The organism is Burkholderia sp. BE12 (genome assembly GCF_002959955.1).
Taxonomy (GTDB): domain Bacteria; phylum Pseudomonadota; class Gammaproteobacteria; order Burkholderiales; family Burkholderiaceae; genus Burkholderia.
Map to the genome: position 1 here is coordinate 57672 of NZ_PREY01000028.1, position 43023 is coordinate 100694.

The 43023-nt window shown below is 65.9% G+C and carries 33 protein-coding genes and 2 pseudogenes (1 of these 35 cut by a window edge); 20 read left to right on the forward strand and 15 right to left on the reverse strand.

The window, feature by feature from the left end:
• The 8 genes from C4B30_RS26485 to ehuR form a co-directional block, all read right to left on the reverse strand.
• A protein-coding gene (locus tag C4B30_RS26485) for an aspartate aminotransferase family protein (RefSeq protein WP_027786297.1) crosses the window boundary here: on the reverse strand, positions 1–398 show its beginning. It extends 997 nt beyond the left edge of the window; 398 of the gene's 1395 nt are visible here — the first part of the coding sequence; its start codon is at positions 396–398; its stop codon lies off the left edge, out of view.
• A gap of 20 nt (positions 399–418) precedes the next feature.
• Positions 419–1897, reverse strand: coding sequence for an NAD-dependent succinate-semialdehyde dehydrogenase (locus C4B30_RS26490; RefSeq protein ID WP_027786296.1), 1479 nt, complete (start codon positions 1895–1897; stop codon positions 419–421).
• Positions 1898–2018: 121 nt separating this feature from the next.
• The gene (locus tag C4B30_RS26495; RefSeq protein WP_027786295.1) at positions 2019–2489 is read right to left on the reverse strand and encodes an Lrp/AsnC family transcriptional regulator; all 471 of its coding nucleotides are present in this window, start codon (positions 2487–2489) and stop codon (positions 2019–2021) included.
• A 1-nt stretch (position 2490) separates the two neighbouring features.
• Positions 2491–3546: a N(2)-acetyl-L-2,4-diaminobutanoate deacetylase DoeB gene (gene doeB, locus C4B30_RS26500; protein ID WP_027786294.1), complete on the reverse strand. Its 1056-nt coding sequence runs from the start codon at positions 3544–3546 to the stop codon at positions 2491–2493.
• A gap of 4 nt (positions 3547–3550) precedes the next feature.
• Positions 3551–4759, reverse strand: a complete 1209-nt coding sequence (gene doeA / locus C4B30_RS26505) for an ectoine hydrolase DoeA (protein ID WP_027786293.1) — start codon at positions 4757–4759, stop codon at positions 3551–3553.
• Positions 4760–4769: 10 nt separating this feature from the next.
• Positions 4770–5774 (reverse strand): cyclodeaminase, encoded by a 1005-nt coding sequence (locus C4B30_RS26510; RefSeq protein ID WP_027786292.1) that lies wholly within the window; start codon positions 5772–5774, stop codon positions 4770–4772.
• Position 5775: 1 nt separating this feature from the next.
• Complete coding sequence (eutB, locus tag C4B30_RS26515) at positions 5776–6747, reverse strand: hydroxyectoine utilization dehydratase EutB (RefSeq protein WP_027786291.1); 972 nt, start codon at positions 6745–6747, stop codon at positions 5776–5778.
• Positions 6748–6854: 107 nt separating this feature from the next.
• Positions 6855–8267, reverse strand: a complete 1413-nt coding sequence (gene ehuR, locus C4B30_RS26520; protein WP_027786290.1) for a MocR-like ectoine utilization transcription factor EhuR — start codon at positions 8265–8267, stop codon at positions 6855–6857.
• 619 nt (positions 8268–8886) lie between these two features.
• Between ehuR and C4B30_RS26530 the strand changes: the two genes are divergently transcribed.
• From C4B30_RS26530 to C4B30_RS26560, 7 genes are all read left to right on the forward strand, one after another.
• Positions 8887–9375: a MarR family winged helix-turn-helix transcriptional regulator gene (locus C4B30_RS26530; protein WP_027786289.1), complete on the forward strand. Its 489-nt coding sequence runs from the start codon at positions 8887–8889 to the stop codon at positions 9373–9375.
• Positions 9372–11495 (forward strand): FUSC family protein, encoded by a 2124-nt coding sequence (locus C4B30_RS26535; RefSeq protein WP_027786288.1) that lies wholly within the window; start codon positions 9372–9374, stop codon positions 11493–11495. The genes C4B30_RS26530 and C4B30_RS26535 overlap by 4 nt, the downstream gene beginning before the upstream one ends.
• A gap of 34 nt (positions 11496–11529) precedes the next feature.
• Complete coding sequence (locus tag C4B30_RS26540; RefSeq protein ID WP_006481008.1) at positions 11530–11742, forward strand: DUF1656 domain-containing protein; 213 nt, start codon at positions 11530–11532, stop codon at positions 11740–11742.
• A gap of 1 nt (position 11743) precedes the next feature.
• Entirely contained in the window at positions 11744–12712 is a 969-nt protein-coding gene (locus tag C4B30_RS26545) for an efflux RND transporter periplasmic adaptor subunit (RefSeq protein ID WP_027786287.1), read from the forward strand.
• Positions 12709–14214, forward strand: a complete 1506-nt coding sequence (locus tag C4B30_RS26550) for an efflux transporter outer membrane subunit (protein ID WP_027786286.1) — start codon at positions 12709–12711, stop codon at positions 14212–14214. The genes C4B30_RS26545 and C4B30_RS26550 overlap by 4 nt, the downstream gene beginning before the upstream one ends.
• Positions 14215–14379: 165 nt before the next feature.
• Complete coding sequence (locus C4B30_RS26555) at positions 14380–14805, forward strand: TOBE domain-containing protein (RefSeq protein ID WP_027786285.1); 426 nt, start codon at positions 14380–14382, stop codon at positions 14803–14805.
• Between the two features lie 75 nt (positions 14806–14880).
• Entirely contained in the window at positions 14881–15468 is a 588-nt protein-coding gene (locus C4B30_RS26560; protein ID WP_027786284.1) for a nitrogen fixation protein NifQ, read from the forward strand.
• A 341-nt stretch (positions 15469–15809) separates the two neighbouring features.
• On the opposite strand, the pseudogene C4B30_RS26565 reads toward C4B30_RS26560, so the two are convergent.
• Positions 15810–16871 (reverse strand): annotated as a pseudogene (locus C4B30_RS26565) (DMT family transporter).
• A 457-nt stretch (positions 16872–17328) separates the two neighbouring features.
• On the reverse strand, positions 17329–18006 hold the full coding sequence (locus C4B30_RS26570; RefSeq protein ID WP_027786283.1) for a ProQ/FinO family protein: 678 nt from the start codon (positions 18004–18006) through the stop codon (positions 17329–17331).
• Positions 18007–18652: 646 nt separating this feature from the next.
• On the opposite strand from C4B30_RS26570, the gene C4B30_RS26575 reads away from it, so the two are divergent.
• Positions 18653–19243, forward strand: coding sequence for a DUF2889 domain-containing protein (locus C4B30_RS26575; protein WP_027786282.1), 591 nt, complete (start codon positions 18653–18655; stop codon positions 19241–19243).
• A gap of 104 nt (positions 19244–19347) precedes the next feature.
• On the opposite strand, the gene C4B30_RS26580 is transcribed toward C4B30_RS26575, so the two are convergent.
• Complete coding sequence (locus tag C4B30_RS26580) at positions 19348–19839, reverse strand: flavodoxin family protein (RefSeq protein WP_027786281.1); 492 nt, start codon at positions 19837–19839, stop codon at positions 19348–19350.
• A gap of 147 nt (positions 19840–19986) precedes the next feature.
• A complete protein-coding gene (locus C4B30_RS26585; protein ID WP_027786280.1) occupies positions 19987–20640 on the reverse strand; it encodes a TetR/AcrR family transcriptional regulator in 654 nt (217 codons plus the stop codon).
• Between the two features lie 83 nt (positions 20641–20723).
• Here C4B30_RS26585 and C4B30_RS26590 point away from each other — a divergent pair, with 83 nt between their 5' ends.
• The 4 genes from C4B30_RS26590 to C4B30_RS26605 all read left to right on the forward strand — a co-directional run bounded on the left by C4B30_RS26590 (position 20724) and on the right by C4B30_RS26605 (position 26321).
• Positions 20724–21848, forward strand: a complete 1125-nt coding sequence (locus tag C4B30_RS26590; protein WP_027786279.1) for an MBL fold metallo-hydrolase — start codon at positions 20724–20726, stop codon at positions 21846–21848.
• 102 nt (positions 21849–21950) lie between these two features.
• Positions 21951–22967, forward strand: a complete 1017-nt coding sequence (locus C4B30_RS26595; RefSeq protein ID WP_027786278.1) for an AraC family transcriptional regulator — start codon at positions 21951–21953, stop codon at positions 22965–22967.
• Positions 22968–24601: 1634 nt separating this feature from the next.
• Positions 24602–25297, forward strand: coding sequence for a ParA family protein (locus C4B30_RS26600; protein ID WP_027786277.1), 696 nt, complete (start codon positions 24602–24604; stop codon positions 25295–25297).
• Entirely contained in the window at positions 25290–26321 is a 1032-nt protein-coding gene (locus C4B30_RS26605; RefSeq protein WP_027786276.1) for a ParB/RepB/Spo0J family partition protein, read from the forward strand. The genes C4B30_RS26600 and C4B30_RS26605 overlap by 8 nt, the downstream gene beginning before the upstream one ends.
• A 93-nt stretch (positions 26322–26414) precedes the next feature.
• On the opposite strand, the gene C4B30_RS26610 is transcribed toward C4B30_RS26605, so the two are convergent.
• Positions 26415–27731 (reverse strand): replication initiation protein, encoded by a 1317-nt coding sequence (locus C4B30_RS26610; protein WP_027786275.1) that lies wholly within the window; start codon positions 27729–27731, stop codon positions 26415–26417.
• A gap of 2451 nt (positions 27732–30182) precedes the next feature.
• Here C4B30_RS26610 and C4B30_RS26625 point away from each other — a divergent pair.
• A complete protein-coding gene (locus tag C4B30_RS26625) occupies positions 30183–30503 on the forward strand; it encodes a hypothetical protein (RefSeq protein ID WP_027786274.1) in 321 nt (106 codons plus the stop codon).
• A gap of 162 nt (positions 30504–30665) precedes the next feature.
• On the opposite strand, the gene gcvA is transcribed toward C4B30_RS26625, so the two are convergent.
• Positions 30666–31571, reverse strand: a complete 906-nt coding sequence (gene gcvA / locus C4B30_RS26630; protein ID WP_027786273.1) for a transcriptional regulator GcvA — start codon at positions 31569–31571, stop codon at positions 30666–30668.
• A 141-nt stretch (positions 31572–31712) separates the two neighbouring features.
• Between gcvA and C4B30_RS26635 the strand changes: the two genes are divergently transcribed.
• From C4B30_RS26635 to C4B30_RS26650, 3 genes are all read left to right on the forward strand, one after another.
• Entirely contained in the window at positions 31713–33011 is a 1299-nt protein-coding gene (locus tag C4B30_RS26635) for an adenylosuccinate synthase (protein ID WP_027786272.1), read from the forward strand.
• A 298-nt stretch (positions 33012–33309) separates the two neighbouring features.
• On the forward strand, positions 33310–34260 hold the full coding sequence (locus tag C4B30_RS26640; RefSeq protein ID WP_027786271.1) for a LysR family transcriptional regulator: 951 nt from the start codon (positions 33310–33312) through the stop codon (positions 34258–34260).
• Positions 34261–34535: 275 nt separating this feature from the next.
• Positions 34536–35507 carry a sulfonate ABC transporter substrate-binding protein gene (locus C4B30_RS26650; RefSeq protein WP_027786270.1) on the forward strand — a complete coding sequence of 324 codons (972 nt, stop codon included), beginning with the start codon at positions 34536–34538 and terminating at the stop codon, positions 35505–35507.
• A gap of 60 nt (positions 35508–35567) precedes the next feature.
• On the opposite strand, the gene C4B30_RS26655 is transcribed toward C4B30_RS26650, so the two are convergent.
• On the reverse strand, positions 35568–36548 hold the full coding sequence (locus C4B30_RS26655; protein WP_027786269.1) for an AraC family transcriptional regulator: 981 nt from the start codon (positions 36546–36548) through the stop codon (positions 35568–35570).
• A gap of 596 nt (positions 36549–37144) precedes the next feature.
• Here C4B30_RS26655 and C4B30_RS26665 point away from each other — a divergent pair.
• From C4B30_RS26665 to C4B30_RS26680, 4 genes and pseudogenes are all read left to right on the forward strand, one after another.
• Complete coding sequence (locus tag C4B30_RS26665; protein ID WP_027786268.1) at positions 37145–38038, forward strand: LysR family transcriptional regulator; 894 nt, start codon at positions 37145–37147, stop codon at positions 38036–38038.
• A 203-nt stretch (positions 38039–38241) separates the two neighbouring features.
• Positions 38242–39480: an efflux RND transporter periplasmic adaptor subunit gene (locus C4B30_RS26670; RefSeq protein WP_027786267.1), complete on the forward strand. Its 1239-nt coding sequence runs from the start codon at positions 38242–38244 to the stop codon at positions 39478–39480.
• Between the two features lie 15 nt (positions 39481–39495).
• On the forward strand, positions 39496–42687 hold the full coding sequence (locus C4B30_RS26675) for an efflux RND transporter permease subunit (protein WP_027786266.1): 3192 nt from the start codon (positions 39496–39498) through the stop codon (positions 42685–42687).
• Between the two features lie 2 nt (positions 42688–42689).
• Positions 42690–43023 (forward strand): annotated as a pseudogene (locus tag C4B30_RS26680) (TolC family protein); the annotation flags it as partial.

A 43023-nucleotide genomic window follows, 5' to 3' on the forward strand; every position in this document is an offset into this window, starting at 1 on the left:
TACCAGACGATCTTGACCTGCGTCTCGTTCGCGTCGGAACCCGACATCCCGTAATAGACCTTCTTCATCCCCGCCGGCGACCAGTCGATGATGCGCGACGACAGCTCGATGATCGCGTCCGACGCGTGGCCGACGTACGTGTGGTAGTACGCGAGCTGCTTCGCCTGTTCGTACATCGCGTCGGCGACTTCGGTGCGGCCGTAGCCGATGTTCACGCAGTAGAGGCCGGCGAACGCGTCGATATAGCGCTTGCCCTGGTGATCCTCGATGCGGATGCCTTCGCCGCCGCGCACGATCTTGCCCGGCAGCGCGCCGGTCTCGTGGTCGTACGCGTGCGTCGACGGGTGCATGAAGTGGGCGCGGTCCTCGCGCAGCAGTGCGTCGATCGATTTTTTCATGATGAGCTCCTTTGAATGGGTCAGGCCGTCGCCGCAACGGGCAGGCCGAGATTGCCGAGGCAGAAGTACTTGGTTTCGGTGAACGGCTCGAAGCCTTCGGCGCCGCCTTCGCGCCCGAGGCCCGACGCCTTCATCCCGCCGAACGGGATCGGCGCGCCGGTGAATTTCACGCCGTTGACCGACACCATCGCGAAATCGAGCCGCCGCACGAGCTGGAAGATCGTGTCGATGCGCGTCGCGCATACGTAGGCGGCGAGGCCGTACTCGGTGTCGTTGGCCGTGTCGACCGCTTCGTCGAGCGTGTCGAATGCGCCGACGGCCGAGATCGGGGCGAAGTTTTCCTCGTCGACCACCCGCATGCCGGGCTCGGCATCCGCGATCACGGTCGGCTCGTAGAACCAGCCGCCGAGCGCATGCGGCCGGCCGCCCGCGACGATGCGCGCGCCGCGTGCCCGCGCATCCTCCACGCGCGCCACGGTCGCGTCGAACGCGGCCTGATGCATCAGCGGGCCGACGTCGACGCCCTGCTCGAACGCCGGCCCCGTCTTCAGCGCGCGCACCGCGTTCGCATACCGTTCGACGAACGCGTCGTACAGCGGGCGGGCGACGAGTATCCGGTTCGCCGCGCAGCAGTCCTGGCCGGACGTCTGGAACTTCGCGCCGACGGCAATCCGCACCGCGTGGTCGACATCCGCATCCTCGGTCACGATGAACGGCGCATTGCCGCCCAGTTCGAGTGCGATCTTGCGGATGCCGGCCTTCGCGGCGGTCTCGGTCACGAGCCGCCCGACGCGCGTCGAGCCGGTGAAGCTCACCGCACGCACGCGCGCATCGCCGACCAGCGTTTCCATCGCCATCTGCGGCTCGCCGAGCACGACGTTGAACACGCCGGCCGGGAAGCCGGCCTCGTCGGCGAGCTGCGCGAGTGCGAGCGCCGAGAACGGCGTTTCGTGCGCGGGCTTCACGACCACGGTGCAACCGGCCGCGATCGCGGCCGCTGCCTTGCGCGTGATCATCGCGGCCGGGAAATTCCACGGCGTGATCAGCGCCGCGACGCCGACCGGCTCCATCACGGTGCCGAGATGCGCGCCGTCGATGTGCGTCGGGATCGTGCGGCCCGCGACACGCTTCGCCTCGTTCGCGAACCATTCGACGAAGCTCGCCGCATAGCGGATCTCGCCGCGCGCTTCGGCCAGCGGCTTGCCCTGTTCCAGCGACAGCAGCGCGGCAAGATCGTCGACGTGACGCAGGATCAGCGCATGCCAGCGCAGCAATGCCGCGCTGCGCACCGCTTGCGGCGTCCAGCGCCAGGTTCCGTACGCGCGCTGCGCGGCGTCGACGGCCGCGACGATCTGCGCGCGTTCGAGCATCGGCACGTGGCCGATCACGGCCTGGTCGGCGGGGTTCACGACGGCGACCGTCGCGGCACTGTCGCTGTGGATCCAGCGACCGTCGACGTAGCAGGTCGACTTGAACAGAACGGGGTGTCCGGGCAGCATGCTGCGTCTCCTCGTTGGTGGGCACGGACTTCATTCTGGCGCGCCCGCGCATGCGGAAATTTCGGTTTGCGCGGCCGGAAATGCCGGTTTTTTCCGTATTGCCGCGCGCCGGCGCGAACTTTTACAGCCAGTCCGGCGCGCCGCCGGCGGTGCACTTCACGACCTTCGTCACGATGTACGTGAAGTAGCGCTCGATGCCGAGGTCTTCCATCAGCAACGCATCGATGAAGCGCTGGTAATGGTCGATGTCGCGCGCGACCACGTGCAGCACGTAGTCGACGCCGCCGCCCGTCGCATAGCACTGCGCGACCTCGGGCGCCGCTGCCACCCGATCCTCGAAGCGCCGCATGTCGGGCGCGGTGTGCCGCGACAGCGTCACCTCGACGACGATGCGGCTACCGGAGAACGTGCCGATCCAGTCGACGTCCGCGCGATAGCCGCGGATCACGCCGCTTTCCTCCAGCTTGCGCACGCGCTCCCATGCCGGCGAAATCGACAGGTTCACGGCCTCGGCGAGCTTCGACTTCGTGATGCGCCCGTCGCGCTCGAGCAGGCGCAGGATCGCGAGGTCGTATCGGTCGAGCTTGATCACGTTATGCGTCGCCCCAGGTCACCACCGGGATGTTGCGCTCGACGATGTCGGCCACCACCGCGATCGTGTCGCCGGTCTGCACGATGCCCGGAAAGTGCCGTGCGGCGAGCAGCCCGCGCCGCCGCGCGACGTATTCGACCGGCGTGACGCCCGTGCGGTCGATGTCGTGCACGCGCGCGAGCACGTCGCCGGCCTCGACCTCGCTGCCGAGATCGACGCATATCTCGAGCAGCCCGCGATGCTCGCTGGTCGTGTAGCAGGCACTGTCCGGCATGTCGAGCAGTGTCGTCGTGCGCGGCGCGCCGCTCGCGCCGGCTCCGGCCCGCTCGCCGTCGCGCCGCGCGAGCACGCCGGCATGCGCGAGAAAACCGCGCACGCCGCGCTCGGCGATCGCGACGCTCGCCGCCGTCGACGTGCCGCCGCCGCCCAGCTCGGTCGACACGAACACCTTGCCGGCTTCTTCCGCCGCGCTGTCGTAGAGGCCGACGCTGTCGAGTTCCAGCATGCGCATCGAATACGGCGCACCGAATGCACGCATCGCGCGCTCGCAGCGCGCTTCCTGGTCGCGGTCCTCCAGCACGTGAATCGCCGCGAACGGCACGAAGTCGAGTGTGCGGCCGCCCGCGTGAATGTCGAGCACGTGCGTCGCGAGCGGCAGCAGGTGGCGCTGGAAGTAATCGGCGATCTTCTCGGTCACGGTGCCGTCCGGCCGGCCCGGGAAGCTGCGGTTCAGGTTGCCGGCATCGATCGGCGACGTGCGGCAACCGGCACGGAACGCCGGGTAGTTCATGAACGGCACGACGATCACGCGGCCGCTCACGTCGGCCGCCTTCAGCGAACCGGCGAGCTTCGACAGCGCGACCGGCCCTTCGTATTCGTCGCCGTGATTGCCGCCGGTCAGCAACACCGTCGGCCCGTCGCCGCGCTTCACGACGGTCACCGGAATCATGATCGCGCCCCACGCGGAATCGTCGCGCGAGTAAGGCAGCTTCAGGAAGCCGTGCTGTTCGCCGTCCGCGTCAAAATCGACGGTCGGCGTAATCGGGGAAGCACGCATCGCCCTACTCCTTCACGAACAGCTTGCGCGGCACATTGCAGAACGTCTCGACGCCGGTCTCGGTGATCAGGATGCTTTCCGTGATCTCCAGCCCCCAGTCGTCAAGCCACAGCCCCGGCATGAAATGGAACGTCATGCCGGGTTCGAGCACCGTACGGTCGCCCGGACGCAGGCTCATCGTGCGCTCGCCCCAGTCGGGCGGATAGCTCGCGCCGATCGGATAGCCGCAGCGGCTGTCCTTCTCGATACCCGCGCGGCGCAGCACCGCGAAGAACGCGTTCGCGATGTCCTCGCACACGTTGCCCGGCTTCGCGGCCGCGAGCCCCGCTTCGATTCCGTCGACCACCGCGCGCTCGCCTTCGATGAAGTGCGCGGGCGGCTTGCCGAGATAGACGGTGCGCGACAGCGGGCAGTGATAGCGCCGGTAGCAGCCGGCAATCTCGAAGAACGTGCCGGCGCCGCGCGAGAACGTCGAGTCGTCCCAGGTCAGGTGCGGCGCGGCCGCGTCCGCGCCGGTCGGCAGCAGCGGGACGATCGCCGGATAATCGCCGCCGAAGCCGTTCGCGCCGCCGATGCCGGTCGCATAGATCTGCGCGACCAGGTCGCTTTTCTTCATGCCCGGCTCGATCGTCTCGACGATGTGCGCATGCATCCGCTCGACGATGCGCGCGGCCGCGCGCATGTATTCGATCTCGCGCGGCGACTTCACCGCGCGCTGCCAGTTGACGAGTGCGGTCGCATCGACCCAGCGCGCAGCCGGCAGATGCTTCTGCAGCGACGCATACGCGGCGGCGCTGAAGTAGTAGTTGTCGAGCTCGACGCCGATGCGCAGCGTGCTCCAGCCGCGCGCCGCGATCACCTCGGTCGACAGGTAATCCATCGGATGGCGCGCGGTCGACTGCACGTAATGATCGGGATAGCCGACGATGTTCTCGTGCGCCATGAACGCGGTGCGCTTCGCGCCGTTCGCGTCCTGGCCGCGGCCGAACCACACGGGTTCGCCGTCCAGCGCCAGCAGCACGCACTGATGCACGTAGAACGACCAGCCGTCATAGCCGGTCAGCCAGCCCATGTTGGTGGGGTCGGTGACGATCAGCAGGTCGATGCCGGCCCGCTCCATCGCCGCGCGCGTCTTCGCGATGCGCGCGGCATATTCGCTGCGTGCGAACGCGAGACGCGGCGCGGCTTTCTGGGTTTCGATGACTGCGGACATCTGTCTCCTCTCAAGTCGTGAGGTCGTTGTGAAAAATCGTGCCTACTTCGGCCGCACGCGCGCGTTGCAGCGCGAGCACGGCAATCGCGGTGTCCTGCGCGCCGGTGCCGGTCAGGTCGCAGATCGTGATGTCGTCGCGATGCGTCCGGCCGTCACGGCGGCCGGCGATCACTTCGCCGAGTTCGGGAAACACGGCATCGGCTGCAACGGCCCCGGCTGCGATCGCGTGCGCGAGTTCGCCCGCCACGCGGGTCTGCTGCAGCCGATCGCAGAAATAGCGTGCGGCGCCGAACACCGACGGCGCGAGTTCGGTCTTGTAATCGGCGTCCGAACCCATCGCCGTCACGTGCAGACCGGGATGCAGGTCTTCCGCGTGCACGAGCGGCGCGCGGCTCGGCGTGGTCGTGACCGCGATGTCCGCGTCGGCCAGCGCCGCATGCACCGAGCGCGCGACCGTCGCATCGATGCCGTGCGCCGCGCGCACGTCGGCCGCGAATTCCGTGGCCCGCGCGGTATCGCGCGCCCACACCGTCACGTGCGTGATGTCGCGCACGAGCATCAGCGCGGCGAGTTGCAATCGCGCCTGCTCACCCGCGCCGACGATCGCCGCGCGGCGCGCATCGGCACGCGCGAGCCGCCGCGCGGCCACGGCGCCGGCCGCCGCGGTGCGTACGGCCGTCAGGTAGCCGTTGTCGAGCAGCACGGCCTCGGTCAGGCCGGTGCGCGCGGACAGCACGAGCATCAGCCCGTTCAGGCTCGGCAGCCCGAGCGACGGGTTGTCGAAGAAGCCCGGGCTGACCTTGATCGCGAAGCTGTCGAAGCGCGGCAGGTACGCCGTCTTCACGTCCACTTCGGCGTGGCGCTCCGGCAACGCGAGATTCAGGATCGGCGGCATCACGACCGCGTCGGTCGCGAGCGACGCGAACGCGGCCTCGACCTGGTCGATCGCGGCGAGATCGAGCGGCACCAGCGCACGCAGTTGCGCCTGGCCGAGCAACGTGACGGGATGGGCCATGTCAGTTCTCCGAAACGAGCCGGCGATGTGCGGCCATGTCGATGTTCGCGCCGCTCACGACGACCACGATCGGGCCACCGCGATCGCGACGCGCGATCCGCTCGTCCAGCAACGCGGCGAGGCCGACCGCGCCGGCGCCTTCGACGACGAGCCGCTCTTCCCGATACGCATGCGCGATGCCGCGCGCGATCGACGGCTCGTCGAGCAGCACGACGTCGTCGGCCAACGCGCGTGTCATGTCGAACGTGTAGCGGTTGTCGAGGCCGATGCCTCCGCCGAGCGAATCGGCCAGCGTGGGCTGCTCGTCGATGTCGACCGGGCGGCCGGCCGCGAGGCTCGCATGCATCGCGGAGCCGCGCGCCATCGATACGCCGATCACCTCGATCGGCGGCCGGATCGCCTTCGCGGCAAACGCGACGCCGCTGAACAGGCCGCCGCCCGACAGCGGCACGACGAGCGTCGCCGTATCGGGCAGCGCCTCGAGTATCTCGACACCGATCGTCGCCTGCCCCGCGATGATGCGCGGATCGTCGAACGGCGGCACGTACGCATAGCCTTCGTCGCGCGCGAGGCGCCGCGCTTCGATCTGCGCGTCGTCCTGGCTGTCGCCGACGATCACCACGCGTGCGCCGAGCGACGCGACCGCATCGACCTTGTTGGCCGGCACGAGCGACGACATGCAGACGGTCGCGTCGATGCCGAGCGCGCGTGCCGCATGCGCGAGCGCGCGGCCGTGGTTGCCGGTCGACGCGGTGACCACGCGCGTCACGCGCTGCGCCGCGAGTTCCGCGAGCGCGTTGGTTGCGCCGCGCAGCTTGAAGCTGCCGGTCGGCTGCAGCGTTTCGAGCTTCAGGTAGACCGGTGCGCCAACGCACGCGGACAGCGCGGCGGACGCGACGAGCGGCGTACCGTCGGCGCGCCCGGCGAGGCGACGGCGCGCGCGGTAGACGTCGGACAGCGACAGGAAAGACATGGAACGCACGCCTCGCGACGAATGTGATGCGATCCAGTCTAATGTTCCAAATCGCGCTTTCGAATGTCCTGATACATTGCGCGCGATATCGCGGCAGCGCCGCCGGTTCAGTGGAAATCGTTCAGGTGCGGATACTGTTCGAACACGCCCGCGATCGTCTCGAGCGCTGCGTTGCACGCGGCATCGGAAGTTTCGGCGCCGATGCACACGCGCACCGCGTTCGGCCGCTCGGTGCCGCCGACGAGAAACGGATCGGGCGACGTCACCGCGATCTTGCGGGTGCGCAATTCGCGCACGATCCGCTCGGCCTGCCAGTAGTCGGGCACGCGCAGCCATGCCGAAAGCGCGTTCGGATGCGCACCCAGCACGTACGGCCCCAGCGCGGCCTTCACCATCTCCTGGCGGACGGCGAGCCGCTGGCGCTGCAGTTCGACGAGCCGCCGCGCGGTGCCGTCGGCGATCCAGCGCGTCGCGATTTCCGCGATCGGCGACGTCGCCATCCAGCTGCTCACGCGCAGCACGCTCTCGACGCGCAACGCGAGCCGCCGCGGCATCGCGAGATAGCCGGTGCGCAAGCCGGTCAGCACCGATTTCGTCATGCTCGTGCAGTAGAAGCCCAGCTCCGGAATCAGGCTGGCGATCGGCGTGCCCGTCTTCTCGGGGAGCGGGCCGTACACGTCGTCCTCGATCACGTAGACGCCGTAGCGCGTCGCGATGCGCGCGATCGACCGCCGCCGCGAATCGGTCATCAGCGACACGGTCGGGTTATTGAGGGTCGGCGTGCAGACGAGCGCGCTGATGCGCTCGCCGTCGCACATCTCCTCGAAGTGTTCGGGACGGAGGCCGTGCTCGTCCATCTCGAGCCCCTTCAGCGTAAACCCGAGCACGTTCGCGGAGCCGATCACGCCGTGATCGGTCAGGCTCTCGCACAACACGGTATCGCCCGGCCCGACGATCGACGCGAGCGCGAGAAAGATGCCGTGCGCCGCGCCGTTCGTGACCAGCAGCGATTCGCGGTGCACCGGCATGTTCAGCGACGCGAGCCACGCGGCGCCGGCGTCGCGATGCGCGTCGAGGCCGGCGATCGGCCGAAACGAGCGGATCCACGGCTGATCGTCGGTGCCGGCCAGCGCCGCGCACACGCCGCGCCACGCGGCATCGTGCTCCGGCGTGTGCACGATGCGCGCGATCGAGAAGTCGACCAGTTCGCGCTCGGTCGTATCGAGGATGTAGTTCGACATCGATTCGGTCACGCGTGCGGCCACGAAGCTGCCGCGGCCGACCTCGCAGCGGATCAGTCCCTGGCGTTCCAGCTCCTTGTACGCATTGGTGACGGTCTGCACGCTGACGCCGAGGCTCGATGCGACGTCGCGCTGCGGCGCGAGCCGTGCGCCCGGCGCGAGCGCGCCGTTCTCGATGTCGCCGGCGATCGCCTTCACGAGCCGCTTGTATTTCGACTCGATGCTGTGCACCGCGCCAATTGCGTCGCGCCAGCCTGCCGATACCTCGGTCCGTCCCATCTCGATGTCTCCGTCGTGGCTTCCGCATGGTCGCTCAGAAAGACACCCTGAAAATATTGTCCTAGTGCAATCGCGTGCGAATGCAGGACGTTACGGGTCGGATCGGGGGTGCAATCGGCGTGCCCGTGCGAATACGGGGCCACCGGCACTTTTATTGTTCAGACGAATGTCGCGGGCCGCCTACCCTCGCAGAATGCGCGGTGCATCGAGGATCACCGACGTGTCGACCCACCCTGCAGTCGAGCGCTACCGCCGCGCCGCCGCTCGCATCCACGGCGTCGAGCACGCGCCGCGCCCACGCCCCACGCCTGCTCGTCGTCGGTCCACGCATACGCGCGATGCGCCGCATCGAGCTGCTTCGGGTTGGATGCACGGCTTTCCGCCGAAGCAGAACCGCCGCGCGCCGCGCACCGTGCTGCCGGACGGTTCTCGTCTGACCATTCAATATAGTCGCCGCACGCACGCGGACGGCTCGGGATCGCCACCCTCACAGCTTGACCACGGCCGGCACGCCGCCTAGATTGCTTCAGACGAGCCGGCCGTGCCGCATGCGCTGTGTCATCCGGGTGACAAAAACCGATAGTTTGCTATCGAATGATTTTGCCCTATCATCTCGCCCATGACCAATCTGCACGACCTCCGCCTCGCCGTCAGCAGCCTGCTCGTGCTCACCGCGCGCAAGTGGCGCCGCACCAGCGACGGCGTGCTGACCGCGTACAACGTATCCGAGGCCTGCGCGACGCCGCTGCTGATCGCCGGCCGCCTCGGCGAAGGCGTGCGGCAAGGCACGCTCGCCGAGCACGTCGGCATCGAAGGGCCGTCGCTCGTGCGCCTGCTCGACCAGCTGTGCGCGGCCGGCCTCGCGCGCCGCGACGAGGATCCGCACGATCGCCGCGCGAAGACGATCTCGCTGACGGCCGCCGGCCGCGCGATCACCGCGAAGATGGAGGAAGACCTGCGCGCGCTGCGCGCACAGGTGCTCAAGGGCGTGTCGCGCGCCGATCTCGAAGCGACGCTGCGCGTGCTGAACGCGTTCAACGCGGCCGACCCGCATCCTTCGGCGTCACACCCGTCGCACCCGTCCCGCCCCGTCGATTCCGCGTCATGACCTATCCGAGCCTTCGCGACTGGCTGTTCTCGGGCAAGACGTTCGCCGCGTCGATGCTGGCGCTGTACCTCGGCCTGTATTTCCAGTTGCCGCGCCCGTACTGGGCGATGGCGAGCGTCTACATCGTGTCGAACCCGTTCGTCGGCGCGACGCGCTCGAAGGCGCTGTACCGCGCGCTCGGCACCGCGCTCGGCGCGGCCGCCGCGATCTTCTTCGTGCCGCCGTTCGTCGAGACGCCGCTCCTGTTCAGCATCATCGTCGCGACCTGGTGCGGCACGCTGCTGTACCTCGCGATCTCCGACCGCACCGCGCGCAGCTACGTCTTCATGCTCGCCGGCTATACGATGCCGCTGATCGCGCTGCCGACCGTCACCGATCCGTCCACGGTATTCGACGTCGCGATCGCGCGCACCGAGGAAATCGTGCTCGGCATCGTCTGCGCGAGCGTGGTCGGCAGCGCCGTGTTTCCGAACCGGCTCGCGCCGACACTGATCGAGCGCACCGACGCGTGGTTCAAGGACGCCGCGTTCTACGGCCGCGAAACGCTGTCCGGGCACCTGGCCGGCAAGGCGCTGTCCGCGTGCCGGCAGCGGCTCGCCGCGACGATCACCGGCCTCGAGTTCCTGCTGAGTCAGTTGGGCTACGACCATGCGCATCCGCGTGTCCTCGCCCGCGCGCAGGCGCTCGCGGGCCGCATGCAGCTGTTCCTGCCGCTGATGTCGTCGCTCGCCGATCCCTTGATCGCGCTGATGCGCGACCTGCACGTGCGCCCGCCCGCACTCGACGCGCTGCTGGCCGATGCCGCGAAATGGTTCGACGCGCCGCTGCCGGCCGTCAAGACCGGCTCCGACGGCGACATGGCCCACGATCCGGTCGCGGACAACCTGCGCGAGCGCATCGCCGCGCTGCAGCCGCCCGACAGCGCGCTGGCGAGCTGGGACGGCGCGCTGCTGTCGAATGCGCTGTGGCGGCTGCGCCAGGTCATCGACATCTGGCAGGACTGCCGCTCGCTGCGCGCGCTGATCGCGAACGAGTCGGGCGTGTGGCAGCCGCGCTATCGGCACTGGCGGCTCGGCGGCACCGAGCGCTTCTTCGATCGCGGGATGATGCTGTTCTCGACGCTGACCGTCGTGTTCGCGATCGTGTTCGCGTGCTGGCTGTGGATCTCGTCCGGCTGGCACGACGGCGCGGCCGCCGTCACGCTCGTGGCCGTGTCGTGCAGCTTCTTCGCCGCGCTCGACGAGCCGGCGCCGCTGGTGTTCAAGTTCTTCCTGTCGACCGCCGCGAGCGTCGTGTTCGCGGGCCTGTATCTGTTCGTCGTGTTGCCGCACGTGCACGATTTCGCGATGCTCGTGCTGATGTTCGCGGGCCCGTTCATCTTGATCGGCACGCTGCTGCCGCGCCCGCAGTTCAACATGGTGACGATGCTCGTCGCCGTGAACACGGCCACCTTCATCAGCATCCAGAGCGCGTACGAAGCCGATTTCTTCGTGTTCCTGAACAGCAACCTCGCCGGTGTGGCAGGGCTGCTGTTCGCGTACGTGTGGACGCGCGCGACGCGCCCGTTCGGCGCGGAACTCGCGGTGCGGCGCCTGCTGCGCTCGGGCTGGGAGGACGTCGCGCGCTCCGCGTCGACGCAGCCGCTCGACGATCAGCGCAACCACGCATCGCGGATGCTCGATCGCGTCACGCAACTGCTGCCGCGCCTCGGCGCGTCCGACGACCACCGCCACCCGTCGATCGAGAGCTTCCGCGACCTGCGCATCGCGCTGAATGCGCTCGACTTGCGCCGCTCGCGCCGCCGGCTGTCGGGCGACGTGCCCGACGCGATCGATCGCGTGCTGGCCGGCGTCACCGATCACTACACGCGCTGCGCGGCCGCGAACGCGCGCCAGCCCGCGCCGCCCGCGCTGCTCGCGACGATCGACGACGCGCTGCAGCGCGTGGCCGGCCGCACGCTGCCGGGCGCCGCGCCGGCCGACGGCGCGGCCGCACCAACGGCGCCGGCCACGCACCGCCGGCTGCGCGACACGCTGCACGCGCTCGTCGGCCTGCGCCTGTCGCTGTATCCGGCCTCGGCCGCGCAAGCGCCGCAGGCGCCGGACGGAGCGCGCGCATGAGCCGGCTTTCCACCCTGTCCTTCCGAGCGCGACCATGATCGGCGAAATCGATATCTTCGGCGTGTTCGTGCCGGCCCCGCTCGTGCTGATGCTGATCGCTTACCTGATCAACATCGTCGTGCGCGCGGTGCTCGAGCGCGTCGGCTTCTACCGCCTCGTCTGGCACCGTTCGATCTTCGACCTCGGCATCTACGTGTTCGTGCTGGCCGCCGTCGTGATCGTGTCCCACCAACTCGTGGCTACCTAACGTGAAAAAAACCTGGCTCTCGGCAGGGCAAGTCCTGCTCACCCTGATCGTCGTCGTCGTGGCCGGCCTCGTGCTGTGGCGCATCATCAACTACTACATGTTCTCGCCGTGGACGCGCGACGGGCACGTGCGCGCCGACGTGATCCAGGTCGCGCCGGACGTGGCTGGCCTCATCACGTCGGTGCAGGTCGCCGACAACCAGGAAGTCAAGCGCGGCCAGGTGCTGTTCGTGATCGACCAGGCGCGCTACGCGCTCGCGGAACGGCTCGCCGAAGCGACGCTCGCGCAGCGCCGCGCGACGCTGGCGCAGGCGAAACGCGAATACGCGCGCAACGTGCAACTCGGCAACCTGGTCGCGAGCGAACAGGTCGAGGAAAGCCGCACGCGCGTCGAGCAGGGCGAAGCCAGCGTCGCCGATGCGCAGGTGTCGCTCGATACCGCGAAACTGAACCTGCAGCGCACGACGATCGTCAGTCCCGTGGATGGCTACCTGAACGACCGCGCCCCGCGCGTCGGCGAATACGTGCCGGCCGGCCGCGCGGTGCTGTCGGTCGTCGACCGCAACTCGTTCCGCGTCGACGGCTACTTCGAGGAAACCAAGCTGCGCGGCATCCATATCGGCCAGCCGGTCGACATCATCGTGATGGGCGAACCGCATGCGCTGCGCGGTCACGTGCAGAGCATCGTCGCCGCGATCGAGGATCGCGACCGCACGCAGGGCGCGAACCTGCTGCCGAACGTGAACCCGGCGTTCAGCTGGGTGCGGCTCGCGCAGCGCGTGCCGGTGCGCGTCGTGCTCGACGAGGTGCCGGACGATTTCCGGATGATCGCGGGCCGCACCGCGACCGTGTCGATGCGCGACGCCGACGCGCGCCGCAACGACAATGCAAAACCGGCCGCAGCCAGCGCCGCGTCGGCGGCCCCGACTGCGTCCGGTACGGCCGCGAGCGCCGTGGGAGCATCGCAATGAAGCGGCACGGTCTGCGCGTCGCGGCGACGCTCGCCCCGCTTGCGCTCGCCCTCGGTGCGTGCAAGTCGGTCGGCCCCGACTACACGTTGCCGCAACAGGCGTACGTCAATGCGCCGCTCGCGAACCATGCGCTCGACGACGCGAACGGCACGCTGGTGTCGCGCGACGCGGTGCCCGGCAACTGGTGGCAACTGTACGACGACCCGGTACTCGACGGGCTCGTGCGCGATGCGCTGAAATCGAACACCGACCTGCGCGTCGCCGCGGCCAATCTCGCCCGCTCGCGCGCGGCGCTGGTGGTCGCGAACGAACAGGGCGGCTTCTCGGGCAGCGCGGAAGCGGCCGTGCAGCGCGCCCAGGAATCGGCCGAGCAATACCTGCTCGAAAACAAGCTGCCGATCGTCAACGAAGGCATGGTCGGTATCAACGTGTCGTACGAGCTCGACCTGTTCGGCAAGCTGCGGCGCGGCGTCCAAGCCGCGCGGGCGGACAGCGAGGCCGTCAAGGCGGCCGGCGACCTGGCGCGCATCACGGTCGTGGCCGACGTCGTGCGCGCGTACGTCGAAGCGTGCTCGGCCGGCGACGAACTCGCGATCGCGAAGCAGTCGCTCGCGCTGCAGAAGCAGCGCGTCGCGCTGTCGCAGCGGCTGCGTGATGCCGGGCGCGGCAACCAGACCGACGTGACACGCGGCGTGACGCAGGTGCGCACGCTCGCCGCCGACATTCCGCGCTTCGAAGGCCGCCGCAAGATCGCGCAGTACCAGCTCGCCGCGCTGCTCGCACGCGCGCCGGCCGACCTGCCGAAAGCCGCCGCCGAATGCGAGCGTCTGCCGAAGCTGCGTCGGCCGATTCCGATCGGCGACGGCGCCGCGCTGCTGCGCCGCCGTCCCGACGTACGCGAAGCCGAGCGGCAGCTCGCCGCCGCGACCGCGCGGATCGGCGTGGCGACCGCCGCGCTGTACCCGTCGGTCAGCATCGGTGCGTCGGCCGGCTCGGTCGGCGTCGCCGCCGACCTGTTTTCGTCCACCACGAATCGCTGGTCGTTCGGCCCGCTGATCAGCTGGTCGTTCCCCGTCAATGGCCAGCGTGCGCGCGTGCGCGAAGCCGAGGCCGCGACGGGCGGCGCACTCGCGCACTTCGACGGCGTCGTGCTGAATGCGCTGCGCGAAACGCAGTCGAGCCTCGCGACCTATGCGGCCGACGTGCAGCGCACGGATGCGCTGCGCACGGCCTACGAATCGGCCCGCAGTTCCGCTGCCGAAACGCATCGTCTCTATGCGGCCGGCCGCGAATCGTTCATCTCCGATCTCGACGCGACGCGCACGTTGACGAGCGTGCAGGCACAGGTCGCGGCGGCTGAGGGCCAGGTCGCGGCCGACCAGGTGCGGCTCTTCCTCGCGCTCGGCGGCGGTTGGGACGGCGACGGCGCGACGGCCGCGACAGCCGCGGCGGACGCCGGCTCCCCCGTCGCGGCACCCGCGATTGGCGCGTCAGCACCGTAGCGTCATCGCCGTCGGCACGAAACGCGTGCATGACGCAACGCGCCATGACGGCGAGCGCTCCTGATTCGCGCCATGGCATCCGCGTTGACGGTACACTGGCCGATGCATTTCCATTCATCTGCCACCGCGGCCGCCCAGGCCGCGGCATCCACCCGGAGAGTCATCATGCGAACCAGCGCCCGCAACCAATTCGCCGGCCAGATCGGCGCCGTCAAACCCGGTGCCGTCAACGACGAAATCACGCTGCGCACGCAGGACGGCCTCGAGATCGTCGCCGTGATCACCCACGGCAGCGCCGCGTCGCTGGGCCTCGCGGCCGGCACGAAGGCGTTCGCGCTCGTCAAGGCGTCCTCGGTCATCGTGATGGTCGACGTCGACGGCAGCAAGGTGTCGGCTCGCAACTGCGTCGCGGGTACCGTCGCGTCGGTCGCGAAGGGCGCGGTCAATTCGGAGGTCGTGATCAAGGCCGCGGGCGGCGCGGAGATCGTCGCGATCGTCACCAATGACAGCGTCGATCGTCTCGGTCTCGCGAGCGGCACCGCCGCATCCGCGATCTTCAAGGCATCGAGCGTGATCGTCGGCGTCGAGTGATCGCGTGACGGATGCGATGGCGCTTCATCGTGCGCCGCGTATGAGTGCGGCCGGGTTCTCGTCCGGAGGTTGACGATGACCGCCTCGACCGATCACACGCATGAACGGGTGTTGCATTCGTTGCAATCCGCCGCGACCAACGCCGACGTGCCCGACGCGCAGTTGTTCGGCGCACTCGTTGCGGCACGCGCGGGTCGCAACGAGCTCTCGCTGCTGGGCTTGTCTCCCGGCCAGTTCGCCGGCCTGCTGGCCCGGCAGTTTCCGCATCTGCGATCGGTCGATACCGCCGCACTGGTGCCGACGGCCGCGCCGCCACCGTTGCCGGCCGCCCACTCGGCATTCGTCGCGACGCTGCACGCACGGCTGATGGATGACGCCAATCCGGCCGTCGCCCGCGACGACGCAGACTGCCTCGCCTCGATCGTCGCGCATGCGTGCCTGCGCCCCGATCATCTGTGGCGCGACCTCGGGCTCGATGGGCGCGACGCGGTATCCGCGATGCTCGAGCGCTTTTTCCCCGCGCTCGCCGCGCGCAACGTCGCTCATCTGCGCTGGAAGAAATTCCTTGCGCAGGAAGTGGCCGCATCGCTCGGCATGCCGCCCGGGCCCGCACCCGGCTGCCTGGGCTGCGAGGATTTCGGTTTCTGCTTTCCTCGAGCGTGATGGTCGTCGCGGCGACGTGCGTGCCGATGTCTGTTTCGTCGCATCGTCAGCCAGAACGTGTCGTTACGCGACTTCGGCGCCACGTCCCGCTTCCACGAAACTCGCGGATCGCCGATATTTCACGCAACAACGACCGCATGTTCGGCAAACGCGCAGACCGGTTGCCGGAGCGTGTTCCGCCCCCTCCGCACGATCCAGCGACGAACGGCTTCCAGTGCGCGAAGCCGGTACATGCGTCCGCGACATGCCTGCAATCCGCATTCCGGGGCCGACGATCGGCTGTCTGCGTTTCCCATAAACGGTCACCTTGGAATGTGCAGCGCTCATCGCTGACGACACGATCAGTGTCGATGCCTGTGATGAATGTCCGGAAAATGTGCGTGGCTGTGCGTGATCGGCAGATGCACGTGCGGATGCGTGTGCGGTTCGTCGCCGTCATACGGAAAGTCGTGCGCGTGCTGGTGATGGTCGTCGTGCCGATGCCGATGCGTATGCTCGAGCCGCTCGTGCGCATGCGTGTGTTCGTGCCGTTCGCGCACGTGCAGCCAGATGCCGAGCGCCATCAGCGCGGCCGCGATCCAGAACGTCGCGGGTGGCAGCGCGGGCCAGATCAGCAGCGACAGTACGACCCCGAACAGCGGGGCGATCGAAAAGTACGCGCCGGTGCGCGCGCTGCCGAGATGGCGCAGCGCGACCACGAACAGCACGAGGCTGATCCCGTAGCCGCCGAGCCCCGTCAGCATCGCCGCGGCCGTGACCGGTATCGCAGGTAGCGTCGCGCCGGTTGCCAGCGCGACGCCGATGTTCACGGGCCCCGCGATCAGCCCTTTCACGCACGCGATCACCATCGCGTCGTTCGCGGCGACCTTGCGGGTCAGGTTGTTGTCGATCGCCCAGCACAAGCATGCGCCGACGATCAGCAGCGCTCCGACCGGCACGCCGGCGCGGCCCGGCGTCCACGACAACAGCGTGCCGCCGGCGACGATCGCCACCATGCCGAGGAATACCTGCGTATCCACGTTCTCGCGAAATACGACCCACGCGATCACGGCCGTCAGCACACCTTAGAGGTTGAGCAGCAACGCGCTCGTCGCCGCCGGCGTGCTCGACAGCCCGAGCATCAACAGTGCCGGGCCGGCCACGCCGCCCGCCGCGATCGCACCGGCCAGCCACGGCAGATCGGCACGCTGCAACGGCGCGGCATCCACGGCCGGTGCGCGTCGGCTGTGCCAGCCGCGCAGCAGGATCCCGATGCCGAGCCCGACACCGCTGCCGAGATAGAAAAGGCCGGCGACCATGAACGGCGAGATCGCGCCGACCAGCGCCTTGGCGAGCGGTGTCGCGGCGCCGAACAGCGCGGCGGCCGCGAGCGCGACGAAAATCGCGGAATGTCTCGGGTTCATGGTCCGGGTCGAATTGACGTTGATGAAGCCAAGCGTGGCTTTGGGTCGGGACGGGCTGACCTTACTTTTCGAAAGGCGGGTCGTATCGTGGCGCCCGGCTTGCCCGCGCCCAGTCGGGATTATCGCGCACCGTTTTGTCCGGATGGGCGGGCGGGATCGCTCGCGCGGCGATTGACGATTCCACTCGATCATTTCGTAAAACGAATCATCTGGTCGACGCGGCGAGTTAATCAGTTATGCATAGCATTGCACAATCGAAATATCATGCGCGCCGACGTCGATCGTTAGTCGTCCGGTTGCGTTGTCTGTTCGACGAGAGGGTGATGTACCGGGAGGTTCTGCGGCGGGGGAGGCAGTCCCGACCTGCCTCGGTCGAGGCAGGTCGGTCTGTCGTGTCATGCACCGCATGCGACTTGCATGCGGGTACGCGCCGTAGGGTCGGCGAGCGCCGTGCGAATTACTCGTTGCCGGCCGCTTGCTGTTCGACCTGCGGCGCGGCGTCGGTCTGGGCCTTCGCTTCCGCTTCCGCCTCGGCTTGCGCCGGTTGCGACGCGGCAGCGGTCTCGGCCTGCTGCTCGGCCTTCGGCTGCTGCGGTGCACCCTTGGCCGATTGCGCCGCACCCTTGCCGGGGCGGCGAGCCTTCAGGCGGCGCGCACGCGCCGCGTCGTCGTGCGTCACGCGCCCGACTTCGTTGCCCTGCAGGTCGACGCGCACCGCGTCTTCGACGAGGCAGGACCAGTAGCGGTTGCCGCGGCACCACGTCGACATTGCTTCGCGCAATTCGGCTTCGTTGAGGCCGACGGCCTGCGCTTCGCGTGCGAGATCGTCCCAGATGCCGACCTTGAGCGGCACTTTCGGAGCCGGATTCTTCGGGAACGCGCGCGGAAACTTCCGCTGCAGTTTGCCGATTGCGACGATGACCGGATCGACCGGCGCCGACGGCTTCGCCGAAGCAGGCTTCGCCCGGTGCTGCGGCTTCGCGCCGGCACCCGGCTTGGCGCCGCGGGACGGCTGGTCGCCGGACTTCGGCTTCGCGCCGGCGTCCGTCGGCGCTGCCGGCCGCTTCGCGTTGCGCTCCTGCTTGGCCTTCGCTGCGAGCTGCGCCCGCAATTCGGCAAGTTGTTCAAAACCCATAAATTCAATCCACCAGGAATATAAGGTGTGGTTCGTGCGGCCGTGCCGCGCGGCATAAAAGCGTCGCCGCCGCGCGTGCGGCCGGCCTGCCGCCGATGCGGAATACTACGGGGCCGCATCGCGCACGCCACTCTGTTTCAGGCACCCGGCCTCGATGCCGGACAAGACAGGAGTGGAAGTATACCGGTACGCGGGGCGGCCGGTTGACTCGCCGGTCTGCATTTGCCCGATCCGCAACGCCGAAAATGCGTCCACGCGGTCGTGTTGCGCATTATATGGATACGTTTCCGGATGTCACGCCATTCGCGGCTACTCCCCGAAATCGGGCTGGGCGGAGACTCGATACGCAATGGTCCGCGCGACGGCCGTCGAACAGCGTCGTGCCCCATCCGCGACGCGTTGCGTTGCGTGGCGTGGCTGCCCGACGCCGCGCGACACGCCCGCCCCTTGTTTGCGCCGGCATCGGTGCACGATTCGTTGCGTCCGCATCGATCGCGTCGCGGACGAAGATATCGGAAAGTGCGTAGTATGGCCGAATCGACTTCGTTGGCAGCATGTCCCGCCTGCGTTTCACCGCACGCCTGATCGATCGGACGCGATTCCGTTGCCTGCGAAAAGACCCGGTTACGAGCGATGGAGCGGATGCATGGTTTCCCAAGACGACACCCCGCACGACGACGTCACGCGCGAGGAGATTCACCATCGGCAGATCGACATGCGCGGCTATCGGCGCAGCGATGGCCTGTTCGAAGTGACGGCCTGCCTCGCGGACCGCAAGACCAGCGATTTCAAGCCACCCGGCGGCACGCGGACAGTCGCGGCGCTGACGCCGCTCCACGATCTCGGCGTGACACTGGTCTTCGACATCGACATGGTCGTGCGCGCCGTATCCACGTTCATCCGCTCGCATCCGTATGCGCAGTGTCCGGGCGGCGGCGACTCGCTGCAGGCGCTCGTCGGATTGAACATCGGCGCCGGCTGGAACAGCGAGATTCGCAAGCGCCTGCCGTCCTGCGAGACGTGCACGCACCTGAAGGAACTGCTCGGCCCGATCGCCACGACGGCCTATCAGACGATGGTCGGCATGCGGCGATCGTCGCTCGATTACCGCGACAGCGAAGGAAAGCCGCTCAAGATAGACAGCTGCTACGCATACGGCGCATCGCGCGATCTCGTGAAACGTCTTTGGCCCGAATATCACCGGCCTCCGGCGACGGCACCGGCAAAGGACAGCTAGCGCGCCGGCATTCGGTCGGTTAGGCGGTTGTGGAACGGTATCGAGCGAACAGCCGCGGATCCTGCCTTTGTCGATTCGGTCGATAGGCGCCGCCGCATCCGTCATCAGAAAACGCCCAGCGCCAACCCCGCGGCGAGCCCCGCACCCAGTTCGGCGCAGCGCGCGAGCGCGTCGCGGTCGATCGTCTTCGTCGCGAGAATACGCTCCGGCGTCTGCGCATGCGTGCAGACGATCAGGCCGGGCGCGACGTTCTTCAACCGCCATCCGGTCGCGATCCGGTCGATCTGGCGCAATGCGTTCTGTCCGTCGCTTCCCGCGCAAATCATCGCCGCATACGGACGGCCGTTCACGCGATCGAGCGCCGCGTAGTAGCAGCGATCGAAGAAATCCTTCATCAGCCCCGACATCGCCGCAAGATTCTCCGGCGTCGCGAACAGGTACGCGTCGGCGGCCAGCACGTCGTCTGCGCTCGTCGCGTCCGCGCGCTGCAGCCTGACGTCGACGCCGGGCTGCTCGCGCGCCGCACCGGCAGCCGCTTCGGCCATCTGCTGCGTGCCTCCGGTCATCGTGTGATAGACGATCAACAGCGTCTTCATGGATAGTTGCTCGCAGTCGGCTTCGGATGCGCCGGCGGTATCGTCGAATTTGGGCCGGATAGCCGATCGTTTTCCCCGGATCGGCAGGTTTCGCGCATTGCAACGATTTTGATTGGCCCGCGCATCCGGATGCTTACGGATGCACGTTCAGTCGAGCGTGCGATGCCGCGCCGTGCCGCCGTCTGGTCGCGCGTAGTACGCGAGGAACATGTCGGTCGCCGATTCCGCCACTTTCTGCTGCTCCTGCACCGTCAACGGCGGCTGGCCCATCGTGATCTGCGGCCAGAACGCGAACGCCTTCACGGCGCCATGCAATTGATGCGCGGCGAACACCGGATCGGCGACCGACAGACGACCGGCGGCCGCCGCGGCACGCACCCAGATCGCGACGTCTTCCTCACGCTCGCCGAGGCGTTCGACCATGTCGCGCGCCCGTTCCGGCGAATGGATGGCCGCGCCGATCGCGACACGCGCCAGCGCGAGAAATGCCTCGTCGTTCATCAACCGCAATTTGCGGTCGAGCAGTGCGAGCAGTTGATCGCGCAGCGGCACGTCGGCGCGATAAGTCGGCGAGTTGCCGGTCCGGGTCGCGTCCCACAATTTGTTCAGGATCGCGGCGAACAGCGTCTCCTTGCCCGGGAAGTGGTTGTAGACGGTGCGCTTCGACACGTCCGCGCGTGCCGCGATGCGATCCATGCTCGTTGCATCGTAGCCCGCCGCAAGAAATTCCTCGATCGCCGCGTCGACGATGGCCGCGCGCTTTCGATCGGTCAGACGCTGAGGGGGAGTGCTGGTATCCATTCAGAAATTTTACACCGTGCAGTTTACTTATCCCAAAGATAAACTACACTGTTTAGTGTACTTTATTCTCCGGACGGACCCACATGGCATCGCCTCTCGTTTTGATTCACCGCATTCTGGGCCTCGCGGCCGCCCGACGTGGCCGGACGCTGCCCGGCGGTTCGCCGCAGCACAACGGCGAGCGCTTTGCCAACGTCGCGCCGCGGCCCGCCGAAGGATTGGGCAAGACGCTGGGAATCGCCTGGAACATGCTGGTCAACAAGCCGCGTCATACCGTGCCCGCCGGCGCCTTGCCCGTCGATTCGCTGACCCGCGCCGAACTCGACGTGGCGCCCGATCGCAGCCTGTACCGGCTCGGCCATTCGACGCTGTTGCTGAAGTTGCGCGGCGAATTCTGGTTGACCGATCCGGTCTTTGCCGAGCGCGCATCGCCGTTTCGGCGCATCGGCCCCAAGCGCTTTCATGCGCCGCCGATCGCGCTGGAGGATCTTCCGCCGCTGCGCGGCGTGATCCTGTCGCACGATCATTATGATCACCTCGACCGCGACACGGTGCTCGCGCTTGCCGCAACCACCGGCGTGTTCGTGACGACGTTGGGCGTCGGCGATCGGCTGATCGAATGGGGTATCGACGCGAACAAGGTCCGCCAGCTCGACTGGTGGCAAAGCATGGACGTGGCCGGGCTGACGCTGACGGCTACGCCCGCCCAGCACTTTTCCGGGCGTAGCCTGTTCGACGGCAACAGTACGCTGTGGGCGTCGTGGGTGATCGTCGACGACGACCTGCGCCTCTTCTTCAGCGGCGATACAGGCTATTTCGACGGCTTTCGGGAAATCGGCGAGCGCCTCGGGCCGTTCGACGTCACGCTGATCGAAACAGGCGCCTATGATGCGCAATGGCCGTACGTGCACATGCAGCCGGAAGAAACCGTGCAGGCCCACATCGATTTGCGCGGACGCTGGCTGATCCCGATCCACAACGGCACGTTCGACCTCGCCATGCATCGCTGGCAGGAGCCGTTCGAGCGTGTCACGGCGTTGGCGCTCGTGCGCGGCATCGAGCTGTCGACACCGAGGATGGGCGAACGCCTCGATCTCGGCGCACCGCATCGCGGTGAGCGCTGGTGGCGCACGGTCGACGACCGCGCGCCAGCGCCGGCGGCGAAATCGCGACGCCGGCAGCTTTGCGCATCGCAGGCAACGAAGTAGCCCGCCAGTCGTTGCACGTGCGTTCCGGGCAGGGGGCGTGCCGCCGGCCTCCCCTGCACGTCGACGGCCTGCCTTCGACCTGATTATTCGAGTAGAGAAGTCATGCATCCGGTATCCGTCCGATACATACCCGGCCAAGGAGACGATGACGTCGCCATCGCGGCATTCGATCAGGCAGGCCATCGTTCGATCCGCCGCAGCCGTGAAAACGAGCTGCGACAGACGCTCGCGGAGCGCGTCGCGAGATGGACCGAAGGTGTCAATCAGCTCAACACGGCCATTCCCAACTTGAGCTTTCATCGAAGGGAAGCACCGACGCTGCCGATGGAATGCATGGTCGAGCCGAGCTTCGGCCTCGTCGTTCAGGGTGCGAAGCAGGTCATGCAGAGCGGGGACGCCTACATCTACGACGCCGACCGCTTTCTGATCACGTCTCTCGATCTGCCCGGTTCGACGCAGATCGTCGAGGCCCGCCCCGACAAACCGTTTCTCGGGCTGGGCCTCAAGCTCGACTTCCGCGTCATGGCCGAACTGATGATGCAAGTCGCGCCGGATCACGACGATGCGCCAGCAGGCCGCGGACTCGTCGTCGGCGACATGACCGAACCGCTGTACGACGCGCTAAACCGGTTACTCGCGCTGCTGGACGACCCGAACGCCATTCCCGTTCTCGCACCGTACGTCGAGCGGGAAATTTACTATCGGCTGCTGACGAGCGACCAGGGCGCCCGGCTGCGCCAGATTGCGTCCGCCGGCAGTCAGTGCAACCGCGTGTCACGCGCGATCCGGTGGTTGCGCGCTCACTATGACGAGTCGTTACGCGTCGATGATCTCGCGGCGCAGGTTCAGATGAGCAGCTCGACCTTCCATCACCACTTCCGTCAGCTCACCGGCATGAGTCCATTGCAGTATCAGAAATGGATACGGCTCAACGAGGCACGTCGACTGATGCTGGCGGAGCGGCTCGACGCTGCCTCGGCGGCCTTCCGGGTCGGGTATGCGAGCCCAACCCAGTTCAACCGCGAATATAGTCGGCTATTCGGTAACTCTCCGCGAAGGGATATCGATAGCCTGAGAGGTGGCGCGGACGTCGCTCTGTCGATCGTGGCGAGTTATTGATCGCGATGGGCGACGGGGGAGATGTGCTGGTTCTGACGGGATCTCCAAGGTGCGGGATGGGCTTCTCGCACGATGGGTCGAGTGGGCTCGCTCCTCTTCCGAAGACTACGTTGTACCGGCCGCGCACCGGATTTCTTCCCGCCTCCTCCAACCTTAGCTTCTTCTCGCGATGCTCTCAGATTCCATGAATCGGGTGCTCGAGAGATGCGTTGTCACGTGACAACTGGCGCTAAATATCGGCGCACGTTGCGCTGAATTGGCGCCTCGACGCCGTTCGGTTGTGCACCGATCCGCCGGCATGTCGATGTCCTCCGGAGATGCCTCATCGAGAAACGTATCGAACACTACAAATTACGTACTATCAAAAACAAATTTGCATGCCGTTGGCATCAACTTTCACGTTGGTAGGCTGAAAAAGCATACGCCCCCATTTCTGGGCGCCGCTGTCCTCTTTTCGCGTGAAACAACATGAAGAATATGGCGCAAGCCATTGCCACACAAGGATTTCCGGCAACCACCGATTTTCGGAGAATGTTTCACGACCCGCCTCGTTTAGATCGTCACATGCTTCTGGCACGTGCATTCGGCACCAATTGCGGCCTATATACGCTGCAACCTTACGCACTTTGCTACCCCCGGTGCAACGCATCGGATACCTGCCACAAAACTAACCCCCTGCCCTATCCGAGCAGTACGAGCGGCGATGCCAAGAGCAGTACGAGCGGCGATGCCAAACTTCACGCCCACAAAAATAGGGACATATCAATACGATGACGATATCCCCTTTGGGACATACCTCGGCAATCGCTCAGTGGCATCGCGTCAGCATACGAGCGCACGCACGACGAGAGGAATCAGGTGAGCCGCCAATCATGCCCGGATCTCGCTACCCGGACGCTCCTTTGCAATGCCGCCCGGAACGCATTCTTTATACGTCCTCACGCCGCCCGAGCTTCCAGACATCGCCTCCTGTTGTCACGTGACAACTTACCGATTCAGCGACGTGCCAGGTGGACTAAAAGCTATCGGCGACGCCTTTTTCCTGAGCAATACGCCTCCTACGCAGACTGGATCGACCAACCACGGCTATTCGTTGATGATCGCAAAGTCTCTCCTCGGTGCGCGCCTGGAGGCGTTTGTCACGTGACAACCCATCTCGTCGCCAGGTAAGCGTAGGTAGTCACGAGCCACGCATCGGCAATTGAAGTTAAGCGGCTTCATCGCCACCCAAGTAGTACTCGCATCGAAGACTTCCCCGCCACGTACGCCTCGGGAGGAATCGAGTGTCCGGGGACTTGTCACGTGACAACTGCCTCTTTTCGCGCTGCCGACAACATCATGGACACGGATTCGTACCGAGCTTCGAATGGAATCAACATACGACGAGGCATGAAGTCTCAGCGCCATGGTCCGTTATCGATGTCAAAGACAGTCGCTTTCTTTATGTCGATTGTTATTTATAAACCGTAGTCGACGATTTTTTATCGAGTCACTCGCGAATAGTGTTTTGGCCATTCGGCCTATTTGTCACGTAACAACCACAATGCTCAATAAAACGTCCACGGGATCGAGCGCTTTTCTGGACATTCCATGAATAACTGCATATATTACGAAAAACTCCGTGGAGGAATTCAATGGCTTTCAAGATCGCCGTCAGTAATCAAAAAGGTGGGACTGGAAAGACAACCATCTCCGTCAACATCGCGGCTGCGTTCGAAGCCGGCGGCAACAAGGTCGCACTGATCGATGCCGACCCTCAAGGCACTTCCGTCCGTTGGGTCACGAGCGGCGAGAACACACTCCCGATGACGGTCCTGTCGCTGGCGCCCGCCGGCCGCGGCATCGGCGGCGAGATCAAGAAGCAGGACGCAAATTTCGACGTGATCGTCGTCGACTGCCCCGGCAACCTCGAAGATCCGCGTATTGCATCCGTCCTCGAAGTGGCCGACTTCTGCCTGGTGCCGCTTTCGCCGTCACCGGCCGATCTGTACAGCACCGTCGCCATGATCCGCATGATCGAGTCGATGCGTGCCGTTCGAAACCCTCAACTTTCTTCCGCATTGATGTTGAATAGTGTTAATGGAAAAACTAAAATGCGTGAAGAAATTTTAAAAATTCTAAGGGCTGAAGAAATAGGGGAGCATCTGCTCGACAGCCAGATCGCGCAACGCGAGGTCTATCGTCAGACGTTCGCGCTCGGTACCACGATCCATCACCACAATCGATACATGAAGGGCCTGAAGGAAGCCCGGGCGGAAATCGAAAAGCTGGTCACGGAAATGGCCCAATACATCGCGTCGACGCGCGCTACCGGAGCCGCCCATGGCTAAGGACACCTCGAAAGACAAGAAGCCGACCGGCAACCTGCATCTGGCAGCCGGCCTGTTGCGCGGACTCGCGCAGGAAAATGCGGCACTCGAAACGCGGCTGCCCGAGCCGGCGGCCGCACCGGCTGCCGTCGTTGAAGCGACGCCCGCCAGTGTAGCGGCCGCAACCGCGCCCGCCGGTACGTCCGATCTGGACGCGCCGCAGAAGGTGCTGGTCAAGGACTGCATCCCGAACCCGTTCAACCCGCGCGTGTTCTACTCGGAGTCGAGCCTGCACGAACTCGCGCTGACGTTGAAACGGGAAGGGCAGATCGAACCGATCAAGGTCACGCGGCTCCCCGAGTTTCCCGGCAAGCTCGTCGTGATCGACGGGCAACGCCGCCTGCGAGCGACGAGCATCAACGGCGACGAAACGATCAATGCGACGTTCCGCACGGATCACACGCCCGAACAGCTCTATACGATCGCGTATCGGGCGAACCACGACCACGAACGCCAGACGATCTTCGATGATGCGGTGGCATGGAAACGTCTCCTGGACGAGAAGGTCTTTGCCGACCAGAACACGCTGGCGGAGAAAATCGGCAAGGACAAGGCATCGATCAGCAAGACGCTGTCGCTGAACGCGTTGCCGAATACGTTGCTGGAGCGGATGGCCAGTGCAAACGACGTGGTCGGTCTGCAGGCTGCGTATTTCCTGAAGCTGATCTTCGAACGCCTGGGCGAGCCGACGGCCGACCGGCTGCTGACGGCCGTGATCGACCGGAAAAAATCCGTCCGCGATCTCGAAAATTTCCTGCGTACGCAGAGCGACGGCGCCAAGAAACCCGGACGCACACGCTACAGCGTCCGTCATGACTTCGCACTCGAATCGCGCGCGATCGGCCAGTTGAAAACCTATCCGGACGGGCGTCTGGATCTGCAGCTCAAGGGCGTCGACGCATCCCACCAGGAAGCGCTTGCCGACAAGCTCAAGACCGTCATCGACGCGTACGTCGCCGATCTGGCGGCGGCCACGTCAAAGTAACGTCCACCGGCAAAAGGTCTCGCCTCCGCACTGCGCCGCAACGCCGGACCGCACCATGGTCCGGCGAAGGCGCGCACGGCAGCGAGGCCTCGTTCAGTTGCCCGCGAGGCTGCTTTTGAGCAGGAATTCCAGCAGGTCGTCCGAGGTCGGCTCGCCCCAGGTGTCGAGTGCCAGCCATCGGAAGAAGCTGGTCTGCGCCAGCTTGCTCGCCTTTTTCTTCGGCGACAGCGTCAGGTCCTTCGAACCCGCCACCGTCTCGTTGTAACGCTCGATCAGCTTGGTCTGGTCGTCGATCTCCAACTCGCGGAAATACGCGCCGGCTTCCTCGACCTTCGCCGCCAGATACTTGTCGCGAATCTGTTCCTGCTTGCTCTGCGCGGACTCCTTCGCCGGCGCGGCTGCTTCGGTTCCCTGCCCGTCGGCCAGCGTGTAACCGTGCGTCAGCGCCTTGCGGAAGTACGCGGCGACGTTGTCGACCGGCGCCGCATTCTTCTTCGTAGTCCGATTGAGCGTATAGGCGATCGCCGCCTTGATGCGCTGCACGCCGTATTGCGTGATCAGCCGGCGCGCTTCCGAACGCGGAATGCCGAACTTCGCGACCTCGTCGACCAGCGCTTCGTTCTTGACGTCGCCTTCTTCGACCGTATCGGTGCTTTGCTTGCGCGTCACCTTGAACTGCACGGCTTCCACGCTGCGGCCGGATTTGTGTTCGATCAGCTCGAGCGTGTGGTCCGATACTTCGTTCACCTCCTGGATGCACGGCACCAGGACCTTGCTCTTGAACAGCTTGTATTCCTTGTACGACTGCGATGCCTTGTCCTGGCCGAGAATGAGGTCACGGAATTTCGGCAACGGAATCTTCGCGGTGATGCCGATCCCTTCGTAGCGCACCGTGTTTTCCCACAGCGCGAGCGAGTGCGACCGCCGGAACTCGCGCGCGATCCGCATATCGATCAGCGCGTAGATTTCGGGATTGAGCAGTTCGCTGCGAATCTGGTCGGAGAAGCTGTACTTCAGCACCGATTGCTCGAGCTCCGCGCCGGCGAGCAGGCCCGACGCTTTCCAGACCGTCGAACGGTCCGCGGCCAGGTAGTCCCAGTTGACGACGGTACTGATCAACGAGTTGACCGTGTCCTTCACGTACTTCGTGTTGTTGCTGTTCAATCCGCTCTCGTGCGACAGCGACGCGATCGAGATCGAGAAGCTCGTCCGGCCCGGTTCGAACGCCTCCTGCCGAAGCGCGTTCTTGATCAGCGAGCTGAACATCTTGCGCTGTTGCAGACCGATCTTTCCCGACTTCGGTGCGATATGAATCGCCTGGACCGCCTTGCGCAACAAGTCGGGAGGCTCGGGGGTCTGAAACAGCGAAACCTGTTTGTCTGAGCCTTTACTTGCGGGCTTGCGCGGCATCGTCGTGTCCGGGTAAGGTTGCCTTATTGAAAGCGGACTTTATACCTTTTCGTGCCGCGGAGCAACGTCCTTGCTCCAGCATCACTTTCACTATCTTATTTAACTCACTGATACAAAATGGAAAATGCCGGTTACGCGATTTGCGCAGAGCCCCATATCCATCTACCTTTTGATCAAAAAAGCCTCCCAGAAGTCGCTACCTTTCAGGGGTGCACAGGGAAACCCGGCACAAGATTTGCCACAAAGAAGGTACCCGTCCATGGGGGCAAATGAGCGGAATCGAGATCGCCGGCAGGATTCGTGGTGCCCTGCAACACGACCGAGGTTTTCTCCCATAACTTGCTACCTTCGTCGATTCCCATAGATGGGTCCCTGTCAGTATCGGAGACACTCTTGCTTTCCGTCCTCAAGGTGGAAATCGCTCCCATAAATGGCAACCATTCGTTTTCCCCATAAAAGGTAACCTGTCCACGGCCTTGGCCCTGTCTATGGGAAAGCTTCATGGGACGCCGAAGCGATGAGCAGAGAATTGACAGAAATAGCCTCCCATAAATGGATACCTGAGAGACTCCCCATAACCGGCTACCCGAGAAAAATCGCTGTGCACACATTCGACTACCGATCGAGAAAAGCACCCCATAAAAGGCTACCTTCATGTGTTCCCATAGACGGCTACCCAACGCGAATTGCGGTCGATTTCCCATAACAGGATACGTTCGCCCCATATCCACAACCCCGATTCCCCACAGCGCGGTACCCCAACCCCCAAATCCACAGACCTGAAACCCCAGACCCTTCCACCTGTGCTCCCATAAATGGGTACCGAACACCGCTCAAACCCTTGGCACACAAGGCTGCGAGCCGTCTAAAAGTAGTTAAAGAAGTAAACGTGGTTTACCAAAGATGTAAACACACGTGTGCTTGCACAGAAAGACGAACCCCATAAACCGCTACCAATGGGAGCCATCTGTGGGATGCCATGCGCCCAGAACGCTCGACTCAGGCTGACTTGCCCTGTGTTTGGGACCCTCTGCCTGGACAACATCAGGCCTGACAAGGCAACCCGAAGAGGTAAGTGCCCACTCACAAACACCGAAACGTAGAAACTTATGGGAAGAAATCCCTGGATTCAACGTAGAGGTTCCCGTTTATGGGACCCAAAACTCTGCCCAGTGCCCTCTCGGCACCCGTGATTGACCAGCGGAACGAATCCCGTCGATTTCCCCCCACAGCGGTTCGAAATCATCCTGGACCCGTTTCAAGTGGTTTTTTGTACTCGCGCTGCGTCGTCTGGGGACAAGTTTTTGTCGATCGCCTGTGACGCGGCTCGCCAAATTTAGCCTGTGGACTGTGCCGGACGGGATCCGCGCCTGGCTGTTTTTCATCCCCACGACCCGTCCGTTTTTCTACCTTTGGAGCCTCGCCCGGGAAGTCATGCTGGCCCGTCGCCGGCAACGAGAGACTCAGACCTCGCCCGAAAACGAACCGGGTGCGCCGAAATGCCACCGCATGGAGGGGGCCCCGGGACGATCTCGACGGGCTGCATCGAGATCGCTGCAAGCCAACGTGAAGATGTTGTTGTTGCCGAAGCTCACCGTAATCGAATTCCACGATGCTCCCGTACATGCTCACCTTCCCAAAAATCCGGAATCCCGTAAAAGCTCACCGATCAGGCGTAGCACACAGGTATCAGCAAGCTGTGTAGATTGCCGGCCAGCCTGTCGACACAACACATCATCGATCGAAGCAAACAAGAAACGATCGGCATCCATGTGTGGCGCCCGATGCGTCGGCAAGCTCGGTCGCATGGATGGACAGGCCTTCGCGGGCATCTGCGCACCCTCTAGACGAGTGCTGCTCGTCCATGATGGGTTTCGGCCCATTCGTGTAATCAATCGCGCGACGTCTTCACTGCTCGCGCAGCCTTCGCCTTTTTCGTCAGACCTTGCCAGTCGACAACAAGCCCAGCCTCCACAGCTAGCCTTCTGCATCACGAGGTGGCAACGGTTGCCGCACGAGCGTCACAGCACGACGCAACGACGCAACGTAATCGACTTGATCGCCGTCGAAGCGAATCGTGGCCGTTTATGGGAGGAACCGTCGTTCGAGTCGCGTCGAACGACGACGTGACGCACGGATCGACTGCTGCTGCGGTGATCGTGCAAGCACGTCGATACTCATGTCGCGCATGAGCGTGTCGATATCACCACCAGTGAAACAGCCGTCGGTGCCGCGCGTCGCAACGTGTCCAACGATTCCCGTCATCGAACGCACGGACCACGTTGTCTCCCATACGTGTATCCCCAATTCCGTCAGCACGTTGGCGCCACATTTTTTGCGACACGGTTATGATGCTCAGGTCCTGATCGCGACATGACGACTGATCAGGGCAGGGGCGGTATCTCGATGGTTTTTCAAACCGTGATGGTCATCCAAAAAGAGAGTTCAGCGATGCGAATCCAGATCAGAAAACTCACGCTGGCTGCTACTGCAGCCGCTTTCCTGTTCGGCTCGGCCGTTCCGGCATTTGCGCAGACCGACGCCGCCAGCACATCGGCTGCACCGGCAGCACAGGACGCCAAGGCCGCGAAGAGCCAAGCGCGCAAGGCGGCCCGGGCCAAACGCAAGGCCGAGCACAAGGCTGCGCGTGCGAAGAACACCGCCGAGCTGAAGAAACTCGAAGACGCCGGTTACAAGCCGGCGGCCAATGATCCGAACTATCCGCAGAACCTGCAAAACGCGGAGAAGAAGGCCGGCGCAGCAAGCCAGTAAGTCGGCAAGCGTCCGTCCGGCGGCAAGCCGCGGTTCGTCCGCGGCTTGCCGCGTGCGTTGCGATCGCGCGATGTACGAAGGCAAGCAGGTTCCGCACGCTTATCCAATTTGATTCGGAATCCTGCGTGTCGCGAAGATGCACGACACGCATGCAGGCGGCGGTCAGCGCCGCCCACCCGCCGCAGTTGCGCTTCCCGTTGCCTTCAGCCAGTCCTTGAACGCGCGTACGGTGTCGTCATCCGCCCGCGCCGACGCCACATACGTGAAGTAGCGCCACGGCGGTAGCGCCGGTTCGCTGAACGGCTGAACGAGCCGGCCTTCCGCGATGTCGTCGGCCACGAGCGCGATCGGTCCCATTGCGACACCGAGACCGTCGAGCGCGCCTTGCAGCGTCAGGTAGAAATGCTCGAGCGTGAGCGAGTGCCGCGGGACGAGATTCGGGTGCCCGGCCGCGGCGAGCCATTCCGGCCACATGCCCGGATAGGTTGCCGCGTGCAGCAGCGTGAAGCCGGCGAGATCGGCGGGCGTATCCAGCGACCGGCCCTCCAGCAGCTTCGGCGCACATACCGGCAGCCGGACTTCGGACAGGAATTCTTCCGCGACGTATCCATCGATGGCCTGCGGGCCGCCGCGAACGATCAGGTCGACCTTGTCGCGCAGCTTTTCGATCGGCTCGTTCGACGTCGACAGCCGCACCTCGATGGCCGGATGCGCCACCTGGAACGACGACAGCTTCGGGACGAGCCAGCGCAGCGAGAACGTCGCGGGCGCGCTGACGCGCAGCACGCGCTGCTGTGCGTGGCCGAAGTGCTGCGCGGTGGCGAGTGCGATTCGGTCGAACGAAGCGCCGACCTCGGCGAGGTACGCGCGCCCGGCCGCGGTCAGTTCGACGCGGCGGTTGTGGCGTTCGAACAGCGGCCGTCCGAGCCATGCTTCCAGTTGCTGTACATGCCGGCTGATCGCGCCGTGCGTGACGCACAGCTCGTCGGCGGCCAGCGTGAAGCTGCCGAGCCGCGCGGCGGCTTCGAACGCGCGCAGCGAATTCAACGGAGGGAGTCGTCGGGCCATTGCATCGTTTCGCGTGAAATTTACTCACACGATGGTTCAGGTTTAATCGTTTGATCGGGTGATCCGACTCCGCCAATATGGCACACAAACGGCCGACTTGGGCCGAACCAGTGTCTGAATTTCTCACATGGAGTACGGAGCATGCCGAACGTGGTGGTAGTGGGCGCCCAATGGGGTGACGAAGGCAAGGGGCGCGTCGTGGACTGGCTGGCGGCACAGGCCGATCTCGTCGCACGCTACAACGGCGGCCACAACGCGGGTCACACGCTGATCGTCGGCGGCCGCACGTACAAGCTCGCGCTGCTGCCGAGCGGCGTCGTGCGCGGCAAGCGCGGCGTGATCGGCAACGGCGTGGCGCTCGACCCGGAAGCGCTGCTCGCGGAAATCGGGCGGATGGCCGAGCTCGGGTTGTCGGTTACGCCGGACAACCTGTCGATCGCGGAGAACGCGACGCTGGTGCTGCCGATTCACCGCGCGATCGACCAGGCGCAGGAGCGTTTGCGCCGCGAACCCATCGGCACCACGCTGCGCGGGATCGGGCCGGCCTACGAGGACAAGGTCGGGCGTCGCGGGCTGCGCGTCGGCGATCTCGCGGAACCGGGCGGGCTCGCGGCCAAACTCGACGTGCTCGTCGACCATCACGACGCGTGGTTCCGCGGACTGGGGCTCGACGAGTACGATCGCGACGCGATGCTGGCGACGCTGCTGGCGCTTGCACCGAAGATCCTGCCGTTCGTGCGTCCCGTCTGGGCCGACCTCAACGACGCGACCGATCGCGGCGAGCGCATTCTGTTCGAGGGTTCGCAGGCCGTGATGCTGGACATCGACTGGGGCACGTATCCGTTCGTGACGTCGTCGGGCACCGTGGCATCGGCCGCGGCGGCCGGCACCGGGCTCGGTGCAGCGAAGCTCGGCCACGTACTGGGTGTCACGAAGGCGTATGCGACGCGGGTCGGCGGCGGCCCGTTCCTCACGGAGCTGACCGACGCCACCGGCGAAACGCTGCGTGCGCGCGGACAGGAGTTCGGCGTCAACACCGGCCGCCCGCGCCGCTGCGGATGGCTCGATGCCGCGCAACTGCGTCAGGCGGTCAGGGTCTCGGGCATCGATTCGCTGGCGCTCACCAAGCTCGACGTGCTCGACGGCTTCGAGTCGATCGCGCTGTGCGTCGGTTACGAATTAGACGGCGTGCGTGTCGACCATCTGCCCGCGAGCCTCGATGCGCAGTCGCGCGCGAAGCCGCTCTACGAACGCTTCGAAGGCTGGCAAGGCTCCGTGAAGGGCGTGCGCGAGCGTGCGGCGCTGCCCCGGGCCGCGCAGGATTTCATCGCGCGCATCGAAGCCGTGGCGGGCGTGCCCGTCTCGATGATCACGACCGGCGCGGAGCGCGACGATACGATCGTGTTGCGCAATCCGTTCGATGCGGCGGGCGCCGCGTAACGCGCGAGACGCGAAGGGCGTCGATCGACGAAGGAATCATGGTCGGCGGGTAGTTTTTGCCGACCGCGGCGTTGGCCTGTCGGCACCTTCGATACGCATGTACGTCCGGCCCGGATGCCGCGCGGCGAGCGGCTCGGCAGCACGATCCGGCATCCGGAGCGTGCCGCATACGGCGAACTGGACACGCCTGCAACGCTGCTGTACTGTTCCGCACAATTCGCGCCAGACCGGCGTGTGCCGGCGCCGCCGGCATCCTGGCGGCACGGTGGCGCGACGTGACAATCCCGGGGACAGGTCGATGGACACGTTACAGATGATGCGCATTTTCGTCCGGGTCGCGGAGGAGGGCAGCTTCACGAGCGCGGCCCAGCGCTTGGACATCACGACGGCCTACGCGTCGCGTTCGGTCGCGCAACTCGAAACGCATCTGCGCACGCGCCTGCTCAACCGCAGCACGCGCCGCATCGCGCTGACCGACGCCGGGCAGCGCTATCTCGACCGCTGCCAGCGTATCCTCGGCTATATCGACGAAGCGGAAGCCGAGGCGGCCGATGCACAGGCGAAGCCGTCCGGACGGCTGCACGTTCACGCGACGACGAGCTTCGGCCAGTCTTACGTGGTGCCCGCCGTCGTGCGCTACCGTGAGCGTTATCCGTCGGTCGCGGTCGAGCTAACGCTGTCGCAGCATGTGCCCGACATCATCGACGAAGGCTACGACGTGTCGCTGCAGTTGAGCACGACGGAGCTGCCCGATTCCGGGTTGGTATCGCAGCGGCTCGGCGACGTGGGCAGCGTGTTGTGCGCGTCGCCTGCCTACCTGAAGACGCGCGGCACGCCGCGCACGGTGAGCGATCTCGCCGGGCATGCGTGCCTGCAGATCGTCACGCCGCTCTTTCCGCGCGACCGCTGGCATCTCGACGGTCCGAACGGCCGCGAAACGTTCGAACTGCCGGTGCCCGATTTCCAGGTGAATATCGCCGATGCGCTCGGCGCCGCGTTACGCGCGGGGCTCGGGATCGGCTCGCTGCCGATATCGGCTGCGCTGCCCGCGCTCGCGAGCGGCGCACTGGTGCGCGTGCTGCCCGATTACCGGTTGCAGAAGCTGACGGTCTATACGTTGTATGCGTCGCGTCAGTATCTCGATGCGAAGATCCGCACGTTCGTCGATTTCCTGCGGGAATGCGTGCCCGAGCTGCTGGCCGCCGACGAGGCCGCGTTGAACGCTTGCTGCGCGTCCCCTCGCTCCTGATTCACGCAAGGTCGGTATCGTAAGTACCGTGCACTGTCTTCCGGCTCAATATAAGTAATTCGGAATCTTTTATTAAAGGAAACTGACGAATGCATGTGCATCGACCGGGCCGGACGACGATGCCCGTGCCACCGGCGTGTCCTTATGAAAACGCTTGCTTTTGATATCGAACATCATTGGTTCGGCGTGCGGCGGCCGCCTTTTAGAATCGGTTCGACCTGCTTCATCGCATGCGCGCCCTCCGTTCGCGCCCACTTCATCGAACCCGAAACGACATGGCAGATCAATACTTCAGAACCCGCCGCCGGCTGCTTCATGCCGGCCTGGCGATCGCGGCAGGCACCGCCGCCCACCCGGGCCTTGCGCTGGCCGGCGCGGCCAGCACGCGTACGTTGCGCATCGGTTATCAGAAAGGGCCGCTCAGCCTGCTGAAGGCGCGCGGCACGCTGCAGGGCAAGCTCGCGACACTCGGCGTGAACGTCACGTGGACCGAATTCCCGTCGGGCCCGCCGCAACTCGAGGCGCTGAACGCGGGATCGATCGATTTCGGCGATGTCGGCGAAGCGCCGCCGATCTTCGCGCTCGCGGCCGGCGCGCCGCTCGTCTACTACGCGCAGACGCCGGCCGGTCCGGCAGCCGAAGCCGTGATCGTCCCGAACGATTCACCGGTCAAGACCTTTGCCGACCTGCGCGGCAAGCGCATCGCGCTGGTGAAGGGATCGAATACGCACTTTCTGCTTGTCAGGCTGCTGCAGGCCGCGAAGCTCGGCTATACCGACGTCACGCCGGTCTGGCTGTCGCCGTCCGATGCGCGGGCCGCATTCGAGAACCGCTCGGTCGACGCGTGGATCATCTGGGATCCGTTTCTCGCGGTGGTCCAGCAGGCATTCGGCGCGCGCATCGTCGCGGACGGCACGGGGCTCGTCGAGAACCGCAGCTACTACTTTGCGTCGCGCACGTATGCGCAGCGCAATGCCGACGTGCTCGACGCGGTCGTGTCGGAACTGGCGACGGTCCAGCGCTGGCTCGATACGAATCGCGCGCAGGGCGCGGCCGAATTCTCGAAGCTGTGGGGGATTCCGGAGCCGGCCGTGGCGCTCGCGTTTCGCCGCGCACGCTTCGGTGTCGAGCCCGTCACCCGCGACACGCTCGCGTACCAGCAGCGCATCGCGGACGTGTTCCATCAGGCCGGCATCCTGCCGAAACGCGTCGACGTCAGCCTGGCTGCACCGCCCTCGCTCGCGTGAAGGTGTCGCCGGCCCCACGATGGGGTTCGCGATGAGCAGCGAACCCGCCGCGATATCCGTTCATGGTGCGACGCGCGACAGCGGTACCGCTTCGCCGCGCAGTCTCGCGACGTCGCGGCCCGGCGCGTCGCCGAACAGCCGCGCGTATTCGCGGCTGAACTGCGACGCGCTCACATAGCCGACGCTTCGGCCCGCCTGTCGCGCATCCATCGCCGACAGGCACATCAGGCGGCGCGCCTCCTGCAGCCGCAGCACCTTCTGGCATTGCAACGGACTCATCGACGTGACCGCACGGAAGTGATGGTGGAAAGTCGACGGGCTCATCTCCGCCTGTCGCGCAAGCGAGTCGACCGCCATCGGATCGAGGTAGTGGTCGCGAATCCATGCGACGGCGCGCGAGATGCGCTGGGTCGTCGAACCGGCGTCGCCGATCTGCGCGACGCGCGCGCCCGACGGGCCGCGCATCAGCCGGATGAGGATTTCGTCGACGATCAGCGGGGCGAGCAGGTCGAGGTCGTCGGGTTGTGCGATCAGTTGCATCAGCCGCGCGACGGCGTCGACGATTTCGGGCGTCGCGTCGAGTGTGTCGAGCGCGCCGTAGTCGGCGGCTTTCGGCAGTCCGTGCGGAAAGACAACCGGCGTGAGCGCCGCAATGCGGCGCGGATCGAGTTCGAGTTGCGCGTAGAGGAAGGGCTCGGCCGGGCTCGCGCGCGTCACGCGTCCGGTCACGGGCAGGTCGGCGGTGGCGACCAGCATCCGCGATGCGTCGATCGTGTAGGTAGCGTCGCCGACCCGCATCGACTTCGCGCCCTGCCCGACGATACTCAGGCACGCGTGATGCACGCCGTGGTTCCACTGTGGCGGCGGCGCGGAAGCGCGCGCGATGCGCATGCCGCGCAGCGGGAGGTCGAACATGCCGTCGTGCGGCGCGTACGCGGCGATCAGCGCCGCGAGCCGGGCCGCGGATGGCCGGGTTCGCGACCGGGCATCGTGATCCGGCGGGTTGCGCGGTTGTGGCGGCGTTCGAGCGTCGATTTCCATGTTGCGTAAGCGGCTGGCGGAGTGGGCGATGCAATGCGCGCGGCGGCGATTCGCTGTCGAGGTGCACGCACGGCGGTCACATCGTACGGCGAGTTGCGTGTGCGGGATTGCCTAAACCTGTCCGAAATTAGCCCGATCATCCGGACCTGCACGGTCGGCGAGCGCGTCGTCCATCGTTGCACGGTGTGCAGCGCACAAATTCGGAAATTAAGGCAAAACAATCGCAGGATCGGGCAAGCCATTTTCCGGCGGTTTCCCTACCATTGCACCTGCTGAAGGAAATGCGATTCAGCGCGCCCGGATGATGCGGGCAACACCGTCCGCGTGATGCGCGGACGCCGCTGGCCATGCCGCGTGCGTCGCCGCCGCGAATCGCCGGAAAAGACTCAGGACTGCTATTGAACGATCGTGCATCGGGCTTGCCGAGGCCGGTTTGCGTCCGTTGCAAGCCGGCTCGTGCGTGTCGCACGCGTGCCGACCGGCCCGGCTGAGCCCGCGTCGGTGCCGCCGCATTGGCCGTGCCGATGCGGGCCGGCCGCGGCGCGGCGTCGGGTGCAGGCATACGGGCAGTCGTCCGCGCAGGGAAATCCGGACAAATGGACCAACTTCAATCGATTCGGGCATTCGTGACGGTGGCACGAGAGGGCGGGTTTCGCCGGGCGGCGACGCGGTTGCGCGTGTCGACTGCGATGGCGAGCCGGCTGGTCGATGCGCTCGAGATGCGACTCGGTGCGCGGCTGCTTCAACGCAGCACGAGTCACCAGTCGCTGACGGAAATCGGCGAGCTGTATCTCGCGCGCGTCGAGCGGATTCTCGGTGCGATCGACGAGATCGACGGTCGTTTCGTCGCGATGGGCTGCAAGCCGGAAGGCGTATTGCGCGTGGCCGCGCCGGTCGCGTTCGGGCTCAGCCAGTTGAGCGCGCTGCTCGATCGCTTCGTGCACCGGTTTCCGGACGTGCGGCCGACCGTAACGCTGACCGATGCCCACGTCGACCTGACCGCCGAGGACATCGACGTCGCGTTCCTGACGGATGGCATGCCGGTGTCCGGCGCCCACGCGCTGCATACGCTGGCCGCATACGAGTCCGTGCGGGTCGCGGCGCCGGGTTACGTCGCCGCGCACGGCGGCGCGGCTGCGTCGGGCGACTGGCCGGACATTGCGACCGTGCGGCTGGAGCTGCCGGCGGCCGACGACGACCACGCGGCCCGGATTCGATCCGGCGCGACGCCCGGCAATACGGGCGTCGGCCATCTCGAGATGGCGCGGCGGCTGGCCGTGGCCGGCATGGGCGCGGCGGTGCTGCCCGCGTATCTCGTCGACGCCGATCTGGCGGCCGGCACGCTGGTGCGCGTTGCACCTGTCCACCCGCTCGCGCCCGTCACGCTGAAGCTCGCGCATGCGCGTGCCGCGCGTCTGCCGGCCGCCGCGCGCGCGTTCGTCGAATTCGTCGGCGCCGCGTTCCGGCCCACGAACCAGCGGTCTGGCTGAACCCACGGCAACGCGAGCCCACGGGCTCGCCGTTCTTTTTCGGAAGCAGTTCGGTGCACGAACGCTTCGCAGGGTGCAACGCACACCCGTAACACACGTCCGCATCCGCGGTGGACAGGAAGCTGCAAGTCCGCCGCGCGTCAGGGCCATGAGGAGATCTGGTGATTCCCATTGAAGGTCGTCTAATTGTGAGAGGTCGCTCCATGCGCGTCGAACGGGTTCCATACCGCTTAATCACTGCCGCAACGGCTGCCGTTTTCCTGGCCGCGTGCGGCAAGAAAGAATCGGCACCGTCGCCGCAAACGCCGGAAGTCGGCGTCGTCACCGTGCAGCCGCAAGCCGTGCCGGCGGTAACCGAACTGCCGGGCCGCACCAGTGCTTTCCTCGTGGCGCAAGTGCGCGCACGGGTCGACGGCATCGTGCTGCGCCGTGAATTCACCGAAGGCACCGACGTCAAGGCCGGCCAGCGCCTCTACAAGATCGATCCGGCGCCGTACATCGCCGCGCTGAACAGCGCGAAGGCGACGCTCGCGAAGGCGCAGGCGAACCTCGTCACGCAGAACGCGCTGGTCGCGCGCTACAAGGTGCTGGTTGCCGCGAACGCGGTCAGCAAGCAGGACTACGACAACGCGGTCGCCACGCAAGGCCAGGCCGCGGCGGACGTCGCGGCCGGCAAGGCGGCGGTCGATACCGCGCAGATCAATCTCGGCTATACGGATGTCGTGTCGCCGATCAGCGGCCGCGTCGGCATCTCGCAGGTGACGCCGGGCGCATACGTGCAGGCGAGCCAGGCGACGCTGATGTCGACGGTGCAGCAGCTCGACCCGGTGTACGTCGACCTTACGCAGTCGAGCCTCGAAGGGCTGAAGCTGCGTCAGGACGTGCAGAGCGGCCGTCTGAAGACGAGCGGCCCGGGCGCGGCGAAGGTGTCGCTGATCCTGGAAGACGGCAAGACCTATTCGGAGTCGGGCAAGCTGCAGTTCTCGGACGTGACGGTCGACCAGACCACCGGCTCGGTGACGATCCGCGCGGTCTTCCCGAACCCGGGCCGCGTGCTGCTGCCGGGGATGTTCGTGCGCGCACGGATCGAGGAAGGCGTGAACGAGAACGCGTTCCTGGTGCCGCAGATCGGCGTCACGCACGACCAGAAGGGGCAGGCGGTCGCACTGGTCGTGACCGCGGCCAACAAGGTCGAGATGCGTCCGTTGACGACGACCGGCACATACGGCCAGAACTGGATCGTCGAAGGCGGTCTGCAGGCGGGCGATCACGTGATCGTGCAGGGCGTCGACAAGGTGCGCCCGGGCGCGACCGTGAAGACCGTGGCCGCGCAGCTCGCCCCCGCGGCGGACGCCGCATCCGCCGCAGCGGCAAGCGCCGCGCCGACGAGTACCGCGGCCCATGCCGCAGCGAGTTCGGCCGCCGAGTCGAGCGCGCAATAACCGGGAGTCCGTTTCATGGCCAAGTTCTTTATCGATCGCCCGATCTTCGCGTGGGTGATCGCGATCGTGCTGATGCTGGCCGGCGTCGCATCGATCTTCAAGATGCCGATCGCGCAGTATCCGACGATCGCACCGCCGACGATCCAGATCCAGGCGAACTATCCGGGCGCTTCCGCGAAGACGGTGGAAGACACGGTGACGCAGGTGATCGAGCAGCAGATGAGCGGGCTCGACAATTTCCTGTACATGTCGTCGACGAGCGACGATTCGGGCAACGCGACGATCACGCTGACCTTTTCGCCGGGCACGAATCCGGACGTCGCGCAGGTGCAGGTGCAGAACAAGCTGTCGCTCGCGACGCCGAACCTGCCGCAGGTCGTGCAGCAGCTCGGCATGCAGGTCACGAAGTCGAGCAGCAACTGGCTGATGTGGTTCGCGTTCAACTCCGAGGACGGCCGGATGTCGAAGGAGGACCTGACGAACTACGTGGCGTCGCACGTGCTCGATCCGCTGAGCCGTGTCAACGGCGTCGGCCAGACGCTGCTGCTCGGTTCGCAGTTCTCGATGCGGATCTGGCTCGACCCCGTCAAGCTGACCAACTACAGCCTCACGCCGACCGACGTGACGGCCGCGATCACGCAGCAGAACGTGCAGATCGCGGGCGGCCAGATCGGCGGTACGCCGGCGAAGCCGGGCACCGTGCTGCAGGCGACGATCACCGAATCGACGCTGTTGCGCACGCCCGAGCAGTTCGGCAACATCCTGCTGAAGGTCAACCAGGACGGCTCGCAGGTTCGCCTGAAGGACGTCGGCCGCGCGGCGCTCGGTTCGGAGAACTACACGTTCGACACGAAGTACATGGGGCAGCCGACGGCCGGCTTGGGCATCCAGCTTGCGACCGGCGCGAACGCGCTCGCGACCGCGAACGCGCTGCGGGCCAAGATCGACGAGTTGTCGAAGTATTTCCCGCATGGTCTCGTCGTGCACTACCCGTACGACACGACGCCGTTCGTGCGCCTGTCGATCGAGGAAGTGGTCAAGACGCTGATCGAGGGCATCGTGCTCGTGTTCCTCGTGATGTATCTGTTCCTGCAGAACCTGCGGGCGACGATCATTCCGACGATCGCGGTGCCGGTCGTGCTGCTCGGCACGTTCGCGATCATGGGCCTCGTCGGGTTCTCGATCAACACGCTGTCGATGTTCGGCCTCGTGCTCGCGATCGGCCTGCTGGTCGACGATGCGATCGTGGTGGTCGAGAACGTCGAACGCGTGATGGCGGAGGAGGGGCTGTCGCCGAAGGAAGCGACCCGCAAGGCGATGAGCCAGATCACCGGGGCACTCGTCGGCGTGGCGCTCGTGCTGTCGGCGGTGTTCGTGCCGGTGGCGTTCTCCGGCGGCTCGGTCGGCGCGATCTATCGTCAGTTCTCGCTGACGATCGTGTCGGCGATGGTGCTGTCGGTGCTGGTCGCGTTGATTCTGACGCCGGCCCTGTGCGCGACGATCCTGAAGCCGGTCGAGAAGGGGCATCACGAAGAGAAGAAGGGCTTCTTCGGCTGGTTCAACCGGACCTTCGATCGCAGCCGCGATCGTTACACGGGCGGCGTGAATCATGTGATCCGGCGCTCGGGCCGCTGGCTCGTGATCTACCTCGTCGTGTTCATCGCGGTCGGTGTGATGTTCGCGCGCCTGCCGAAGTCGTTCCTGCCCGACGAGGACCAGGGCTACATGTTCATGATCGTGCAGACGCCGTCCGGCTCCACGCAGGAAACGACCGGCAAGACGCTCGACAACATCAACACGTACCTGACGACCGCCGAGAAGGATGTGGTCGACTCGGTGTTCACGGTCAACGGCTTCAGCTTCGCGGGCCGCGGCCAGAACGCGGGTCTCGTGTTCGTGAAGCTGAAGCCGTACGAGCATCGCCAGCGTTCGGACCAGAAGGTGCAGGCGCTGATCGGCCGGACCTTCGCGCACTACTCGCAGTACAAGGACGCGATGGTGATTCCGTTCAACCCGCCGTCGATTCCCGAACTCGGCACGGCCGCCGGCTTCGACTTCGAGCTGACGGACAACGCCGGTCTCGGCCACGACGCGCTGATGGCCGCACGCGGCCAGTTGCTCGGGATGGCTTCGAAGGATCCGGCGCTCGCACTGGTGCGCCCGAACGGCCTGAACGATACGCCGCAGTACAAGGTCGACATCGACCGCGAGAAGGCGAACGCGCTCGGCGTGACGGCCGCGGCGATCGACCAGACGTTCTCGATCGCGTGGGCATCGCAGTACGTGAACAACTTCCTCGATACCGACGGCCGGATCAAGAAGGTGTACGTACAGTCGGACGCGCCGTTCCGGATGACGCCGGAAGACATGAACATCTGGTACGTGCGCAACAGCTCGGGTGGGATGGTGCCGTTCAGCGCGTTCGCGACCGGCCACTGGATCTATGGTTCGCCGAAGCTCGAGCGTTACAACGGCGTATCGTCGATCGAGATCCAGGGGCAGGCCGCGGAAGGCAAGTCGACCGGCCAGGCGATGGCCGCGATGGAAGCGCTCGCGAGCAAGCTGCCGGAAGGCATCGGCTATTCGTGGACGGGGCTGTCGTTCCAGGAAATCCAGTCCGGTTCGCAGGCGCCGGTCCTGTACGCGATCTCGATCCTCGTCGTGTTCCTGTGTCTCGCGGCGCTGTATGAAAGCTGGTCGATCCCGTTCTCGGTGATCATGGTCGTGCCGCTCGGCGTGGTCGGCGCGCTGCTCGCGACGATGCTGCGCGGCCTCGAGAACGACGTGTTCTTCCAGGTCGGCCTGTTGACGACGGTGGGCTTGTCCGCGAAGAACGCGATCCTGATCGTCGAGTTCGCGCGCGAGCTTCAGGCGGGCGGGAACATGGGGCCGGTGCGTGCGGCGATCGAGGCGGCGCGCCTGCGGCTGCGCCCGATCCTGATGACGTCGCTCGCGTTCATGCTGGGCGTGCTGCCGCTCGCGATCAGCAACGGCGCGGGCTCGGCGAGCCAGCACGCGATCGGCACGGGCGTGATCGGCGGGATGATCACGGCGACGTTCCTCGCCATTTTCATGATCCCGATGTTCTTCGTGCGGGTGCGCGCGATCTTCAGCGGCGAGACGGAAAACGTCGACGATGCATGGCGTCTCGTGCAGGGCGATCTGCAGCGCGGTCGCGACGACGCACACGATTCGAAGGGGCAGTAACGATGCAAAAACACGCTTTGAACGCAACCGCGGTCGCACTGTCTGCCGCGCTGTTTGCCACGGGCTGCACGATGGCGCCGCATTACGAGCGGCCCGACGCACCCGTCGCGCAGGCGTACCCGGCCGGCGGCGTCTACGCGACGCAGCCGGGCGCGGCCGGCGCGCGCAGCGCGAATGGCCAGGCGGCGACCGCCATCGGCTGGCGCGAATTCTTCGTCGATCCGCGCCTGCAGCGGCTGATCGAGATCGCGCTGAAGAACAACCGCGACCTGCGCGTGTCGGTGCTGAACATCGAGGCGGCGCGCGCGCAGTACCAGATCACGCGCGCGGGGCTGT

What these genes read in the sequence shown, in the direction of transcription:
- doeA (WP_027786293.1), bottom strand. Translation starts at nt 4,759, where the DNA reads ATGTCCGCAGTCATCGAAACCCAGAAAGCCGCGCCGCGTCTCGCGTTC.
- C4B30_RS26655 (WP_027786269.1), bottom strand. Translation starts at nt 36,548, where the DNA reads ATGGAAATCGACGCTCGAACGCCGCCACAACCGCGCAACCCGCCGGAT.
- C4B30_RS26530 (WP_027786289.1), top strand. Translation starts at nt 8,887, where the DNA reads ATGACCAATCTGCACGACCTCCGCCTCGCCGTCAGCAGCCTGCTCGTG.
- C4B30_RS26555 (WP_027786285.1), top strand. Translation starts at nt 14,380, where the DNA reads ATGCGAACCAGCGCCCGCAACCAATTCGCCGGCCAGATCGGCGCCGTC.
- C4B30_RS26570 (WP_027786283.1), bottom strand. Translation starts at nt 18,006, where the DNA reads ATGGGTTTTGAACAACTTGCCGAATTGCGGGCGCAGCTCGCAGCGAAG.
- doeB (WP_027786294.1), bottom strand. Translation starts at nt 3,546, where the DNA reads ATGCGTGCTTCCCCGATTACGCCGACCGTCGATTTTGACGCGGACGGC.
- C4B30_RS26610 (WP_027786275.1), bottom strand. Translation starts at nt 27,731, where the DNA reads ATGCCGCGCAAGCCCGCAAGTAAAGGCTCAGACAAACAGGTTTCGCTG.
- C4B30_RS26585 (WP_027786280.1), bottom strand. Translation starts at nt 20,640, where the DNA reads ATGGATACCAGCACTCCCCCTCAGCGTCTGACCGATCGAAAGCGCGCG.
- C4B30_RS26580 (WP_027786281.1), bottom strand. Translation starts at nt 19,839, where the DNA reads ATGAAGACGCTGTTGATCGTCTATCACACGATGACCGGAGGCACGCAG.
- C4B30_RS26590 (WP_027786279.1), top strand. Translation starts at nt 20,724, where the DNA reads ATGGCATCGCCTCTCGTTTTGATTCACCGCATTCTGGGCCTCGCGGCC.
- C4B30_RS26650 (WP_027786270.1), top strand. Translation starts at nt 34,536, where the DNA reads ATGGCAGATCAATACTTCAGAACCCGCCGCCGGCTGCTTCATGCCGGC.
- C4B30_RS26575 (WP_027786282.1), top strand. Translation starts at nt 18,653, where the DNA reads ATGGTTTCCCAAGACGACACCCCGCACGACGACGTCACGCGCGAGGAG.
- C4B30_RS26510 (WP_027786292.1), bottom strand. Translation starts at nt 5,774, where the DNA reads ATGGCCCATCCCGTCACGTTGCTCGGCCAGGCGCAACTGCGTGCGCTG.
- C4B30_RS26640 (WP_027786271.1), top strand. Translation starts at nt 33,310, where the DNA reads ATGGACACGTTACAGATGATGCGCATTTTCGTCCGGGTCGCGGAGGAG.
- C4B30_RS26490 (WP_027786296.1), bottom strand. Translation starts at nt 1,897, where the DNA reads ATGCTGCCCGGACACCCCGTTCTGTTCAAGTCGACCTGCTACGTCGAC.
- ehuR (WP_027786290.1), bottom strand. Translation starts at nt 8,267, where the DNA reads ATGGGACGGACCGAGGTATCGGCAGGCTGGCGCGACGCAATTGGCGCG.
- C4B30_RS26600 (WP_027786277.1), top strand. Translation starts at nt 24,602, where the DNA reads ATGGCTTTCAAGATCGCCGTCAGTAATCAAAAAGGTGGGACTGGAAAG.
- C4B30_RS26550 (WP_027786286.1), top strand. Translation starts at nt 12,709, where the DNA reads ATGAAGCGGCACGGTCTGCGCGTCGCGGCGACGCTCGCCCCGCTTGCG.
- eutB (WP_027786291.1), bottom strand. Translation starts at nt 6,747, where the DNA reads ATGTCTTTCCTGTCGCTGTCCGACGTCTACCGCGCGCGCCGTCGCCTC.
- C4B30_RS26675 (WP_027786266.1), top strand. Translation starts at nt 39,496, where the DNA reads ATGGCCAAGTTCTTTATCGATCGCCCGATCTTCGCGTGGGTGATCGCG.
- C4B30_RS26665 (WP_027786268.1), top strand. Translation starts at nt 37,145, where the DNA reads ATGGACCAACTTCAATCGATTCGGGCATTCGTGACGGTGGCACGAGAG.
- C4B30_RS26670 (WP_027786267.1), top strand. Translation starts at nt 38,242, where the DNA reads ATGCGCGTCGAACGGGTTCCATACCGCTTAATCACTGCCGCAACGGCT.
- C4B30_RS26540 (WP_006481008.1), top strand. Translation starts at nt 11,530, where the DNA reads ATGATCGGCGAAATCGATATCTTCGGCGTGTTCGTGCCGGCCCCGCTC.
- C4B30_RS26625 (WP_027786274.1), top strand. Translation starts at nt 30,183, where the DNA reads ATGCGAATCCAGATCAGAAAACTCACGCTGGCTGCTACTGCAGCCGCT.
- C4B30_RS26595 (WP_027786278.1), top strand. Translation starts at nt 21,951, where the DNA reads ATGCATCCGGTATCCGTCCGATACATACCCGGCCAAGGAGACGATGAC.
- gcvA (WP_027786273.1), bottom strand. Translation starts at nt 31,571, where the DNA reads ATGGCCCGACGACTCCCTCCGTTGAATTCGCTGCGCGCGTTCGAAGCC.
- C4B30_RS26535 (WP_027786288.1), top strand. Translation starts at nt 9,372, where the DNA reads ATGACCTATCCGAGCCTTCGCGACTGGCTGTTCTCGGGCAAGACGTTC.
- C4B30_RS26635 (WP_027786272.1), top strand. Translation starts at nt 31,713, where the DNA reads ATGCCGAACGTGGTGGTAGTGGGCGCCCAATGGGGTGACGAAGGCAAG.
- C4B30_RS26560 (WP_027786284.1), top strand. Translation starts at nt 14,881, where the DNA reads ATGACCGCCTCGACCGATCACACGCATGAACGGGTGTTGCATTCGTTG.
- C4B30_RS26605 (WP_027786276.1), top strand. Translation starts at nt 25,290, where the DNA reads ATGGCTAAGGACACCTCGAAAGACAAGAAGCCGACCGGCAACCTGCAT.